Origin of the sequence: Streptomyces himalayensis subsp. himalayensis (assembly GCF_013778455.1) — a bacterium.
GTDB lineage: Bacteria > Actinomycetota > Actinomycetes > Streptomycetales > Streptomycetaceae > Streptomyces > Streptomyces himalayensis.
Map to the genome: position 1 here is coordinate 57,672 of NZ_JACEHE010000004.1, position 57,671 is coordinate 115,342.

Here is a 57,671-nt window from a genome sequence, read left to right on the forward strand (position 1 = left end):
GTCGTCACCAGCGTCTTCGGCGTCCTGCAGACCCTCATCTCGACCACGGTCGGCCAGCGTGTCATGCACGACCTGCGCACTGCCGTCTACGGCCGGCTGCAGCGCATGTCCCTCGCCTTCTTCACCAGAACCCGGACCGGCGAGGTCCAGTCGCGCATCGCCAACGACATCGGCGGCATGCAGGCGACGGTCACGTCCACGGCGACCTCGCTGGTCTCGAACCTCACCAGCGTCGTCGCGTCCATCGTCGCGATGCTCGCCCTGGACTGGCGGCTCACCGTCGTGTCGCTGCTGCTGCTTCCGGTCTTCGTGTGGATCAGCCGGCGAGTCGGCCGCGAGCGCAAAAAGATCGCCACGAAGAGGCAGAAGCAGATGGCCACGATGGCCGCCACCGTGACCGAGTCGCTCTCCGTCAGCGGCATCCTGCTCGGCCGCAGCATGGGCCGCGCCGACTCCCTCACCCGGTCCTTCGCCGGCGAGTCCGAACAACTCGTCGACCTCGAGGTGAAGTCGAACATGGCGGGGCGGTGGCGCATGGCCGTCATCACGATCGTCATGGCCGCCATGCCGGCCGTCATCTACTGGGCCGCAGGCGTGGCCTCCCAGCTCGGCGGCCCCTCCGTCTCGATCGGTACTCTCGTTGCCTTCGTCTCGCTCCAGCAGGGCATGTTCCGGCCCACGGTGAGCCTGCTCTCCACCGGCGTGCAGATACAGACCTCGCTCGCGCTCTTCCAGCGCATCTTCGAGTACCTCGACCTGCCGGTCGACATCACCGAGCCGGAGAGCCCCGTCCACCTCGACAAGGTCGTCGGCGAGATCCGTTTCGAGAACGTCGAGTTCCGCTACGACGACAAGAGCGGGCCCGTCCTCGACGGCATCGACGTGACGGTCCCTGCCGGCGGGGGCCTGGCTGTCGTGGGCCAGACCGGTGCGGGCAAGAGCACCCTCAGCTATCTGGTCCCCAGGCTGTACGACGTCACGGGCGGCCGGGTGACCCTCGACGGCGTCGACGTGCGCGACCTGGACTTCGACACGCTCGCGCGCGCAGTCGGTGTCGTCTCGCAGGAGACGTATCTCTTCCATGCGTCGGTCGCCGAGAATCTGCGGTTCGCCAAGCCCGACGCCACGGACGAGGAGCTGTACGCGGCGGCCAAGGCCGCCCAGATCCACGACCACATCGCGTCTCTGCCCGACGGTTACGACACGGTCGTGGGCGAGCGCGGCCACCGCTTCTCCGGCGGGGAGAAGCAGCGGCTGGCCATCGCCCGCACCATCCTGCGAGACCCACCCGTGCTGATCCTCGACGAGGCCACCAGCGCACTGGACACCCGTACCGAGCAGGCCGTGCAGGAGGCCATCGACGCTCTGTCGGCCAACCGGACCACGATCACCATCGCGCACAGGCTCTCCACGATCCGGTCCGCCGACCAGATCGTCGTGCTCGACTCGGGGCGCGTGGCGGAGAGCGGCACGCATGAGGAGCTGCTCGAGCAGGACGGCCGTTACGCCGCCCTCGTCCGCCGAGACGCCCAACTGGAGCCCACAAGATGAAGATATGCCGGGTTTGTTGCTATGTGCGGGTTAGCGTGCCCGCATGCAGATCAACACTCCGCGACGGAGAAGGACCCGACTGACGCGCCGGGGCCGGATCGTCCTCATTGCGACCGGAGCCTGCGTGGTGGCCGCCGCCGTGGCGGTTCCGCTGCTGCGCCCGGACATGGGCAACAGGCGGCCCGCGTCTCTGACGATCCCCGAGGGTTGGCGCACCAGCCAGGTGTACGCCGCCATCGACAAAGCCCTCGGCGTGCCGGCCGGCACCACCAAGAAGTCGATTCCGAAGGCCAAACTGAAGCTTCCGCCCGACGCAAGGGGGAATCCGGAGGGCTACCTCTTCCCGGCCACGTATCCCCTGAACGGCAAGTCGACCCCGGAGTCCGTGCTGTCGTACATGGTCAAAACGGCCAACGAGAAGTTCAACGGCGATCAGGTGGCCGCCGGGCCCCAGCGCAACCCGATGAGTCTCTATCAGACCATCACCATCGCGAGCATCGTCCAGGCCGAAGCCGAGACCAAGGAAGACATGGGCAAGGTGGCCCGCGTCATCTACAACCGGCTGAACAGCGGCATGCCGTTGCAGATGGACTCCACCATCAACTACGCGAAGAACCGCAGCACGCTGCGGACCAGCGAGAGCGACACCCAGATCGACAGCCCGTACAACACCTATATGCGTATGGGGCTGCCGCCCACGCCGATCGCCAACCCCGGCGAGGAGGCGATGCTGGCGACGATCAGTCCGCCGGCAGGGGACTGGCTGTACTTCGTGACGGTCAAGCCGGGCGACACCCGCTTCACCGCGAACTTCGAGGAACAGCAGAGGAATGTCGAGGAGTTCAACCGACTCCATCAGAAAAGCCAGGGCTCGGCGCAGAACAGCTGAGCGAGGGCGTTCGGGGATCCCGGTCCCTGGCCCGCGACCCGGGCCGGACCGGGACCGGACCGCGACCGGCCCCACGACCGGGCCCACGACGGTCGGGGCGGGCAGCGGATCGGGCCGGGACCGGACCGCGACCGGCCCCACGATTACGGTCGGGACGGGCAGCGGACCGGGCCCGTCGACCGGAAACCCTGAGCGGAAAGCCCATCACCGGAACCCCACCCGCGAGCGTCAGGCCATCAGCTTTCAGGCCGCGACCTCGACCGGGTCCCGGGCCAGCAGCTGTCTGATGTCCCGTACCGCGGCTCGCCCTGCCCTGTTGGCGCCGATGGTGCTGGCCGAAGGCCCGTATCCCACCAGGTGGAGCCGCGGGTCGGCGGTCACGCGGGTGCCCTCCATACGGATACCGCCCCCCGGCGCACGCAGCCGCAGCGGGGCCAGATGGTCGATCGCGGCGCGGAAACCGGTCGCCCAGAGGATCACGTCGGCGTCGACACGGCGTCCGTCGTCCCACTCCACGCCGTCCGGGGTGATCCGGTCGAACATCGGCAGCCGGTCCAGGATGCCGTCCTCTAGGGCCTGCCGGATCGCATCGTTCAGGGGCAGACCGGTCACCGAGACGACACTCCGTGGTGGAAGCCCCATCCGGACGCGTTCCTCGACAAGGGCGACGGCCGCCCTTCCGATGTTCTCGTCGAAGGGTTCGTCGCGGAAGACGGGGGGACGGCGCGTGACCCAGCTGGTCGCGGCCGCATACGGCGCGATCTCCATGAGGTGCTGCGTGCCCGACGCTCCACCGCCGACCACGATCACCCGCTGCCCGGCGAACTCCTGCGGACCGCTGTACTGCGCGGTGTGCACCTGCCGCCCGCGGAAGGTCTCCTGGCCCGGGTAGCGCGGCCAGAACGGCCGGTCCCAGGTTCCGGTGGCGTTGATCAGCGCCCGCGTGGACCAGTTCCCCGCCGAGGTCTCGACCAGCAGCCGCCCGGCTTCCCCTTCGCGGACCGCGCGTACGTCCACCGGCCGCCGCACCTGCAGATCAAAGGTCCGCTCGTAGGTGTCGAAGTACGTGCCGATGACCTCCGACGAGGGGCGCGAGGGGTCCGCGCCGGTCAGTTCCATACCCGGCAAAGCATGCATCCCGTGCACCTTGCCGTAGGTGAGGGTCGGCCACCGGAACTGCCAGGCGCCGCCCGGACGTGGCGAGTGATCGAGGACGACGAAGTCGCGGTCCGGCTCGAACCCGGTGCGGCGCAGGTGATAGGCGCTGGACAGACCTGCTTGACCAGCGCCTATGACGACTACGTCCACCTGTTGTGCCGCCTTCGCGGACCCGTGGTCCGCCGCATCGGCATCCCTCTCGCGCACCGCGTCACCCGCCTCGATGTCGTTCACGTTTCTACTAACCCCACCGGAGTCCGGGATCTTCCCAAGGGCTTGGGGCCTCGACCACCGCGCCGGCGGCGCGCCGATGCCGGGAACCGGCGAGGATGGATGCATGTCCGATGCCTTCACCACGCGTGTCCTGAACGTCGCCACCGGCTCCCAGGAGACCGTCATCGATCTCACCCGCGACTGCGAGGCCTTCCTGAGGGAGGCCGCGGGTGGACGCGACGGCCTGCTCAATGTGTTCGTACCGCATGCAACCGCCGGGATCGCGGTGATCGAGACGGGCGCGGGAAGCGACGACGACCTGCTGGCCGCACTGCACACCCTGCTGCCCGCGGACGACCGCTGGCAGCACCGGCACGGCAGCGCCGGTCATGGCCGTGACCATGTGCTGCCCGCCTTCGTCCCGCCCCACGCCACGTTTCCCGTGATCGGCGGAAGCCTGGAACTCGGCACCTGGCAGTCCGTGTGCCTGGTCGACACGAATCGGGACAATCCAAATCGGCAGGTGCGGTTGAGCTTCCTTGGCTGATGCATGTGACGGAACTGTAGCCTCGAATTCCGGCCGCACGAATTCCCCTTGGCCCGTGCGTGATCAGCCCGTGAGCGTCGTGCTTCTGGGCGCGGTCGGGCGGCGGCATTTGAACCCACGACCTCTTCGTCCCGAATGAGGTTCGTTCAAGATCGACACCGGCCTCCATTTTCCCCGCAGCGGTCCGGGCGCCAGCCAGAGGGTCAGGTCCTTCCTCCAGATCCCTCTCCGGGGCCATGTTCGAAGGAAGCGGTCAGCTGTCGAGTAGACCCCGGAGTGCCTCCAGTGGCAGGCAGGCTTCCGGAACGGCGGCTTCGCCATCGAACCGGACGCCCTCGGCCGCCAGGACCTCCAAAGGTGTGTCCGTTCGTGTCGAGTTGGTCCACTGGAAGCCAGCGCTGACGCGCCCCACCGAGGTGAGCACCCGCCACGCGTTGGAGCACTGGCCGCAGGCGGCCAGGTGGGTGCCTACGGGAACGGCGTGGCTGCCTATGACGGACGCCACGTCGCCGTACGTCGTCCACCGCCCTGACGGGATGGCGCCCAGCAGGGTGTGAAGGCTCGTCCAGTCCTTGCGAGCGCCGCTGAGTTGCTTGGCCAGGTCCGCGAGGCTGGACCCTTCCAGCGCCGCCCCGAGGTCGCCGCTCACAGACAATCTTGTCGGCACGACCTGCACGAGTACGCGATCAGCGGTTCACACCAGCCCCGTTACCAGCAACTTCAGGAAAAGGCTCAATGATCAACGATCGAGAACTCGACGCGCTACCGTCAACCATGCACAAGCGCGCTAGGTCATACTCCGGCTGCATTAGGCCACCTCATCCTGATGATGAGGAACGCGTACCTTCCGGGCCAGCCGGCGTCAGTCGTGCCAGGGCTTCGTCGTATGCATCAGCGTTGCTGGGGACGAGATCTTTCATCTGTTCGAAGAATCCACGGCCGCTCTCCTTGAGCTGCTCGAGGAAGAGGTCTTCTTCAACCGCTGCCTGACGCCCCTCGGTTGGCCAGTTCAGCGAGACGAGGATTTGTCCACCTCCAATCCGCTTGAAGGTCAGTTTGATCGGCTGATCTGGAAAATAGGTATACGCCTCGTCCTGCGTGCGGAGCTCCTCGACCATGTTGCAGATATACGCCCAGAGTTGGTCGACGTAGTCCCACAGCTCTCGGTCGAGGATGGGGACTCCGTGCACGGACAGATCGATGGCACCGTCGATGTAGTCCGGGTCGCGCGGCGCTGTGGCCTCGGTGACGAGAGTGAAGCCTTTGCTCGGGTTCCCGAGGTAGGAGGCGATATTGACGGCTGCGTAGCTGCTCATTATTCGAGGGTCCCTGGGTAAAACTGGCCGACGCGTCCCCGGTTGATGCCGAGGACGTAGTCCACGCCATTCACTTTTCCTTGGATTTGGAACATCTGAGGGTTGCCTGGTTGGGTCAGTTTCTCCCTGTTCTGCTTCAGGGTTTCGTAGATGGCGTGTTCCACCTCCTCGACTGTCATTTTCCGGTCGAAGAAGGATTGATTGGCCTTTACTGAGCCGTCCCAGTACTCCGGGTGGTGGCGCTCGAGGATGTGCGCCATTCCAGACTTGTCCAGCTGATACGGGTTATTACCGAACTGATAGCGGTTGCTTTGCCAGTCCTTGAGTGCATTCTCCACCTTGCAGGTGAAGAGACCGAGGGGGTCAGTCCACGTGTGCGGATTGGTCACCCACGCCACTGGGTTGGGTGCGGGCCCGAGGCCCAGGGGGTCAGGGCTGGTGTAACGGGCGGTGGCGGGGTCGTAGTGGCGATGGTGGTTGTAGTGGAGGCCAGTTTCGATGTCAGCGTACTGGCCGGGGTGGCGAAGTGGGGTGTGGGCGGTGGCGTCGCGGGCAACGGCGGTGGTTCCCCACAATGTCCTGCGGGTGCGCCAGGCAAAGTCGCCGTCGGGGGTGACGAGTTCGGTGGGGGTGCCGACGAGGTCGGTGATGATGGCGAAGAAGCGGGTGTCGACAGCTTGCTGCGTGTCTGAGGTCAGGGCGCGCTCGGCTTGAGCGACAGGCGCGAGGCCGCTGTATTCCCAGGTCATGGAGATCGGGCGGACGCCCGGACCCGTGGTGGTCTGTTCGATGAGCTGGGTGCCGTCCCAGGTGAAGACGACTTCCTCGACGACTTGGTTGTCGCCGTCAACGCGTTGCTTTGCTGTGCGGCGTCCGAGGGGGTCGTAGCGGTAGGCCCAGGTAGTGCCGTCGGGGGTGGTGCACGTGGTGAGGCGGTCTTCGGCATCCCACGTGTAGCGCCAGACATCCGGCTTGCGTGACAGGCGCGTCTTCCGGCGTTCGATGACACGACCGGCCTCGTCGTGGACGTACGTCCACCGACCGGCCTTGGTGATCCGGGTGCCGGTGAACTCACGTGTGCCGAGGGCCGATTCGCCGTGGGAATCTGGCCATGCGGCCTGGGTGAGGTTGCCCGCGGTGTCGTATGAGTACGTTTCGGTCCAGCCTTGGCCGGTTACGTGGGTGACACGGCCGGCGGGGTCGAGGCGGAAGCGGCGGGCGCCGTTGAGGTGGTCGGTGAGGGCGGTGAGAAAGCCGTCCGGGCGGTACTCGTACGTCCGTTCCTGCAGCACTCCGGCCCGGTCCGCCGGGCGGGGATGGTTGGTGACAGCGTCTGTCGTCACGGTCTGGCCAAGGAGGCGTCCGGCGGGGTCCCAGGTGTTGGCCCAGCACAGGGCGGTGTCAACGGTGCGGTGGGTTTCCCGGCCCGCGGCGTCGAACTGTGAGTCGAGGGTGTGCCCGTCCAGGTCGACGCTCACGCGGTTGCCGACGGCGTCGTACGCGTAGGCAGTCACTACGCCGGCAGGGGTGGTTCGACGCACGATTCGCCCGAGCGGGTCACGGTCGTAGGTGAGGATCCGACCTTCGTGCATTTCGGTACGGAGGCGGCCCATGCGGTCGCGTTGCAAGACCAACTCGGACTCCAGCGTTTCGGCGGAGATGAGTCGTCCGGCGGGGTCGTAGGTGTAGTGCGTTTCGTCGCCGTCTGCGTTCTTGGTGGTTATCCGGCCGAGGAGGTCGCGTTTGTAGGTGACGGACTGGCCCAGAGCGTTGGCGCGATACCGCAGGCGGCCGGCGTCGTCGTGGGCGTAGAAGAGCCGACGGCCGTCGAAGTCGGTCTCGGCGCTGACGAGACCGGTCGGGTCGCACTCGTAGTCCCAGGTCAGCCCCTGCGGGTTGGTGACCTGGCGGAGCCGGAGCTCGGTGTCGTAGGCGAACTGGTGGCGGGCGCCGTCCGGATCCACCCGGGTCTCGAGAAGGTCGAAGTGCGTGTAGGCGTACTCCGTCACCCCACCCATGGGGTCGGTGTGGCGGAGAAGATTGCCTTCGCCGTCCCACTCCCACATCTCGACGGAGCCGTCCGGACTGGTCCGCTGGGCAAGCTTCCCTTCGGTCGTCCAGGAAAAGTGCGTGGTGTTGCCGAGAGGATCGGTTACGGCTGTGGGGCGTCCGAAAGCGTCGCGTACGTACGTGGTGGAGGCGCCGAGAGAGTCTGTGGTACGCACCGGCAGGCCGGCGGGGTTGCTCTCGACGCGCATGACCTGGCCAAGCGGGTCGGTGACCGCCGCGAGGTGCCCCCGGTCGTCATACGCCAGCGCGGTCGTGGCACCATCCGGTGATTCGACACGGGTGAGGCGTCCTGAGCTGTCGAAGCTGTGTCGTGTGACGCGACCGTCCGGAGCTGTCTGCTCGATCGGATTCCCATCCGCGTCGTAGGTCGCCGAAGAGGTCGTTCCGTCTGCGTGACGTATGCGCACCGGACGGCCGTGATCGTCGTACTCGGAGACGACGGTTGCGCCGACGGGGTCGGTCTCCCTTACGGGCCGGTGCTGGTCGTCGTAGGCGGTGCGAGTGGTCCGCCCGGCCCGGTCCGTTTCGGCGACGATCCGGAGTTTCGCATCGATGGTGAAGAGGGAGGTGTGGCCGAAGGAGTCGGTGACACGGGTGGTTGTGCAACCAGGCTCACGGCTGTCCAGTCCGTACTCGAAACGGGCCCGCAGATGCCCCGCCTCGCCCTCGTGATGAACACACCGGTCTTCGTCGTCGTACGTGTACGAGAACGACCGGTTGTTGCTGTCGGTCCAGGTGACGACCCGGCCCAGCTCGTCCACCTCGAAGCGGGTGGCGCGGTTTTCGGAGTCGGCGACAGAGGTGAGGAAACCGCGGCCGGAGTACGCGTACGTGCGCAGCCGCACCGGGCCGTCGGGGGTGGCCAGTGCAAGGCTGGTGATGCGGCCGTGGGCGCAGGTGAAGAGGACTTCGTAGCCGCCGGAGTGGGTCATCGAGTGGGGTTGGCCGAGGTTCCATTCGACGGAGATCCAGTTGCCGAGCCGGTCGGATATGGAGGCCAGCTTCGCGATGCCGTCGCCGCCGGGGGCGACACCAGTGGGGGCTTCGAACGTGCGGGTGACCCTGGCGACGGGGTCGGTGAGCTCGTAGCTGCCGTCGGGGTGCCGCTCCAGCGTCCAGGGGATGCCCTGGACCGGGGTGACTGGGAGGTCTGGTGCCGGGTGGGGGTAGGCGCGCACGCCGCCGTCGGCGGCGACGTGGACGACGCCCTCGGCATCGATCTCGAGGCGTTCGTCGATCGTGGACGCCCATGCCGGGCCGAACCAGCCACCGTTGCGGTAGGCGGATTCGAAGGTGCGCGTGAACTCCAGCGGGAACGTCCCCTGCAGGGACACATCGGTCTGAAGGAGCACCATCCGGCCGGTGGCCATGTCGACGGGTTCGTTCCGCAGGACCTTGCAGTTCAAGTCGCGGGCGAGGTCGTCGAGGCGCTCGCGTACGGATTTGCGGGCGGCTTCCTTCGCGCCCTGTTCGATCGCTTCCTTGCCCGCGCCCTTCAAGCCGGCTTTCAAACCGCCTTTGACGGCGCCGCCTGCGCCTTTGCCACCGACGAGTTCGATGGCGATGCCGCCGAGGGCTTCCGCAGGGTCGCGCCAATTCTGGTTCTTGATGATGCCGACGAGGCGCTCAGGGTGGGCGACGGTGGAGGCAAGGCCGGTAAGGACACCGTTGACGTTCTGCAGGTACTGGCCGGGGTGGGTCAGATTGTACGGGTCGGTGGGGTTGAGCATCCGTACCAGGCCGACCGTCTCGCCGACGGCTTTGAGGGCGCCTCCGGTGAGGTGCATGCTGTTGAGGACCGTGCCCTCGACCATGTCACGGCCCATCGAGGCGGCCAGTTGCATCGCGCTGGGCGGCTCCGGGGCGAGCCGGACGAGGCCCATGATGGTGTCCTTGGTATGGCGGGCGGCGTCATCGCGCTGACGCCGGGCCTCCGTCACCATGTGCTGAGCCTGCTCCATGGCGGCTCGTCCCGGGTCCTTGAACGGCGCCGGCCTCGGGCCGGGGTCCTGGCCGGCCTCGTTCTTCCGGTTCCACTCGTCCGCCTTCGCGTTGTACTCCCCGACGGCCTTGTCGGACAGTTCCTTGGCCTGTTTGTACGCCGCAATCGCTTCCTTGGCCTCACCCTGGGCCCACTGCACGGTCGACGCGTACTGGACGAGGGCCTTCGAGGCTTCCTCGCAGGCGTCGGCGGCGGACAGCCAGAACTTCGGCTGCGGCTCGAACTCGGCGCGGAACGAGTCCCCGGCCTGCCCTTCCCAGCCGTGGACGTCCAGGCCCTTCATCCCGGTGCCCAGCCGGTCGAATGCCTTGAAGAAGTCCCGCAGATGCTCCGCCCGGTCCGTCAGCTTCTCCACGTCACCGTGGATGATCTCCTTCGGATCCTCGGTCTCGCCGAGCTGCCGTTCGGCGACGTCCGCGCCGAGCTTGTCCGCTGTCCACTCGGATGCGTCCCGTACCCCCTCGGCTGCGCCGTCGAGTCCTACGGCGTCGAGACCGTCGGCGGTCTTGTCGCCGGCCCATTCGACACCGTCGCCCACGGCCTCGAGGCCGTCCTTCGCCGCGCCGGCGGCGTCGTTGATAAAATCCCCCAGTCCCACGGCCTACTTCCCCCCGTTGTCCTTCTGATTCCCCTGGCCGCCCTGCTGGTCGTTCTCGGGGGGTGGTCCGTCCCACTGCCAGTCACTGCGGTCCTGCCCGGTCGGGCCGGCCACGTCCTGCCACGGGGAGGTGGTGAAGTCCTCCCCGACCTGCTTCCACTGGTCCCCCATCGCGCCCCAGTCCGGCTGCGACGGATCCGCCTCGAATGTGGGCTTGACCCGGTCCCCGATCTCGCCCCACGACATGTCGGCGGCCTTCTCCCCGTCCGCCAAGCCCTGCTGCGGGTTGTACGACCCGGCGGTGACGGCGGCCTCCTTAAGCGAGCCGAGCACGTACTCCTCCTGCTCGTGGTACAGCCCCGCCGACAGGCCCAGCTTCCGCGCGATGTCGTTCGCGTCCTGCATCTTCGAATGAATTGCGAGGGCCCACCGCCCGCAGAACTGGCCGAACACGTCCGCCAGTTCGCCGGAGCCCATCTCCATCCCGGACATGATCATGAACTGGAAGCCGTGTCCCTGCTGCGCAGTGATCGAGAAGTAGCCCGTCTCCTCCAGCTCGCGGATCGCCGCGGTCAACCCTTGCTCGACCCGCTTCGCCGACTCTGGGTCGAACTTGTAGCCACTCACGCCGATGCCCCCTCGTCAGAGTCCCCGGTCACCGCCACGTGATCGGGCACGATTCCCTTCACCGGCGGCAGGAGGAAGGCTCCCTCGCTCCCGACATCGACGGCGACGCCGCAGGGCACGCTGATCTCCGCGAGGGTCTCGTCCAGGAGACGAGCACCATAGACACGGCGGAACTCCCACTGACCGCCCTCACCACGCGCCTGCGCGAACGCCGTCAGCGTATCCGTATCCGTGAACGCGAAGACCCAGCGCAGACCGCCCTGGTCACCTGTGAGGATCCCGCCGTCCCGGATCGGCACCAGCACCAGAGATCTGCGGAACTCACCCAGGGCGGCCTGCACCTGGGCCAGCGCCGCGTCTGCGTCCTCGATGTCCTCCGACAGCACAACCGCCCCCTGCATCCCTGTTCGAACAGGCACTCTGACCGTAGCTGACGCCGCACACCCCGCAACAGGTTCCGTCGACGCTGGACTGGTACACAGCGTTCGGCCGAGCCATCCCGGGGCAGCGAGTTCGGGTTTCGGCTGCGCCGCCGGATCACGGGTGGGCCGACCGTCCCGGGCCTGGAAGAACCAACTGCCCTTCGTGTCTCCGCGCCCTCAAGCCCTCCAGCTACCGACCGCCACGCCGAGGCTGCCTTCGCGGACAGTAGGGCATCGTGCGCTGGATCAAGGGGGCAGTTGGGTGATGCCACAGCCGCCGGCACCGGGCTAGGTACTCCGTTGAGACACGACCAGGGAGCGAAGCCTCGTATGGCCAGGGATAGTTCAGCTGGAGCTGCGGCAAGTACACGGGTAGGTTGGGGTTGCCCTAACGGAGTTTGGCGGATACGAACAAGGACAATCCGCGGCGGCAGGTGCGGTTGTCGTTTCTTGGGTGAGGGTGTCGCGGGGGATCGGGTGAGGGTGTCGCGGGGGAACGGCTGTAGGGCTGGACTCCGGCCGCGCCAAACGAGCCACTCCCAGGCGGCGTGACGCTGCGTGACGCGGCGTGACGCTGGCTTGTGTGGACCGGAGCCGCGGAGACGGCCCCGTGCTAGCGTGATGCGTTTGCAGCGCCGTCGTACCGGGACTCCGCCCGACGCCCCGGGATCGGTGGCTGCGTCCCAGCCGCGCCTTCCTCGGTACGGTCCCTTCGGAGGAAGGCTCTCTGTGAGCGATTCAGCACGCGCCGACGCCCGGCAAGGTGACTTGTCCGTGGCGTCGACCCTTACTCCGGCCTTGCCTCCGGCGGCGACCTTCTCGGAGCTGGGGCTGCCGGCCGCGGTGCTGCGCATGCTCGACGAACTCGGCGTGACAGAGCCCTTCCCCATCCAGGCGGCCGCGTTGCCGAACGCTCTCGCGGGCCGGGATGTCCTCGGCCGGGGGCGCACCGGCTCGGGCAAGACGCTCGCCTTCGGTCTGGGGCTGCTCGCCCGGACGGCCGGGCGGCGAGCGGAGCCCAAGCAGCCACTGGCGCTCGTCCTGGTGCCCACCAGGGAGCTGGCGCAACAGGTCAGCGAGGCGCTCACCCCATACGCCCGGGCGCTGCGGCTGCGCCTTGCGACCGTGGTCGGCGGGGTGTCCATCGGCCGGCAGTCTGCTGCGCTGCGCGAGGGGGTCGAGATCGTGGTCGCCACGCCCGGTCGCCTGCACGACCTGATCGAGCGCAAGGACTGCCGTCTGGGACGGGTGCGCATCACCGTCCTGGACGAGGCCGACCAGATGTGCGACATGGGGTTCATGCCGCAGGTCACCGAGATTCTGGATCAGGTGCGTCCTGAAGGGCAGCGCATGCTGTTCTCGGCCACCCTCGACCGTGACGTCGACCAACTGGTCCGCCGCTACCTGCACGACCCCGCCGTCCACTCGGTCGACCCGTCGGCCGGGGCGGTCACCGCGATGGAGCACCATGTCCTGGTCGTGCACGGTCCGGACCGGTACGCGGTCGCCACGGAGATCGCCGCCCGTGACGGCCGCGTCCTGTTGTTCCTGGACACCAAGCACGGGGTCGACCAGCTCGCCAGGCATCTGCGGGCCAGCGGAGTCCCCGCCGCGTCCCTGCACAGCGGGAAGTCGCAGCCGCAGCGCACCCGGACCCTGGCACAGTTCAAGAACGGACAGGTCACCGCGCTGGTGGCGACGAATGTCGCGGCGCGGGGCCTGCACGTCGACGACCTCGACCTTGTGGTCAACGTCGACCCGGCCACCGACCCGAAGGACTATCTGCACCGCGCGGGTCGCACGGCCCGGGCCGGTCGATCCGGCACGGTCGTGACGCTGGTGCTGTCGGGACAGCGCCGCGAGACGAGCCAAGCCATGGCGGACGCCGGCATCGCGCCCATGATCACCAAGGTACGGTCCGGCGAGGCGGACCTGAGTCGGATCACTGGCGCCAGGGCCCCCTCCGGAGTGTCCCTCGACGGTGTGCCCGCCGCAGCGCGGCCGAAGAACCACAACGCTCCGTTCCGCGGTCTGGGCACCAGCAAGGACGAGGCTCGCGGCTCCGGCGGTAGTCCCGCAAGGGGAGCGAGGCGCGCAAGCTCGCGGAAGCCCGCAAGGCGGCCCGCGTGCGGCGCGGCGGTTGAGTCGGGATGTGAACCCACGACCTCTTCGCCCCGAATGAGGTCCGGGCAAGATCGACGCCGGTCGGCGCAGCCACAGTGGTCGTGAGCCCCTGCAGGATGGTGATGACGGACGCCACCGCTCCGACGGCCAGGCCGAGATCTTCGAGGTTCTCCGTCAGGCGGCGCTGGTCAGGGCTCGCGCTGTCCAGTTCCTCGCCGATTCGGGCGGCGGTGCGGCGGGCCAGGTCGGGGGTTGCAAAGTTCCGCCGCGTGCTCCTCCAGGGCGGCCGTCAGCTCGGCCAGTTTCGCCTGTGCGGCGGCTCGGTGGTGGGCGGTGCCGCTGATGTGGACCTGTCGCTGGTCTCCGCCGACCCGCCCCGTGTTGATCTTGTTGTGCCTGGTGGGTGCCCGCGGGTGAGGTGACGCGAGTCGCGGTCTTGGCGGGCCGACGGGACATCGGTACTCCGAACGGGTGGGCGGCAGCCTGGGCTCACCAGACGCTCACCCAGGACGCAGCCGGCACCCTGGTGATGCAGGAACTCCGTTCTGACTGCTGCTCGTTCCACGGCGGTCCTGCGGCTGGGCACGTAGTTCTCAGCCACCGTCGCGCGCCGTCCAGGCGACAGGACCCGTCCTGCAGGCTGCTACGGTCCGTCGCATGCCCCGGTCCGATCTCCGCCTCCTCGACTTGCTCCGGCAGAGTCCGCGCCTGGCCGAACTCGCAGCGTTCCCCTTCGACTTCGATCTCTGCCGAGCCGACCACGGCGAGGACGTCCGTCTGGCATCGGGTGCGCCGCTGGAGGGGATAGCAGGCGACGATACCGGCGGTACCTACTTCCTCTGTGGCGACGGCGGGGTGTTGTACGCCGACTCGGAGGGGTATGCGGGTCTGATCGCGGAAAGCCTCGCCGACACACTGGAGTTGGTGACCGGCCTCCCCGGATGGCGGGACCACCTGCACCTCCAGCCGGAGACCGGAGAAGAGGAACTGTCCGCCGCAGCCCTCGAGGGGGAGGACAGCATCCGCGCCTCCTACGCCCCCTACCTCGACGAACTCCTCACCGCTCTCGGGCTGACCCTGCGCCCTCCCGCCGAGCTCTTCGCCCGGATGCACCGTGCCCTCCTCCGCACCGAGCCCGACCACGTGCTGCTGCTCGCCGACGAGGACAGCGCCTACCACCTGCTGGACCCGCACCCCCGACCCCCGCTGCAGGAAGCCCTGCTCGGGGCCTGCCAGGCGGACCTGGCCCACCTGCGGGCCGACCGCGCCGCCTGGCCGATGGTGGCCTTCTCCCCGGTGTCCGGCCGGAGCGACCCGGAGCACGACGCCAACGCGGCCCGCCGCGCCGGTGTGCTGCGCGCGGCCCAGTACGACCGGCGCGACACCGACCTGCCGCTCCTGCGCCATCTCCTCGATCAGGAGACCCGATGCCGCCGTGAGGCCCCCTTCGGCGGGATGGGCGAGGAACTGCACCTCGCCGTGTTCCTGGTTGCCCGCTGCCACTGCAGGGAGGACCTCTCCCGTCTGTACGCCGCTCGCTGCGCCAACTTCGACACCTGGTGCGCCCTGTCCGACCTGCCACTCGACCGACCGGACAAGAGTGGCGAGGAGCATCTCCACTGGGACCCCGAGGCCCTGCAGGCGTGGGTCGAAGCCCTCGACACGCCGGAGTGGTTCGGCGACGACCCGAATTCCGAGCCCGTCGAGACCTGGGTGACCCTCGCCCGTCGCCAGGGCCGCACGGAACTCGCCCGCACGGCCCTGATACGCATGCTCGACGACATCGGGCCCGGCGACACCGCCGAACTTCCCTCCATCGTCAGCGAGTTCGCCGCGCTCGGCGACTTCCGGCAGGCCTCCCGCGCCCAGCGCCTGTACGCCTCGGTCCAGGACACAGACCTTGCCCGTGGTTTCGCGTACACGCGTCTGTCCGCCCTGGAACGGCAGGCCGGCGACCTCGACCGGGCATGGACGTCGCTGCAGCGTGCGCTCACCACCCTCGACGGCCCGCCGTCCCCGAAGCCGGGCCCGCGTCAGCCCGCACTCTTCGACATCGAGACGCCCCCTGCCGACGACTGGCGCGACAAGGCTGAGGCACTCGACCTCATCGAAGAACACTTCCTGCTCGCACGCTCAGCCGCCGACTCCGGCAATCCTGCCCTCGCCCACCAGTCCCTCATCACCGGCACGGCTCTTCTTGACACAGTCCATCGCACGCCCCCAGCCCTGTACCGCGCGGCCCACGCCGCAGCGAGGGCCTTCGGTGACGGAGACCTGACTGCCCGTTTCGCGGAGCCCCTGGCGCAGGAAGAACAGCGCATTGCCGAGTTCCCATATGACCCGGGCGGCAACAGCGACTGACCCCTGGCGGTCACATGCCTTCTGATCAGCTCAGGACCGCTACCCGTGGGGCCTGGGCACCTTCGGGGAATGGGGACTGGCGGATACGAACCGGGACAATCCGAACCGTCAGGTGCGGTTGAGCTTCCTTGGGGGCGCGTGATTCTTGGCGTCGGTCTTTCAACTGTTCGCCTCAACAGCGGGGTGAGCCGACCCGCGCGGCTCACCGCCCTGAACCCCCGAAGCCCCTCGACCGTCCCCACCGTCCCTCCTGCCGAGAGCGCGGAGTGTTCGCCGTACGTCGTCGGAACCCAGGACGTCGGCGCTGACCCGTTCCACGTCCTCCCCGCAGGGCCGGTCGTCGTCCAGTGGGGGAACGATCGCTCGGATCGCGCGGTGCAGGAGTCCGGGGCCCCGGCCCAGAGCGGACGGTGCGGCCAGGTCCACTGCCTGGGCGGCGACCACGGCCTCCACGGCGAGCAGTTGCCGCAGCCGTACGAGGATCGTGGTCAGCCGCCGTGCCCCGAGCGCCGCATTGGTCGAGTCGTCCTCGACGGCGTCCGCGCCATGGCGGGGGTCGGTGCTCACTGGTGCAGAGAGCAGACGGATCTCGGCGACGAGTGCCTGCGCCGTCTTGGCGAGCGGTGCGAAGCCCGAGCGCTCCGGACCGTACGGCGAGAGGTTCGCAGGCAGTCCGCTGACGGCGGGATCGAGCAGCCGTCGCATGCGCTCGGCGGAGACCGACGCGGTCTGCGTCAGGGCCAGCGCAAGGGTGTCGAAGGCGAGGGCCAGGGCCGGAGTGTGGAAGTTGCCGGACGAGAGGATCTCGGCTGTGTCGGCCAGCACCACCGGATTGTCGCCGCAGCCGTTGAGCTCCGGTTGGAGCGCGGCGTCGGCGAAGTCCAGCGCGGCGTGCAGCGCCCCGTGCACCTGGGCTGCGCAGCGCAGGCTGACGGGGTCCTGGACCCGCCGCGCGTTCCGGGGATCGCCCAGCTCCCCGCCGTTCAGCAGGGCGAGCAACTCGGCCGCCGCGCGGCACTGACCGGGAGCGGGGCGCAGGCCGAGGACCCGGGCGTCGAGCGGGCTCGTGTTCGCCCGGAAGCCCTCGTAGGTCAGCGCTGTGACCGCCTGCGCCAGTGTGAGGACGGCGCTCGCCTCGTGCAGGGCGAGAGCACCCTGTCCGGCCGCCAGCGGGCTCGCGCTGCACAGCACATGCCCGTCCTTCGGGCCCAGTTCGACAGGGGTGAGACCGGCCCGTCGCAGTGCCGTGACGCCGTCGAGCACGCCGCCGGCGAACTCGGCCCTGCCCTCACCGATCACGACCAGGCCGACATGAGCCATCTGGCACAGATCCGAGGCGCCGATCGACCCCACCTCGGGAATCACCGGATGTACCCGCGAGTTGAGCATGGCCACGAGCAGCCGCAGGATCTCCGGACGCACTCCGCTGCCTCCGCCCGCGATGCCGTTGACGCGGGCGAGGACGGCGGCGCGTACGACGGGTACCGGCAGCGGAGCGCCGACCGCGTTGGCCCGTCCCCGGACCGTGCGGACGCTGAACGCCTCGAGTTCGTCGCGGGGCAGTGCGTACGACGAGCGGGTGCCAAGGCCCGTCGTCAGGCCGTACGTCGGCACCTGGCGGTCGACGACGTCGTCGACGGCGGCTCGCTCGCGCGTCAGCCGGGGGATCACCGCGTCGCCCAGGACGACTCGGGCGCCGTGGCGGGCGACGGCGACGACATCGTCGTACGACAGTGTCCGCCCGTCGATGACGACCTCTGCGACCCCCGTCATGAGAACCGCAGCTTCTGACCGAGGCCGCGCTCTTCGGCCTTCTTGAGCACGGCCGCACCCAGCGCGATGTCGGACAGCGAGAGTCCACGGTGCCAGAACAGGTTCGTCTCGTCGGCGCTTTCCCGGCCCGGCTTGCTGCCTGCGACGATCTCGCCCAACTCGCCATGTAGATTGGACTCGTCGAGCCTGCCGGAGTCGACGTGTGCGCGCAGGGCGCCGAACGGCCCGGCGTGCGCCTGGCCCCAGTCGTCGACGACGATCTTGTCCATGATGTCCGTGAGGGTGAGTTCGACGGCGCTGTGTGTTCCGTACGGCACGACAAGGGCCCCGGGGGCGATCCACTCGGTCTTGAGCAGCGGCTCCGGCCGCTCGAGCCGGGACGCCTCCACCACGATGTCCGCGCCGTCCACGCAGGTCTTCCAGTCCTCGGTCACGATGACGGGCTTGCCGAGCTCTCGCTCCAGTCGCTCGGCGAAGGCCTCGCGGCTCTCGGGGCGGCGCGAGTGGACGCGTATCTCCGTGAGGTCGAAGATCCGGTCGAGCAGGCGGACGTTCCAGTACGACGTGGCTCGGGCGCCGATGTGCCCGAGCACCCTGGCATCCGGACGGGCCAGGTGACGTGCCCCCAGCGCGGTGAGGGCACCGGTGCGCATCTCGGTGATGGCGGTGGCGTCGAGTACGGCCACCGGCATGCCGGTACGCGGGTCGAAGAGGTTGAGCAGCGCCATTTCGGAGGGCAGCCCGGCCTTGTAGTTGCCGACGTAGTCGCCCACGATCTTGACCCCGGCAAGCGCGAGCGGAGCGACATAGCCGCGGAGGACGTTGAAGTGGCCGTTGAACGAGGGATCGGGCATGAGGTGGACGCGCGGTTCGATGACCGTTTCGCCAAGGCCCTGGGCGCGCAGCCCTTCTTCGACGGCGTCGAGTATCTCGATGTCGATCAGTTCGAGTTGTTCGATGTCCGAGCCGTTCAGGAAGGTGAACCAGACCGGTTTCATGGGTTGTCTCCCTACGTCTGAGCTGGCGAATCGCATGACACCGGCGGCACGGCCGGAACGCGCGCGTCGAGAGCAACTGTCAGGTCGGCGTCGATGGATCTGGAAAGGCACATCAGTCGCAGAAGGTGAGGATTTCGGGCACACCCTGGACCTATTTCGTACGAACGTAACGCGCCGTTCACAGGAGGCCATTGACTCTCATTCAGTCAGCCGTAACTCTGCATGACCATATGCAGTCAGGTAAGGGGCAGCCTTGATCAGATTCGACGCGGTGAGCAAGAATTATCCCAACGGCACCACAGCCGTGGATGACTTGTCCCTGGAGCTGGCCGAGGGCGGCATCACGGTCCTGGTCGGCCCCTCCGGCTGCGGCAAGACCACGACCCTGCGCATGATCAACCGCATGGTGGAGCCGACGGCAGGGACGGTGAGCCTGCGCGGCCAGGACATCCGGGAGATCCACGCCCCCGAGCTGCGCCGTGGCATCGGGTATGTGATCCAGCACGCCGGGCTGTTCCCGCACCGCACCATCCTCGACAACATCGCGACGGTTCCGTTGCTGCTCGGCTGGAGCCGGAAGAAGGCGCGGGCGCGGGCGGCGGAGCTGCTGGAACTGGTGGGGCTGCCGGCGGAGATGGCCAAGCGCTACCCGAACCAGCTCTCCGGCGGACAGCAGCAGCGCGTCGGGGTGGCCAGGGCCCTGGGCGCCGACCCGCCGGTGCTGCTGATGGACGAGCCGTTCAGCGCGGTCGACCCGATCGTACGGGCGGAGCTGCAGGCGGAGTTCATCCGGCTGCAGAAGGAGCTGCACAAGACGATCGTGTTCGTGACCCATGACATCGACGAGGCGATCAAACTCGGCGACAACATCGCGGTGTTCCGAACCGGCGGCAAACTCGCACAGTTCGACACCCCCGAGCGTCTGCTCGCTGATCCCGCCGACGAGTTCGTGGCCGGCTTCGTGGGGCAGGACCGGGGCATCCGCCGGCTGTCCTTCGTCAAGGCGGCCGATGTGCCGTTGCGCGACGGTCCGGTGCTTCCGGCGACCTCGCCCGTGGCGCCGGCCAGGGCGGTGGATGAGCCTTGGGTTCTGGTCGTCGACGACGGCCGGCGACCGCTCGGCTGGGCCGCGGTCGCCGAACTCCCGGAGAGCGGCACGCTCGCGGACGCGCCTTTGGCGCCGCTCGGCCATACGTTCAGCCTCGTCGGCGACTCGGCGCGGGCCGCCCTCGACTCGGCGCTCCTGTCGCCCTCCCGGCTCGCGGTGGGCGTGGACGCGGAAGGCGCGGTCATCGGCGTCGCCGACGCGTACGAGCTCTCCGCAGTGACGGCCGCCGCCGACGTGGCCGGGGCCCCGGCCGGGGACGAGGTGGGCGCCGAGGGCCCCGCCGGTGGTGAACGATGAGTGACGGTGAGCCGCTGGTCCGGTGGCAGTGGATAGGCGATCATGCCGGTGAGCTGGCCGACTACACCGCTGTCCATCTGAGACTGGGCCTTCTGCCGGTGCTTTTCGGGCTGATCATCTCGGTCCCTCTCGGGATCCTGTGCCATCGCTTGCGATGGCTGTACCCACCGGTGCTGACCGTGGCCAATGTCCTGTACTCGATCCCGTCACTGGCCCTGTTCATGATCTTCGTCCGTTACACGGGACTGACCGAACAGACGGTGATGATCCCGCTGACGCTCTACACGCTGTCGGTCCTGGTGCCCAACGTCGTGGACGGGCTGGCCTCGGTCCCCGAACCGGTCCGGCTTGCGGCCACCGCGATGGGATTCGGCACGGTACGCCGTGTCGTCCAGGTCGAACTGCCGATCGCCGTACCCGTCGTCATCGCCGGCGTACGCGTCGCCGCCGTCTCGTCCATCAGTCTCGTCGCGGTGGGACAGCTGATCGGACAGGGCGGTCTCGGCTACTACATCACGCGTGGCCTCCAACTCGACTTCCCGACCCCGATCGTCACCGCGATCGTGCTGATCATGCTGCTCGCGCTCACCACCGACGCGCTGCTGGTCCTGGCGCAGCGGCTGCTCACCCCGTGGTCCCGGAGCAAGGTGACGGCGTCATGAACGATCTCCTGAGCCAACTCCGCCTCGTAGGCGACTGGTTGACGTCCTCGAAGCAGTGGCACGGTGACGAGGGGATTCCCCACCGGCTCCTGGAACACCTCACCTACAGCGGCCTGTCCTTGCTGTTCGCAGCGCTGATAGGGCTGACGTTCGGGCTGCTCGTCGGGCACACCGGCCGTGGGGCGTTCGCCGTGGCCAGCGTGGCCAACCTCGCACGGGCGATCCCCACCTTCGGCCTGGTCGTCCTCGTCGTCACGCTCGCCGGACTCAGCACCACGCCCGTGCTGATCGCCCTGGTCGCACTCGCGGTCCCGCCCATTCTCATCAACACCTTCGAGGGAGTCCGCGGCGTGGACCCCGACACCAGGGACGCCGCGCGCGGGGTCGGCATGACCGGGTGGGAGGTCCTGGTGCGGGTGGAGGTGCCGATGGCGCTGCCACTGATACTCCTCGGACTACGTGTCGCCGCGATCCAGGTCGTGGCCACGGCGACCGTGGCGGCCTATCCCGGTCTCGGCGGCCTGGGCCGCTTCATCGTCGACGGGCTCTCCCGTAACGACTACGAACTGGTCATCGGCGGCTCCACCGTCGTCGTCGTGCTGGCGCTCGTCGTCCAGATCGTGTTCACCGCGCTGCGGCGCTTCATCGTGTCGCCGGGCCTGCGGGTCTCGGCGGCCAAACCTTGAGTTTCTTGGCTTCCGGGCCCTGAGAAAGGAAACACCCATGAGAGGCATGTACCGCGGCGCCGCCTTCGGCCTGATCGCCGCACTCACGCTGACCGCCTGCGGCGGTGGCGACGGCGACGACAACCCGCTGACGGGCAGCAGCAGCGACAGCGGAGACGGCAAGTCCCTCGTCGTCGGCTCCGCGAACTTCCCCGAGAACCAGCTGCTCGCCGAGATCTACTCCCAGGCCCTGGAGGCCAAGGGCCTGAAGGTGACCCGCAAGTTCGACATCGGGGCCCGTGAGGTCTACTACGACCAGGTGGTCAAGGGCGGCATCAGTGTCTTCCCGGAGTACAACGGCGCCCTGCTGTCGGTGGCGGTCGACAAGAACAGCACCGCGACCAGCACCGAGGAGATCAACGCCGAGCTGAAGGAGAAGCTCCCGTCGTCGGTGGAGATCCTTGACTCCGCCGAGGCCGAGGACAAGGACTCGGTCACGGTCACCGCCGAGACCGCCGCCAAGTACAACCTCAAGACACTCGCCGACCTCAAGCCGGTCGCGGGGGACATGACGATCGGTGCCGGTTCGGAGTTCAAGACCCGCACGCAGGGCGGGGTCGGTCTGAAGAAGGTCTACGGCGTCGAGTTCGGGAAGTTCCAGCCGCTCGACGCGGGCGCCCAGAGCACCCTCGTGAAGCTGCTGAAGTCGAACGAGGTGCAGGCCGCCAACCTGTACACCACCGACCCCGCCATCGTCGAGGACAAGCTGGTGGTGCTGGAGGACCCGAAGAACCTCTTCTCCTCGCAGAACGTCACGCCCCTGATCTACAAGTCCGCGGTCGACGACACGGCCAAGGCGGCGCTCAACGGCGTCTCGGCCGAGCTCACCACCGAGGACCTGCTGGACATGATGAAGAAGCTGGTCAATGACAAGGAGGACGCCAGCACCGTCGCGAAGGACTGGCTGACGAAGGCCGGTCTCGTGAGCTGACCGCAACGGTTGGGCTGACCGTTTCCGGGTCATTTCGTCGGGTCATTCGGATCCGGGGCGGACGGTGCTCGTGGTCAGTGCGGCCACGCGGTCACCGTCCGCCCGGACAGACCAGGTACGCGACCCGGGAGCGAGTGAGGGGACACAGTACGACTGGCTGGGGGGAACAAGTTGAGTGACACGCAACGAGCCACCGTCGGCACACCCCGCGAAGCAGGCGCCTCCGCACGGCTGCACCGGCTCTTCGAGGGCCGTCGGCTCACCCCGACGCAGCGCCGTATCGCGCACTGCCTGGTCCGGCAAGCGTCGGCCGTGCCCTTCCTGTCCAGCGTGGAGCTGGCCCGACTGGCCGGGGTGAGCCAGCCGTCGGTGACCCGTTTCGCGTTCGCCCTCGGCTTCGACGGATATCCCGCGCTGCGCAGACATCTGCGGGATGTCGCACCCGACGGCACAGGCGTGGACGGCAGGTCGAACAACCGGTACCAGCAAGCGGTACAGGCCGAGATCGACAATCTGCGGCAGCTGGCGTCCCTGCTCGCGGACCCCGGGCCCGTGGAACGCGCGGGCCGGCTGCTCGCCGCGTCCCGGCCGCTGCCGGTGCTCGGGCTGCGCGCCTCCGCCGCCCAGGCACGAGGCTTCGCCTACTTCACCGCGAAGGTCCACCCTGACGTACGCCTGCTCGACGAAGGCGGCTCGATGCTCGCCGACCGCATCGACGCGGCCAGGCATGCCGGCGCGAGCGCGCTCCTGTGCTTCGCGCTGCCGCGCCATCCGCGCGAGGTCCTCGACGCGCTCGACCACGCCCGTGACACGGGGCTGACGGTGGTGACGATCGCCGATGGCACGTTCGCCACGGTGGCCGCCCACAGCGATCTGCTCCTCCCGGCCGCTGTGGGTACCGGCCTGGTGTTCGACACCGTGAGCGCCCCCATGGTGCTGGGACAAGTCCTCCTGGAGGCGATGTGCGACGCCTTGCCGGACGCTCAGGCCCGCCTGGAGGAGTTCGACGCGCGGGCCGTGGCGCGGGGGCTGTTCGTCAACTGAGCACCAAGACCCCTCACCGGCTCCGGCACGGCGCAACCTCGCTACTGATTCGATATGCCTCTATGTTGACAGTCGTCGATTCAGGGAGGAACTTTGTCTTCATAGACGCCGATGCAGCACCGATGCAGTGGGAGGCGGGTCATGGCCGACCAGAAGAGCGACCTTCGTGAGCAGGTACGTGCCGCCTACGCCGCTGCCGCCGTGGAGGTCACCCAGGGCGGAACCGCCTGTTGCGGCTCCGCGAGCGTCGAGATCGATGAGAACTTCGGGGCGGGGCTGTACGCGGCCGCGGATCGGGAGGGGCTGCCCGTCGAGGCGCTCGCGGCCTCGCTGGGCTGCGGCAACCCGCTCGGCGTCGCCGAACTGCACGAGGGCGAGCGGGTGCTGGACCTCGGCTCGGGCGGCGGCATCGACGTTCTGCTGTCGGCCCGCCGAGTGGGGGCGAGCGGCAAGGCGTACGGGCTGGACATGACCGAGGAGATGCTCGCCCTCGCCCTGGACAACGCGAGGAAGGCGGGCGCGGCCAACGTCGAGTTCCTCAAGGGAACCATCGAGGCGGTCCCGCTGCCCGCCGGCACTGTCGACGTCGTCATCTCCAACTGCGTGATCAACCTGTCGGTCGACAAGCCCGCCGTGTTCGCGGAGATGTTCCGGGTGCTCGCGCCGGGCGGCCGTATCGGTATCTCCGATGTCGTGGCCGACGATCACATCACGGCGGACCAGCGCGCCGAGCGCGGCGACTATGTCGGCTGCATCGCCGGCGCGCTGTCCTTCACCGAGTACCGGGAGGGGCTGGAGGCCGCCGGGTTCACGGACGTCGAGGTCACTGCGACGCACGCGGTGGCCGACGGGATGCACTCGGCGATCGTGCGGGCGGTCAAGCCGGTGTCGGCTGTGACGGGCGCGACGACGTCCACGTCCCTGCCCGTTGTGGCCGCCGGTGCGTGCTGTGGCGGTACCTCCAGCTGCCGGTAGCGCACGAGCCTGTGCGCGTCAGGAACGCGTTCAGGACTGATCGCCGCGCTCGGCGTTCTTCTCCCTGATGCGCACCGCTTCCTTCCGCACCTCGGCCTGGGTGGCGCGCTCCCTCTCCAGCCAGTCGGGACGGTCCCTCTTCAACGCGTCGATCTGCTCGGTGGTGAGCGGTTCCGTGATTCCGCCGCGAGCGAGACCCGCGATGGAGACGCCCAGCTTCGCCGCGACCACCGGGCGGGGGTGCGGGCCGTTTGCTCGCAGTTCCCGCAGCCACTCGGGCGGATCGGCCTGCAGCGCGTTCAGCTCGGCGCGCGAGACGACGCCCTCCTGGAACTCGGCGGGGGTGGCCTCGAGATACACACCCAGCTTCTTGGCCGCGGTCGCGGGCTTCATCGTCTGGGCGGTCTGGTGCGACTTCATGGTGTCAAGGGTATCGAGCGCCTGAGCGGCCTCCGACCACGACCAATGACCTGCGACCGGTAACCTGGCGGGGTGACAGGCTCGGAAGTATCCCCTTCGTTCCGGCTCGCGTATGTCCCGGGAGTGACGCCCGCCAAGTGGGCGCGGATCTGGAACGAGCGGCTGCCCGAGGTCCCACTGACCCTCATCGGTGTCTCCGCCGCCGAAGCATCGGATGTGTTGCTGGGCGGCGGCGCCGACGCGGGACTCGTGCGGTTGCCGGTCGACCGGGCGGTCCTCAGCGCGATCCCTCTCTACACCGAGACCACGGTGGTCGTGGTTCCGAAAGACCACGTCGTGGCGGCGGTCGACGAGGTGTGCGCCGAGGATCTGGCCGACGACATCGTGCTGCATCCCCTCGACGACGTCCTCGACTGGGAGCGTCTGCCGGGACAGCCCGCGATCGAGCGCCCCGCCACGACGGCGGACGCCGTCGAACTCGTGGCGGCTGGGGTGGGTGTGCTCGTGGTCCCCCAGTCACTCGCCCGTCTGCATCACCGCAAGGACCTCACGTATCGGCCGGTCACGGACGCCCCCGAGTCGAGCGTCGCGCTGTCGTGGCCCGAGGACGCGACCACCGACATGGTCGAGGACTTCATCGGGATCGTCCGCGGGCGAACCGTCAACAGCTCTCGGGGTCGCCGGCCCACGACGCCGGCCCCGGCTCAGCCGCAGCGGAAGCGGCCGGATTCAGGCGGCGTACGGCGGAAGCCCGCGGCCGGCAAGTCGACCGGCAAGAGTCCTCGGAGCGGTGCCGGCGGCCCCAAAGGCGCCAAGCGCGGCAAACCTCGTCGTCGGTCGTAGCTTCGGGGTGCGTGCGTTCAGGACGGCGTCGTCCGAGCGAGCGCAAGCCACTCGAACGCAGCCTGCGCCGTGAACTCGCCCTGGCCGCCGCGGAAGAGCAGTCCCGCCGTGGCGAACCGCGGGTCGTCCGCCTGCGCCGCCACGTAGGGGATCGCGATGCAGCGCATGCCCGCCGCATGCGCCGCTGCGGCGCCGGGCGCGGCGTCCTCCACCACCACACAGTCGGCCGGTTCGGCGCCGATCCGGCGGGCCGCCTCCAGGAAGACGTCAGGGGCGGGCTTGCCGTGCGCCACCTCGTCCGCCGAGACGACGACGGGCAGCAACGTCGCCAGGCCCGCGCTGGACAAGATCGCCTCGATGGCCTCGCGAGAGGACCCCGAGGCCACGGCCATCTGCACACCCGTGTCGTGCAACCGCTCCACGAACTTCCGCATCTCCGGGTAGACGGGCGTGGATACCCGGGCCAGTTCCAGATAGCGGCGGTTCTTCTCCGCCAGCAGCTCGTGGAGCGGCGCCCCGAGCCCGAACCGCTCCTTCCACAGAGCGAGCGTCTCCTGCGTGCCTATGCCGACGTACTGCTGGTGGTCCTCCCACGTGAAGCCCGTGATGCCGTGCTGCGCAAGGACATGACGTCCCGCCTCGAAATAGTTCGGCTCGCTGTCCACGAGTGTTCCGTCGAGATCGAATATGACCGAGGTGGTGGCCGCCCTGCCTGCCTTGCTCATGCCCTCCAGCATGCCAGGGCGTGACAAGAGGGGCTCAGCACACTGGCGCGGTTCAGGGGGCTCGATCGCACTGCTGTGAGGGGAGTGGCGTGCCGCGACGAGCACGGAGGGCACCAGAGCGTCGTGTGGGCGCGATCAGTGCGGCAGTAGGGGCGCGATCAGCGCGGCCGTTCGGGCACGCGAGTGGAGCGGCCGATCGACTCCACGAGCGGCAGCAGACGATGCGGTACGCGCTCGCGCAGCGCCACCTCCGTGCGTGTGCGCACCACGCCCGGCAGCTGGATCAGCTGCTGGATCACATCCTCCAGATGTGCGTTGTCCCGGGCCACGACCCGGGTCAGCAGATCGCCGCCACCCGTGATCGAGAACGCCTCGATGATCTCCGGTACGGCGGCCAGCGCATCGCCCACCTCGTCGAGATGCCCCTGCGTGACCTCGATGTGCACAAAGGCCAGAACGGGGTGGCCGAGCGCGGCGGGGGAGAGGGAGGGCCCGGTTCCGGTGATCACTCCGTCCCGCTCGAGCCGGTCCAGCCGGGCCTGGAGCGTGCCCCGCGCGACGCCGAGGATACGGGCGTATTCGCGGGCGCTCGTGCGCGGCTGCTCAAGCAGCAGTCGCAGGATGCGGGTGTCCAACGCGTCCACGGCCATGGTCCGTCTGCCTCCTCCTGGTCGGCTGTGAGCGTCTATGACGGTACCAATGGCCCAGTCGACTCTGTGCCTGCTGAGCCAGTGTCCCGCTTCCGCCGCGGCGGCCTTGCATGGCGGCAGCGTGGGCCGCCGCATCGACCGTGCCGTGGAGCCGGCCCGCATCCTCTCTCGGGTTCGGAAGGCACCGCGTCCCAGCGGCTCTTCCGGAAGTGTGAGCGGGCATCCACGAGTGTTGGCCAAGAAAATACCCAGGGGGGGTATAGTGTGGATGTATGAGCGGAGCGGCGGACGCCCGTCCGGTTCCGCGCTACACACGCATCGACACCCGAGGAAGAAGCGATGACCTTCGAGAACGTCACCACCGTCTACAAGGTGTCCGGCATGACCTGCGGCCACTGTGAGAGCGCTGTTTCCGAGGAGCTCTCCGGGCTGGACGGTGTCACCGCGGTCAAGGCCGTCGCCGCCTCCGGCGAGGTTACCGTCACCTCCGCCGCCCTTCTCGACGAGGAAGCCGTGCGCTCCGCGGTCGACGAGGCCGGCTACGAGCTCGTCGGCCCGGCCTGACCCGTAGTCCGGCCTGACCCGTAGTCAGGCCTGACCGGTCCGCCAGGGCCGTTCGCCGCCGTTCGCCCAGGAACGCGATGTCGCTCCCACGCCGGGAGGTGCCGCCCCGCTCATATGGACGCCGTACGCCCCGGCCTCTCCCAGGAGATACGCCCCATGACCAGCACGGCTCTCGAGAAGACGGTTCCCGGTACGACGGCGGCGCCGACCGCCGAGGTCGAGCTCTCCATCGGCGGCATGACCTGCGCCTCGTGTGCCGCCCGCGTCGAGAAGAAGCTCAATCGCATGGACGGCGTCACGGCGACGGTCAACTTCGCAACGGAGAAGGCCAGGGTCTCTTACGCTGACGGGATTGAGGTCGCCGACCTCATCGCCACCGTCGAGAAGACCGGCTACACAGCTGCGGAGCCGCCCCCTCCCGCGCGCCGGACCGGGGGCGACGAGGCCCAGGCCGCTCCGGTGGGAGCGGACGGCGAGCTTCTCTCGCTCCGGCAGCGCCTGTTCGTATCGCTAGCGCTTTCCGTGCCCGTCGTCCTGATGGCGATGGTCCCGGCACTGCAGTTCGACAACTGGCAGTGGCTGTCGCTGACCCTGGCGGCTCCGGTCGTCATCTGGGGCGCCTTCCCGTTCCACAAGGCGGCCTGGACCAACGCCCGTCATGGCGCCGCGACCATGGACACCCTGGTGTCCATCGGCACACTCGCCGCGCTCGGCTGGTCGGTGTGGGCCCTGTTCTTCGGGCACGCCGGGATGCCCGGGATGCGGCACGCTTTCGAGTTCACCATCTCCCGTACGGACGGCTCGTCCTCCATCTACCTGGAGGCCGCGACCGGCGTGACCACGTTCATCCTCGCCGGCCGGTACCTGGAGGCGAAGTCCAAGCGCAAGGCCGGGGCGGCACTGAGGGCGCTGCTGGAGTTGGGCGCCAAGGATGTCGCGATACTGCGGGGCGGACAGGAAGTGCGTATCCCTGTGGCGCAGTTGGCCGTCGGTGACCGCTTCGTCGTCCGGCCCGGAGAGAAGATCGCGACCGACGGGACCGTCGTCGAGGGCGGCTCCGCGGTCGACGTCTCGATGCTGACCGGCGAGTCCGTGCCGGTGGACGTGACGGCCGGCGATCCCATCACCGGTGCCACGGTGAACGTCGGTGGAAGGCTGGTCGTCGAGGCGACCCGGGTGGGCGCCGACACGCAGCTCGCCCGTATGGCGAAGCTCGTCGAGGACGCCCAGAACGGCAAGGCCGAGGTGCAGCGCCTCGCCGACCGTATCTCCGCGGTCTTCGTCCCCGCGGTCATCCTTATCGCCCTCGGCACTCTTCTGGCCTGGCTGTTCTTCACCAGCGACACCGCTGCCGCCTTCACCGCGGCCGTCGCCGTGCTGATCATCGCCTGCCCCTGCGCCCTGGGGCTCGCCACGCCGACCGCCCTGATGGTCGGCACCGGGCGCGGGGCCCAGCTCGGCATCCTGATCAAGGGCCCCGAGGTGCTGGAATCCACCCGGCGCGTGGACACCGTCGTCCTCGACAAGACCGGGACCGTGACCACGGGCCGTATGCAGCTCCAGGACGTCGTCACCGCACCGGGCGTGGACGAGGACGAACTGCTGCGGCTGGCGGGCGCGCTGGAGCACGCCTCGGAACACCCGATCGCCCAGGCGATCGCCGCGGGCGCCGCCATGGGGGTCCCCCCGCTCGAGCGAAGCCGAGAGTGGGGGAAGGCCGGAAGTCTGCCCGTTCCGGAGAGCTTCGAGAACATCGCCGGTCTCGGCGTCCAGGGGGCGGTCGACGGGCACCAGGTCCTCGTCGGACGCGAGCAGCTCTTGGGTGAACGGGGCATTGAGCTCCCACCGGAACTGGCCGAGGCCAAGGCAGCGGCGGAGGCCGAGGGGCGCACGGCGGTCGTGGTCGCCTGGGACGGCACGGCGCGCGGCGTCCTCACCGTCGCCGACGCCGTCAAGGACACCAGCGCCGAGGCGGTCGCCGAACTGAGGAAGCTGGGCCTGAGGCCCGTCCTGCTGACCGGCGACAACCAGACGGTCGCCGACTCCGTCGCGCGGACCGTCGGCATCGACGAGGTGATCGCGGAAGTGCTGCCTCAGGACAAGGTGGCCGTGATCAAGCGGCTGCAGCGCGAGGGCCGGGCGGTCGCGATGGTCGGCGACGGAGTCAACGACGCTGCCGCCCTGGCCACCGCGGATCTGGGCCTGGCGATGGGAACGGGCACGGACGCGGCGATCGAGGCGGGCGACCTGACGCTCGTACGCGGTGACCTGCGGGTGGCCGCGGACGCCATCCGGCTCTCCCGCAGGACCCTCACCACCATCAAGGGCAACCTGTTCTGGGCCTTCGGCTACAACGTCGCCGCACTGCCCCTGGCGGCCGCCGGCATGCTCAACCCGATGATCGCGGGCGCCGCGATGGCCTTCTCGTCGGTCTTCGTGGTGACCAACAGCCTGCGGCTGCGGTCCTTCGAGTAGGCCCCTGCGCGTAGGCCCTTGCGCGTAGGGGCCTACGAGCGGGAGCTTCAAGCCGGGAAGTTGATCTCGTCCGTCGCCATGGTCCGTTGGCCTCTTGTCGGTGCAACGCGAAGGCCCGAGACAGTGCCAATGGCCCAGTGAATCCGATGAGACTTGAGCCATGAGGCGCAAGGATGCTGTGATGTACCCGTCGATGGCGCTGCGGACCCCGCAGCGCCTTTTTCATGCCGGTACGCAGTGAGGGGCGGGAAGAGTGCTGAAGAGGGTGTTCGTGGCTCCGGACCCGGGGCGGCTGCGGCTGCGCAGCGCCACCCGGGCCGTCGCCGGCATCGGGTTGGCGGTCGCCCTCTGCGGCCTCGCCGGTCACTCCCTTGCCGCGTCCATCACGGGTGGGCTCGCCGCGCTTCTCGCTCTCTTCACGGTGACCGACGCGACGGTGCGCGGCCAGGCGGTCACGACCGCGCTGTTGCCCGTGGTCGGCCTTCCCGTACTCGCCCTGGCGGCGGGGCTGCACGATCATCCGGTGGCGCGAGACCTGGCCTTCCTCACCGTGGTTGGTGTGGGGGTGTACGCGCGGCGCTGGGGGCCGCGGGGTCACAGTCTCGGCGTGTTCGCGTTCATGGCCTTCTTCGTGACCCAATTCCTGCACACGGTGCCGGGCCAGCTGCCGGAGCTGTATGCCGCGGTCACGCTGTCCCTGCTCGCCTCCTCGGCCGTCCGTTTCGGCCTGTGGTGCTACGAGCGGCGGCTGCCCCCGGCCGTTGTTCCGGCTCCGCCGACCGGTACGGGTCTCGCACGGCCGACGACCCGCCAGGCCCTTCAGGCCACCGCCGGCTCCGCCTTCGCCCTCATGATGGGCGAGCTGCTGTCCGATCAGCGCTGGTACTGGGCGGTGGGCGCGACATGGTGGGTCTTCGTCAACACCGCATCCCGTGGCGAGACGCTGGTCCGGGGCTTTCGCCGGGTTCTCGGTACCGTGATCGGTATCGGTCTCGGCCTGCTCGTCGCGGTGCCGTTGCAGGGAGCGGCCGTTCCCACGGCGGTCCTCGCCGCGGTCGCCGTCTTCGGCATCTTCTACACGGCCGCGGTCTCGTACACCTGGATGATGCTCGCGGTGACGGTGCTGGTCGAGCTGCTCTACGGGCTTCTGGGGGTACTGGAGCCGGGCCTGCTCGCACTGCGTCTCGCGGAGACGGGAGTCGGGGCGCTCGGCGCGGCGCTGGCCGTACTCCTCGTACTGCCCGTCACCACCCACGCCACGACCGACGCGTGGATCCAGCGCGCCCTGCGGTCCGTACACGAGTGCACCGCCGAGTCCGCAGCGCGCCTTGCGGGCTCGGACACCGCCGACCCGGCCGGGCGCGTCGCCGAACTGGAGCTGGTGCTCGCCAGGGTGCGCCTCTCGGTCTCGCCGCTGGTGCACCCGCTGAGCCCGATGCCTGCCCGTAAGACCCGGGCCCGGCAGGTGCTGGCGCTGCTCGACGACTGCGCCCGCGAGGTCCGCGGGCTGGCCTCCGTGGCCGCCGACCCGGAGGCTTCGCACGATGCCCGCCTCGCCGCTGCCTGCCTGCGTGTGGAGGCCGCCGTGGAGGCACTCACCACTCCGGGCTCGGCGCTCGACGTCGCGGCTGCCGACGCCTTCGGTGCGCGGCATCCTGCAGGCGAACCCGCGCTCGTCCATCTGCACGGCCTGGAGCGGGCACTGGCCGCGCTGGCCGGACCGCTGCGCAGCTCACCGCGGTCGCCGCTCGTCGGGGCCTGAACCGGCCGCGCGCGAGCTGCTCGTGGGCCGACGGGATGACACCTCGCCGGCGGCTGCGCCATCCGGCGGCGTGCGTGCGTGGGTACCCGTGCGCTTTCGGTGGCGCTTGGTCTAGACCGATGGCTGCCGACTGCTACCGTCGGCGCCAAACGGCACCGGCAGGGGCGCGGTGAGGCCAGCAGCACCGGCAGTGAGAGGGGAACGCAGTGGCAATGGGCGGAAGGCGGGCCCGACGGGCGTACATCGGATCGTTCACCGCAGCAGGGGGCAGGGGAGTCATCGCCGCGGCCGTCGACCACGACACGGGTGCGCTGACGGAGCTGGGCGCCACCGACGAGGTCGCCGATCCCTCGTATCTCGCGCTCTCGCCGGACGGGGCCGTGCTCTACGTGGTCAGCGAGACGGCCGACGGCTCGGTGGCCGCCTGTCAAGTCGCCGGGGACAGGCCCGAGCTGACGGGTTCCCCGGTGCCGGTGAAGGGCGACGGTCCCACACATCTCACCGTGCACGCAGGGCATGTGCTGACCGCCAACTACGGCTCGGGCAGCGTCACCGCCGTGCCCGTGAAGGCTGACGGCACCCTCGCCGCCGCCGCGTCCAGCCTGCTGCGGCACGAGGGCTCGGGCCCGCACCCGCAGCGCCAGCAGGCGCCGCACGCCCACCAGGTGATGCCGGATCCGACCGGCCGATGGGCGGTCAGCGTGGACCTCGGCACCGACTCCGTGCGCATCTGCTCCCTCGATGGCGAAGGGGAACTGAGCCTCTGGCGCGAGGTGGCCCTCAGGCCCGGGTCCGGGCCGCGTCACCTCGCCTTCCACCCGCGCGGCGATCTGCTGTACGTGCTGAACGAGCTGGCGCCGACCGTGACCGCGTGCCGCTGGGACGCAGAGGAAGGCCTGGTGCAACCGCTCGGCGAGACGCATGTGCTGCCCGGTGCACCCGACGGCGACGCCTATCCCTCGGAGATCGTCGTCGCTCCCGACGGCCGGTTCGCCTGGACCGCCACCCGCGGCGAGGACGTCATCTCCGTGCTCGCCCTCGACGGAACGGGCGAACGTCCGAGGCTGCTCACCATCGTGCCGTGCGGCGGACACTGGCCCCGGGACCTGGCCCTCGACCCGTCGGGACGATACCTGTACGCCGCGAACGAGCGCTCCGGTGACGTGACCTGGTTCCGCCTCGACCCCGAGACGGGGCTGCCGCGACGCGCCGGCTCGATCGAAGCGCCTGCGGCTTCGTGCGTGGTGTTCGGCTGAAAGACGCGGCGGGCGGCAGTCGCCGCACGGCGAAGGCCCGCTCCCCAGCACGGCGAAGGCCCGCTCCCCGGCACCGGGAGCGGGCCTTCTGCGCGTACGGTCAGCGCACCGGCGCACCCGTCGGCTGCGGGGCGATGCCCAGCGCCGTCGTGTACTTGGAGAGCGCCAGCTTGCCGATCGCCGGGTACGCACCCAGCGCCTCCGCGGCCGCGCAACCCGCTTCCTTGGCTGCCGCGTCGAGCAGGCCAGGGTCGATCTCCGGGCCGATCAGATACGGCGCGAGCGCCAGTTGGGCCGAGCCCGAGGAGCGCAGCTGCTCTGCGGTAGCCGCGATCGAGCCCTCCTCGTCCAGGGCCGCGGCCATCACCGGCACCGCGAGGCGCGCGGCCAGCAGCATGCCGGTGATCCCGGCCGCCTGCACGGCCTCGGTGCCGCCGACGGAGGCGAGGATGATGCCGTCCGCGGCGGTCGCCACGGTGAACAGGCGGGCACGGTCGGCACGGGCCAGACCGGCCTCGGACAGGCGCACGTGCAGCGCCTCCGCGAGCAGCGGGTGCGGGCCGAGCACATCGGTCAGCTCCGCGGCGGCACGGCTTTCCATCACGGCCTGGCGGATGCTCCGCAGCAGCGCGCTGTCGGGGCCGGCGAGCAGCGGTACGACGACCGCCGCCGGGCCCTCGGGCGCAGCCACGTCGGCACCGGCGGCGACGGCCTGCTCGTAGCGGGCGGTGCGCTCCTGGGCAGCGCGTGCGAGCACCGACTGGAGCGCGGGGTACTCGGCGTCGTCCCCGTCCACGTATCCGATCCGCGCGTCCAGGCCCGGAAGCTCGGAGCGGGCGATGCTCACGACCTCTTCGGCGATGCTGCGCGCGGCTGCGCTGGGCGTGCCGGGCACGGCCAGGACGAGCGCGGGCGCGCCCTCGGGAGCCGCCACGGGCTCAGGGCGGCGGTGCCGCCCGGGCTGGCGGGGACGCGGCATTCGTACAGGCAGGCCGGATGCGGGCCCAGTGGGGGAGCTCATGGCGCCGCATGCTACTGGCTTCTTGGGCTCCCCTGTTCGGGGAGGGTGCAGGTGAGCGGTATCCGTCCTGATTTGTCTTACGGGTCACGTCCGAATCGGTTGCAAGGGCACCGCCGCGCGGAGGGAGCATGTACGGATTCATGTGCGTGTAGTGCTCTATTGGTGCGTATCAAGGCATCAACGGCTCATTTTCGCCTGGCTTTCGCTGGGGCCTCCAGACACGATCGCTCACCGTCGAGCCCCACACTGCTCAGCCATCGAGGCCCACACTGCTCAGCCATCGACTCTCACACCGCTCAGCCATCGAGCCTTACGACGCGCAGCAGGTGCTCGTCGCGGGGCAGGGTCAGCTGGTCCAGGGCGAGGTCGACGGCCACGCGTACGGCGCCGTGCAGCGGGTCGCCCGCGGCAGGCACCTGGCGCGCTTGCGGAACCAACTGAGCGAGTAGTGTGCGCACGGGGGCGAGCAGGGGTTCACCCATCTTGAACAGGCCTCCGGTCAGGGCGACTTCGCTCTCAACGAATTTCGGGCAGACAGCGGCAGCGGCCTCGGCGATATGGCGTGCCGCGTCCCGCAGGATGCCCGCCGCCACCGCGTCGTCGGCCGCACACGCGGCGACTTCCGGAGCGAACGACGCGAGTACCGCGGGCCGGTCGGTGCGCGGATAAAGCTGCCCGGGGAGCTCGGCCGCGGGGCCGAAGAGCTTCTCGGCATGCGCCAGCAGGGCGGGTGAGCCACCGCGTCGCCCGTCGTGGGCGCGCATGGCCGCCTCGAGGCCTGCCCGTCCGATCCACGCTCCGCCGCCGCAGTCGCCGAGCAGATGTCCCCAACCGTCGGCCCGAAGCCAGCTCTTGAGGTCCGTGCCGAGCGCGATCATGCCGGTGCCGGCGGCCACGATCGCGCCGGGCTGCCGGCCCAGGGCCCCGGCGTACGCGGTGACGGCGTCGGCGGCGAGCGCGAGGCGGCGTACCCCGAGTTCGCGGGCCAGCGCTGCGGGCAGCTCGGCGCGCAGCCGGGCACCGAGGGTCGCCATTCCGGCGGCGCCGATGGTCACGGTCCCGATGCCCTCGACACCGGCCTCCCGCATCAGTTTCCTGGCCATGGGGACCAGCTGCTCCAGCAGATGGTCCGGGTCGATGCCACCGGGGCCCGTGCGAACCGGTGCCGCCGACTCGCTGCCCGAAGGGGCGACCGCGCCGGTACCGGTACCTACCGCGAGGGCGGCCCGGAACCCGGAGCCGCCCGAGTCGACGCCCAGCACGGCAGACGGCGGCCGGGCCCTCTTAACCGCCGGCGGCACCCCGGCCTCCGTCACGGCAGCCGCCAGTCCACCGGCTGTGCGCCCTGTCGCGCCAGCAGTTCTTTCGCCCGGCTGAAGGGGCGCGAGCCGAAGAAGCCGCGGCCCGTGGACATGGGGGAGGGGTGCGCGGACTCCACCGACGGCAGATCGCCGAGCAGCCTCTCGTTCGAGGGGCCTGACCTGTATCGATGACGGACGCCGAATGGCTTGATCACTGGAAGCACCGGGCACCACTGCTGTCCGACGAACGCTTACGCGACCTCATGGCCCGGCTCCAGGAAGAAGAGGACTGACGAGCGGAGCCTATCCCCGGGCCGCGTGGGACCGTTGGGCAGGTTGCGTACACGCGTCGCGGACTCCGCGCGCGACGTGACGCGGGTCGGCGTGAGGGCAGCGGACGAGCGCCGTGACGCGTCGGCGGATTCGGGAGCGCACTTCGCGCACCAGTAGAGTGACGCGCTGTGGCAGCACGACCGTTGAATGAACTTGTGGAGCCCGGTTGGGCGGATGCGTTGCGTCCTGTGGCCGAGCGGATCGCCGAGATGGGTGACTTTCTGCGTGCGGAGATCGCAGCCGGCCGCACCTATCTTCCGGCTGGGGCACATGTCCTGCGCGCTTTCCAGCAGCCCTTTGACGAGGTGCGGGTCCTGATAGTGGGTCAGGATCCCTATCCGACTCCAGGCATGGCCATCGGGCACAGCTTCGCGGTCGCACCCGACGTACGCCAGTTGCCGGGCAGTCTGGAGAACATCTACCGGGAGCTGCAGACGGACCTCGGGCTTCCCCGTCCCTCCAACGGTGATCTGACCCCGTGGACCCGACAAGGCGTGCTGTTGCTCAACAGGGCGCTGACCACAGAACCTCGCAAGCCCGGGGCCCATCGCGGCAAGGGTTGGGAGGAGGTGACCGAGCAGGCCATTCGTGCTCTGGTTGCGCGCGGCAAGCCGCTGGTGTCCGTGTTGTGGGGGCGTGACGCCCGTAATCTGCGGCCATTCCTCGACGACTTCCCGGCGATCGAGTCCGCCCATCCTTCACCGATGTCGGCGGACCGCGGTTTCTTCGGTTCACGGCCCTTCAGCCGTGCTAATGACCTTCTGGTGCGCCAGGGTGCCCAACCGGTGGACTGGCGCCTGCCGTAAGCCTCATCCGCCTGACAGTCCGGGACTGGTGCGGCGAAGGCGAAGCACCCGTCTCGGGCTGACCCGCAGGGCTCACACCCGTGAGGTTTCACGGACTACGGAAGCGAACACAGGCCAACGGCATCCCACACAAGTCGTGGAGCCCTTGTACGACCGTCGGAACACGACTCGGAAGAGTGAGTTGATGCGGCTCACGCTTCGCGCGGGTGCCCGTTAGCCGACTGGTGACCGCGTCGGTACGGCCGACGCCGTCCGCCGTGAACCGTGCCGCTTGACCTTGTCGCAGCGACAACCTTTCTACTGATGCCATGCGAATCGGAGAGCTCGCCGGCATCGCCGGCGTCACCACCCGTGCCGTGCGGCACTACCACCGCATCGGGTTGCTGCCCGAGCCGCCGCGCCAGCCCAACGGGTACCGCGAGTACTCGCTGCGCGATGCCGTCGAGCTGGCCCGGATCCGTCGGCTGACCGAGCTCGGCCTGAGCCTGGACGAGGTGAAGGACGTACTGGCGGACGACGCGGGCAAGGATCTCGTCGAGATCCTCGCCGAGTTGGACGCCGACCTGGCCCGCCAGGAGGAGGCCATCCGGCAGCGCCGCGCCCGCCTGGGCCGGCTGCTCGAGCAGGCAGAGCAGACCGGGCGGCTGCCCGCCGAGGCCCCCGTCTCCCCCGAGCTCACAGCCGTCTTCGACCACATGGCTCGCGCCTCGGCGCGGTTGCCCGGGCCGGAGCCGGCGATGGCGGCCAAGGAGCGGGAGCTGCTCGCCCTTCTGGAGACCGGCTCCCCAGGCGGCGACCGCGGCTGGCTCGACGCCATGATGCACAGCCTCAGCGCCGATCCGGAGGCCATGGAGCGCGCCTACGAGGTCTACGCCCAGCTGGACGAGCTGGCCGAGGCCGCCGAGGACGACCCACGGGTGGAGGAGACAGCCCGGGCCATCGTCGACAGCATCCCCGCGGCCCGTCCGCGGGTACGAACCGGACCGGTGACACCCCCGGCTCCGACTCGGTCAGCCGCACTCGCAGCCGGTGACCGACCGAGCGACAGTCCGGGGCCGGCCGGCCGCGGATCGGCGAGCATCGCGCCGATGTGCGCGTCCACGAGCTGCTGGATACGCGGGCGGAGCGCGGCCATCCGTGTCGTCTCCCAGCAGCGGCGGTCCTCGGTCATGGACGCCAGCCGTGGCGATGAGGACGAGTGCGGCCAGCACGTAAACGGTGCGCAGACCTGCTGCCGCACGCTCTGTCTGCCGCTCTTCCCGGCCGTCGGAGCCAGGTTCCGTGGCCGGCTCGGGGCCGGGGCCGGGCAGACAGAATCGCAGGGCGACGCACGCGGCGATCGCGAACACCGCAGCCAAGATCGCCAGATCTGCGGATGCCTCGGCAGGAGGTTGGCGATGCTTCAGGAGGTGGTCCGGCGGGACGGCCAGGGATCAGATGGTCCGGCCGGCGTGCGGGAGCGGTCAAGACCGGAACAGCCGATCGCACACAAACGAACACCCGAACAAACAAGTTGTTCGGTCGCCCTTGCCGAACAGCGGTGACCCATGCCACCGTGCTGGCCCTGGGACGGCTTCAACCTTCGTCAGTTTCACCAACTTTGGAGCCGCAATGTCCCAGATCAGCCGTCGGCGGCTGCTCCGCATCGCCGCGCTCACCGGCGTCGGCCTCGGCGTCACCTCAGTCTCCCGCCCGGCCTACGCCGCCGACGAATACGACGTGCTGCGCGAGCGCTGGGTCAGCAAGACCATCATCGGTTCGGGCTACGACGCCTCGGCCGAGCCGTTCGCCGGGCAGTTCGCCCAGATCGGCGCCACGGCCTCGACTCTGCAGTCGTCCATGGCCCCGGCATCCTCGTCGCTGTGGCCGGAGTTGCCGATCGGCAGCGCGTACGACAGCTCCAACGTGACCTCGTGCTTCACCAGGCTGAGGACGATGGCGCAGGCATGGGCGCTGCCCGGCACCGGCCTGACCGGCGACACCGGCCTGCTCGCCGACATCGTCAGCGGCCTGGACTGGATGAACGCAGGTGCCTACACACCCACGACGACGACGTACGACAACTGGTGGGACTGGCAGATCGGCGCGCCGAAGCCGCTGTTGGACACCATGGCGCTGGTGTACGGGTCGCTGTCGAGCAGTCAGATCAGCGGTTGTCTGTCAGCTGTCGATCACTTCGTTCCCGACTCGGCGGTGGCCTCCTACAGCGGCTCCAGCACCGGCGGCAACCGGGTCGATCTGTGCCAGGTGCTCATACTGCGCGGCATCCTCGGCAAGAGCTCGGCGAAGATCACGACCGGGCGGGGCGCGCTGTCGCCGGTGTTCCCCCTGGTGCGCGACGACGACGGTTTCTACGCCGACGGCTCGTTCCTCCAGCACCACATCGTTCCCTACGTCGGTACCTACGGCCAGATCCTGGTCAACGGGCTGGCCGGGCTGCTGGTGTTGCTCACCGGCTCCACATGGGCGGTCACCGATACGGGTCGGCAGGTCCTCTTCGACGCGGCCATCGCCGCGACCGCGCCCTTCCTGTTCAACGGACTCATGATGGACGGCCAGTCCGGCCGTGCCATCAGCCGCGGGATCAAGAGCGCCGGCAACCCGCTCGGCATCCAGCAGGACGACCACACCCGCGGACACGCCATGATCAGCGGCCTGCTGTTGCTGGCCGAGGCAGCGTCGGCCGAGGAGGCAGCCAAGTGGAAGGCGATGGCCAAGGGCTGGCTGCAGCGCGACTACTGGAGCCCCTACCTCTCCGACAGGTCGTTGCAGGTCCCGGCGCTGGCCCGGGGGCAGGCGGTGCTCGACGACACCTCGATCACTCCCGCGGCCGAGCCGGTGGTCAGCCAGGTCTTCGGCGCCATGGACCGGGCCACCCACCGCAGGGCGGGATGGGCGCTGGCCGTGGCGATGTGCTCGGCCAGGACCACGTTCTACGAGACGGGTAACGGCGAGAACCTGCGCGGCTGGCACACCAACTCCGGGATGACGTACTGGTGGGGAGACTCCTTCGGCAACGGGCAGTACTCCGACGCCTTCTGGCCGACGGTCGACCCGTACCGGCTTCCGGGGACGACCGTGTCGCGCAAGCCGCTGGCCGACGCTGAGGGCGGTTCCTTCGGCAGACCGGTGCCCACCGGCGCCGTGTGGGTGGGCGGCGCCACCGACGGCACGTACTCCGCCGTCGGCCAGGACACCAGGGGACTCACCTCGACGCTGGCGGCCAAGAAGTCCTGGTTCTGCCTGGACGACCAGGTCGTCTGCCTGGGCGCCGGGATCACCTCCAGCGACGGGTACGCGGTGGAGACCACGATCGACAACCGCAACCTCGGCAGCACCAGTTCGGCCGCCTTCACCGTCGACGGGACCGCCCAGCCGACCACGCTGGGCTGGGCGGCCACGTTCACCGGCGCCTCATGGGCGGCGCTCAAGGGCTTCGGCGGCTACGTGTTCCCCGGCGGCGCCACGTTCAAGGCACTCCGGGAATCCCGCACCGGGTCGTGGCACGACATCAACACCGACGCCTCCACCACCTCGCTGACCCGTCCCTACGTCACTCTCTGGTTCGACCACGGGACCGACCCGGGCAGCGGCTCGTACGCCTACATCCTCCTGCCCGGTGCCACCTCCACGACGACCGCCACGCGCGCCGCGAGCCCGACGGTGAGGGTCCTGGCCAACACCGCGAACGTGCAGGCCATCACCGACAGCGCCACCGCGGTGACCGCCGCCAACTTCTTCACCGCGGGCACGGCAGGTCCGATCACGGTCTCCAAGCCCTGCTCGGTGCTGATGCGCGAGAGCGGCGGCACGCTCGGCGTCACCGTCGCCGACCCCACCCGCGCCGCCACCACGGTCACCGTGACGATCGACCGCTCCGGTTACGTCACGGCGAGCGGCGACGCCGAGGTCCAGGTGACGGGGCTTGACCCCATCACCCTGGTGGTCGAGGTGGGCGGCAGCCAGGGCGCGTCCCGGACCATCACCTTCGGCACGGGTTCGGCGGTCACGGCCGGGCGCTCGCGGTCTCTCGCACCGACAGCCGACGCGTACGTCCGCGACGGCTCCTACGCGGCGACCAACTACGGGACGGACACCACGCTGGTCGTCAAGAACACCACGGCCGGATACGCCCGGCGCTCGTTCCTGAAGTTCGACGTGTCCGGCCTGCCCGCCGCGCCGCGCCGCGCCGTGCTCTGGGTGTACGGCAGGACCGCCGACAACGGCGGCACCCAGTCGACGGTCAGCGCGTACTCCGCCAGTAACGACAGCTGGACCGAGACCGGCCTGACCTGGAACAGCCAGCCGGCCCTCGGCACAGTCCTGTCCTCCCGCCCGATCGGCTCCGTCAACGACTGGGTGCCTCTCGACGTCACCGCGCATGTGCGGAGCCAGTACTCCGGCGACGGCACCGCCACCATTGCCCTCGCGCAGCAGGCCGCCGGGCTCGTGGTCCTGCTCAACAGCCGGGAGAACGCCGCCAACCAGCCGTTCCTCCACCTCATCGCCGACTGAATCGCGCGTTCCTCCACCTCATCACCGACCGAATCACCGACTGACAAGCCAAGGAATCATGCCGACTCTGCTCCAACTGCACGGTCCCGCTCCGACCAGCCGGGTCGCCTGGGCCGACGCCCTGGTCGCGATCGCCGCCCCGGCCACCCGGCTGGCAGCGCTCGGCCCCGGACGCCAGCCGGTGCACGGCAGCACCAACGACCCGGGCGCCACCTGGTTCGAGCTGGTCGCCCGCCCGCTGTGGGGCCTGGCCGCCCACGCCGCCGGCGGGCTGACCGGCGCGGAAACCCAGTGGGACCAGGCGCGTACAGCTCTGGCCGCCGCGGTCGATCCGGACCATGCCTGGTACATCGGCCCACCGATGGACCTGGAGCAGCGCCTGGTCGAATCCGCCGCGGTCGGCTACGCCCTGGCGGAGGCCCCGCAGCACTTGTGGGATCCGCTGAGCGCCGGGCAGCAAGAGCGCCTGGCCGACTGGCTGTCGGCGGCCGCGCTGACCCGCCCGCACGAGAACAACTGGCGCTTCTTCCCCGTGCTGGCCGCGGCCGGGCTGCGGGCCGTGGGCGTTCCCGTCGACGAGGCGGTCGCGGACGCGCACCTGGACAGGATCGAGGACTTCGCCCTCGCCGACGGCTGGTACGCCGACGGCGACCACGGTGCACGCGACTACTACGTACCGTTCGGCTTCCACTTCTACAGCCTGCTGCTCGCCTCGCTGAAGGCCATGGACGACGACAGGGCCGCGCTGTACCGCAGCCGCGCCTCCGAGTTCGCGGCGCAGTTCCAGCACTGGTTCGCCGCGGACGGCGCTGCGGTGCCCTTCGGCCGCAGCCTCGCCTACCGCTTCGCCCAGGGCTCGTTCTGGTCCGCGCTCGCCGCGGCCGATCTGCCTGCTGTGGACTGGCCGGTGGCGCGGGGACTGGCGGAACGCAACCTGGCCTGGTGGTGGCGGCAGCCGCTCGCCGCCGAGGACGGCTCGCTGACCCCGGGTTACGGCTATCCGAACGCGGCAGTCGTCGAGGAATACATCGGCGCCGGCTCGCCGTACTGGGGCACCAAGGTTTTCGCCGCGCTCGCCGCGCCCGCCGGCCATTCCTTCTGGACCTGCGAGCCCTCCGGCCCGGCGCCGACAGAGACCATCAGTGCCCAGCCGGCCGCGGCGATGGTCCTCACCCGGGACGCGCACGGCGATGTCGTCGCGCTGGCCGGGCAGCGTCCGCCCGCCTTCAACCCACGTGGCGCGGCGGCCAAGTACGCCAAGTTCGCCTATTCCTCCCTGGCCGGTTTCAGCGTCCCCCTCGACACGGCGAGCCTGCACCAGGGGGCCTTCGACAGCACCCTGGCGCTGTCCGACGACGGCACGCGATGGCGGACCCGGACCGACGGGGAGGCCGTCCTCGAGGGCGAGATGCTGATCGTGCGCTGGAGCCCCTGGCCGGACGTGGCCGTGGAGACCCGCCTGACCCCGGACGTCGGCGGGCACCTGCGCGAGCACCGCATCACCACCGCCCGCCCGCTGCACACGGTCGAGGGCGGTTTCTGCGTCCCGCTGCGCGCGTGTGGCCGCACACCTTCCGGAACCGTCGAGGAAAAGGGGTTCGCGAGTGCCGCGGCCGACGGGATCTCCAGCGACATCGTCTGCCACTCACCGGGCGGCCGCAGGCGCGCCGGCGAGGCCATGACGCCGATGGCGGGCTCTCACCTGGTGCATCCACGCACCGTCCTGCCCACGCTCCGCGGGACGCTGGAGCCGGGCGAGCACATCCTGCGCTGCCGGGTCTCGGTCACCCGCGGCTGACGGGCGACGTCTCACGCCCCTTTCCGCTCGGCCTCGCCCTTTCGCTCGGCCTCACGCCTCTTCCCGCTCAGGAGCGGGAAGAGGCGCCCGCTCGCCCATGGTGGAGGTCCTGACGCGCAGGGTGGGCATGAGGTGGACATGGCGCTTGATCGGGCCGTCCCCCGCGCGCATGCGCCGGAGCAGCATCTCCACCCCGGTGCGCGCGATGGCCCGTCGCGGCGGGGACACGGCGGTGATGGGGATGTCGGCGAGCGCGGCGAACACGTCGTCGTAGGCGACAAGGGCGACGTCGTCGGGTACTGCCAGGCCGCGGCTGAGCAGCCGCTGCTGCACGGCGATCGCGACGTCGTCCGAATGGGCGAGGACCGCGGTCACCCCGGCTGACAGCGCCTCCTCCAGCACGTCGTCGAGCCCGTCCATGCTGAACATGTCGACCCGCGGGACGTCCTTGTCGAGCCCGATGGCGTCCGCGACCATCTGATATCCGCGATGGATCAGGGCCGAGGTCGGCGTGGTCTGCGTGATGACCGCGATCTTGCGGTGGCCCAGCTCCGCCAGGTGCCGGAGGGCCTGGACCGCACCCAACTCGTGATCGGATGCCACGTACTCGATTAAATCGACGTCCACCGGCTGGCGGCGTTCCACGAACACCACCGGCACGGGCAGCGTCGGCGCCCACGCCGGTACGGGCGCGGCGGCGCTGGGCGTCAGCAGCAGCCCTTCGGCCCCGGCGTCCAGCAGCCTCTCGGCCTGGATCAGATCCTCCTGCTGATCGTGGCGGGAGACCCCCACGACGAGCCTGACATGGTGGGCAGCGGCGGCCGCCTGGGCGCCCCGGATCAGCTCGTGGAAGTAGAGGGTCGCCGCCGGGACCAGCATCCCGATGGCTCGCTGCTTGCCGGGCCTGGGCGCGGCGGGCTCGGCGGCCCCGGCGGGCGCGTCGTCGCCGGGCCGGGGCAGGACCGCGCCCCCGTGCACGCGCACGAGATCGCCGCGTTCGTGCAGCAGGGCGATGTCCCGGCGGATGGTGAGCTGAGCGACTTTGAACCGCTCGGCCAGCGCGGTCACCCGGACAGAGCCGTACCTGCGCAGGAGCTGAAGGATGGCGTCCTGCCTCTGGGCAGCGTGCATGTTCGACCCCCCGTCGGATGTTCATTCGTACGCACCTTACCGACCAGATCGCACACATGACAGCCCGTCTAGCTGCCGCATCAAACAAATAACGCCTGGTCAGAATGGGCCATGAACACTTGATGTTCGTTCATGTTCGATGTTCGGATTGGCCCTTGCCGGTGCTCTGGACCGGCCCCCACAATCCACGGAAGCCGTGACCTGCCTCCCAGATGCTCGCGGATCACTCGTTCCCCACGTCTCTGATCAAGGAGAACCATGTCTCGCTCCCAGATTTCCCGGCGCCAACTGCTCCGCTGGGCGGGGACCTCCACCCTTGCCGTCTCCTCCGCCGGCGTCCTGGGCGCCTGCGCCAGCCCTGGCGACTCCTCCACCGGAACCGCCGCGCCGAAGGGAGCGACCAGCAAGGCCAACCCGTTCGGTGTCGCCAACAGCGGCAACCTCGAGGCCGTGATCTTCAAGGGCGGGTACGGCGACGCCTACGCCACCAAGGTGCACCAGCCCCTGCTGCAGAAGGCCTTCCCCAAGCTCTCGATCAAGCACTCCAGCACCCCGAACATCGTCGAGACGCTCCAACCGCGCTTCGTCGGCGGCGACGTGCCCGATGTCAGCACCCTCCAGAAGCTCGACCTCGGCGCGCTGATCCAGTCCGAAGCGCTGACCGACCTGACCCCGCTGCTGGACGCCCCCACGGTGGACGACCCGGACACGAAGGTCCGCGACGTCCTGGCCCCCGGCGCGATCGAGGCAGGCACCGTCGACGGCAAGTTCTACCGGCTGATGTATGTGCAGACCGTCTACGGCCTCTGGTACGACGCCCAGCTGTTCCAGAAGAACGGCTGGCAGGTCCCCGCCACCTGGGAGGCCTTCACCGAGCTGGCCGGCGAGATCAAGAAGGCCGGCATGGACCCCTTCGGCCTCGGCGGCAAGAACGCTGCGGACTACGCCTCGTTCGCCATCCTCACCCAGGCCGGGAAGGCCGGCGGGCTGGACGTCCTCGAGAACATCGACAACCTGGAGGACGGCGCCTGGAAGGAGGACGCCGTCATAGAGACGCTCACCGCATGGAAGGAGTTCGCCCAGAAGTACGTCGATGCCCGGTACGCCGGGCTCATGCACACCGAGGCCCAGCTGCGCCAGGTCCAGGGCAAGCTCGCCTTCTATCCCTCCGGCAGCTGGCTGGAGAGCGAGATGAAGAAGGACACCCCGTCCGGCTTCACCTTCGCCATGATGCCGGTGCCGAGCCTGACCTCCTCCGACGCCCTGCCGGGGGCGGCCGTCCGCGCCACCGCGGGAGAGCCGTTCGGCGTCCCGGCCAAGGCGAAGAACCCCGGCGCGGGCATGGAGTACCTGCGCCAGATGGTCTCCAAGGCGGGTGCGTCCGGCTTCACCAAGCAGACGGGCGCGCTCACCGTCGTCAAGGACAGCTACGAGGGCCTCACGCTGACGCCGGGCACCAAGAGCGCCGCCGACGCGCTGGCGGCCGCCGGGAAGGACGTCTTCAACGTCCGGCTCACCGAGTGGTACGCGCCGATGAAGGAGGAGCTCATCTCCGCAACCCTCGCGCTGCTTTTCGAGGACACCACCGCGGCCGAGTTCGCCGACCGGATGGAGAAGAAGGCCGCGGCGGTCAAGGCCGACTCGTCCATCAAGAAGTTCTCTCGCTGAACCTGAACGGAGCGCGTTGATCATGCGGCACGGTAAGTATCCGTTCGTCATCGGGTTCTTGATCCCACCGGTGGTGCTCTACCTGGTCTTCGTGATCGGGCCGTACCTGCAGGCCTTCTACATATCCATGACCGACTGGCGGGGCTTGTCACCCGAGGTCCGACTCGTCGGGCTGGACAACTTCGCCCGGGTGTTCCAGGACGAGATGTTCTGGAAGGCGCTCAGGAACCACGGGCAGCTGCTGCTCACCGTGCCCCTGCTCACCATCGCGATCGCGCTGCTGTTCGCCTTCCTCCTCAACGTCGCGGGCGGCAGCACGGGCAACGCGACACGCGGGCTGCGCGGCTCGACCATCTACAAGATCGTCTTCTTCTTCCCCCAGGTCCTGTCCATCGCCGTCCTCGGCGTGCTGTTCCAGCTGGTCTACCGGCCCGACGAGGGCGGCCTGCTCAACGGCCTCCTCGGCAAGGCCGGGATCGCCCCGGTCGGCTTCCTCACCGACCCCGACCTGGCGCTGTGGTCGATCATCGCGGTCATGGTCTGGTCCCACGTCGGCTTCTACCTGGTGCTCTTCTCGGCCGGCATGGCCGCCATCCCCAAGGAGCTGTACGAGGCCGCCGCGATCGACGGCGCCGGCCGGGCCAGGACGTTCTTCAGCGTCACACTCCCGCTGCTGCGCAACCATGTGCAGACCGGCTGGATCTACCTGGGCATCGGCGTCCTGGACTACTTCGTGCTGATCAAGGTGCTCTCGGTCGACGAGGGCGGCCCCGACGGAGCCACCACCGTGCTCGGCATGCAGGTCTGGAAGAGCGCCTTCACCAACTACAACTTCGGCTACGCCTCCGCTCTCGGGGTGGTGCTGTTCTTCATCGTGATGACCTTCGCCATGGTGACCATGCGTTTCACCAGCAACCGTGAAGAGACGGAGTTCTGACGTGGTATCGATGAGCGAAGTCCGGCCCCGCGCCGCGCTCCCCGAGCGGGCCGCGCGCAAGCAGGTCTCGGTCTACATGCGGCTCGCCCACGTGGGCCTCGCCTTCTGGGCACTGATCGTCATCGTGCCGCTGGTGTTCGTCTTCCTGGGGTCCTTTAAGAACAACACCGAGATCTTCGGTTCACCGCTGTCACTCCCGGGCGAGCTCCGCCTCGACAACTGGGTCCGCGCATGGCAGACCGCGCACGTGGGCCGCTACCTGCTCAACACGGTGATCGTGGTCACCGGCGGGGTCACGCTGACCATGCTGCTCGGCTCCATGGCCGCCTACGTGCTGGCGCGCTACACCTTCCCCGGCAACCGCGCGGTGTACTACCTGTTCGTCGCCGGCATGACCTTCCCCATGTTCCTCGCCCTGGTGCCGCTCTTCTTCGTGGTGCGCAACCTCGGGCTGCTCGGCACGCACACCGGGCTGGTCCTGGCCTACGCGGCCTACTCGCTGCCGTTCACCGTCTTCTTCCTGACCGCGTTCTTCAAGACGCTGCCCACCGGAGTGGCCGAGGCCGCGCTCATCGACGGCTGCTCGCATGTCCGGATCTTCTTCCAGATCATGCTGCCGATGGCCAAGCCCGGCCTGGTCAGCCTGACCATCTTCAACGTCATCGGCCAGGCCAACCAGTACCTCCTGCCGCTGGCGCTGCTGCCAGGCGACGCCGAGGACAAGTTCGTCCTGACCCAGGGCATCAGCAACATCTCCGTCGAGGCCGGCTACCAGGCCGACTGGGGCGGGCTGTTCGCGGCCCTGAGCATCTCGATCATCCCGTTGCTCATCGTCTACGTCCTGTTCCACCGCCAGATCCAGTCCGGCCTCACCGCGGGGGCACTCAAGTGACGACCGCCGCCATCGCGTTGGCCCCCATGTTCCTGCCCGGCATCTTCCCGCCCGACCTGGTGGACCGTCTCGGCCGCCGGGTCCGGCTGGACTCTGCCGAACCGCTGACCCGGTTCGACACCGATGAGTCGCTCGCGCGGCTCGCCAAGGTGGAGATCCTCATCACCGGCTGGCGGTGCCCGCTCATCGACGCCGAGGTCCTGGACCGCGCGCCGAGGCTGCGCGCCGTCATCCACGCCGCGGGCACCGTCAAACACCACCTCGCCCCGGCGGTGTTCGAGCGCGGGATCGCCGTCTCCTCCGCCGTCGCCGCCAACGCCGGCCCGGTGGCCGACTACACCATCGCCGCCATGATCCTGGCCGCCAAGCGCGTGTTCGCCCTCGCCCGCGACCCGCACACCGAACTCGACGAGCACAGCCCCGACGGGATCGGCCTCCACGGCGCCACCGTGGGCATTGTGGGCGCCTCCCGCATCGGCCGCCTGGTCATCGAGAGGCTGCTGCCGCTGGGCGTGAACGTCCTGCTCACCGACCCTTACGTGACGCAGGAGGAGGCCCGGTCCCTGGGAGCGCGACTCGTCGATCTCGACACCCTGGTGTCGGCCGGCGACATCGTCTCGATGCACGCGCCCGAACTGCCCGAGACACGTCACATGTTCGACGGCCGCAGGCTCGCCCTGCTCCGCGACGGCGCAGTCCTCATCAACACCTCGCGCGGCAGCCTCGTCGACACCGACGCCCTGACCAAGGAATGCGTCGCCGGGAGGATCGATGCCGTCCTCGACGTCACCGACCCCGAGCCGCTGCCCACCGCCCACCCGCTGCGCTCGCTGCCCAACGTCCTGCTCACCCCTCACGTGGCAGGGGCTCATGGCCGCGAGCTGCGCCGACTGGGCGAGTTCGCCGTCTCCGAGGTCGAACGGTTCCTCGCCGGGCAGCCACTCGCAGGTGCCGTCCACGCCGACGACCTCGCCCGGATCGCCTGACCCTGCTCCATGACTCCAGGAGGCCCTTCTTGCCCGACACAGCCACCCTCGGCTTCAGCACACTGGGCTGCCCCGGGGCGAGCGCGCAGGACATCATCCGCATCGCGGACCAGAGCGGCTGCCGGGCCGTCGAACTGCGGGCAGCCGACGAGGAGCCCTTCTCCGTCGCGCTCGGCCCGGCCGAACGCCGCAGGATCGCCAACGAGTTCCACGACGCCGACATACAGCTGATCAGCATCGCCTCCTACGTCCGGGTGGCCGACGGCACGATCTCCGACGAGGCATGCCTCGCCGATCTGCGCGAGCACTGCGCCCTGGCCCAGGACCTGGGCGCCGCCGCCGTACGCGTCTTCCCCGGGGCGGCCGAGCCGGGGCCCGCGGCCGACGACCGCGCGATACGGCGGCTCCGCGCGGCTGCCCAGACCAGCCCGGTCCTCCTCCTGCTGGAAACACACGACTCCCACCGGGGCGCCCGTGACGTCGCCCGTGTGCTGAAGCAGGTGGACCATCCCTCGGTCGGCGCGATCTGGGACGTACTGCACACCTGGCTCGCCGGAGAGAACCCCGACGAGTCGGCCGCGCTCCTTCGTCCCTGGCTCCGGCTCGTCCAGCTCAAGGACGTTCCGGGACGGCACGACCGGACCCCGGTCCTGCCAGGCGAGGGCGCGGTGCCGCTGGCAGAAATCCTCACCGCCCTCCACACCATCGGCTACCACGGACAACTCTCCCTGGAACTGGAGACCCGCTGGCACCGCGGCGGCCCACCACTCCTTGACGCACTCCGTCACCTACGGAAGCTGATGACGGTCCTGCCCGCCGATCCAGGTTCTTGATTTCTTCCGCTACCGCGGCCGCGGCTCGTGGTAGGTCAGGTGTGTCGAAGGGTTGCTGGAAGGCGCAGCACATTCGCTCCGGCCGGCAGACGGGTGCGCCCGCGACGATTTCCGCGGGCAGAAAGTCGCCGCTCGCGGCGATCCGTTCGGCTACGGGTTCCAGAGTTCCAGAGCCATCGCCAGCACGCAGGGCCCTGGGCCACAGGCACGTTCTTCGAGCCCCCGCGACCGATCGTCCGCCCAATCCCCGTCAGCCTCACCCCTCCCCGGCCCCATTCCCTGCCCACGAGTGCGACCCCGTCATACCCGCACGAGCGATCACCCGATGACCGCTGCCCGTACGCACAGCACATCCGGCAGATGTGAGGCCAACTGCCGCCAGCTGTCGCCGTCGTCGGCGGATGCGTACACCTCCCCGTTGCGATTGCCGAAGTAGATGCCCCCCGGTTTCGCGCCGTCCGTGCACATGGCGTCCCGGAGCACCGTGCCGTAGTGGTCGCCCTCGGGGAGGCCGGCGGACAACGGCTCCCAGGTCTTGCCGGCGTCGGCTGTGCGGTAGACACGACAGCGGCGGCCGGCGGGCACACGGTCTGAGTCGGCGTTGATCGGGAAGACATACGCCGTGTCCGCGCGGTGCGGATGGGCCACTGCGGCGAAGCCGAAGGTGGACGGGAGGCCCTCGCCGATGTCCGACCAGTGCGCGCCCGCGTCGTCGCTGCGGTACACCCCCCAGTGGTTCTGCAAATACAGACGGTCGGGGTCGGCCGAGTCCTGCGCGATCTTGTGCACGCACTGGCCGAACTCGGGGTTCGGGTCCGGCATGAACACTGCGGAGACACCCGAGTTGGACGGCGCCCAGCTCTCGCCGCCGTCCTGGGTGCGGAAGACGCCGGCCGCGGAGACCGCGACGGTCACGTCACGCGCGTCACGTGGATCGGTGACCACGGTGTGCAGCCCCTCGCCACCACCGCCCGGCGCCCACTTCGACCGCGTGGGGTGCTCCCACAGCGGCCTGATCAGTTCGAACGTCTCGCCCCGGTCCTCAGACCGGTACAGCGCCGCCGGTTCCGTGCCCGCGTACACCACGTCCGGCTCGGCGGCCGCCGGATGGAGCTGCCACACCCGCTCCAGCGAAGCGTCCGTGTCCGGCGGGAACTTGATGGCGGGCCGGGTCGGCTCCGTCCAGGTCGCGCCCAGGTCGTCGGAGTGGAAGACGGACGGGCCCCAGTGCGCACTGTCCCCGCCGACCAGCAGCCGCGGCACCCGCCCGCGCGTATCGATCGCGACCGAGTAGACGGCCTGCGCGTTGAAGTACGGACTGTCGTCGAACTGCCAGGCGCCACCGCGCCGCCGCCCGATGAAGAGACCCTTGCGTGTGCCTACGGTGAGAAGTACGTCGGTCATGGCAGACCACCTCCGGGACGTCGTTGTCTCAGCTACGGGTCAGTCTGCACCCCACCACTGACAGTCACCCCCACATGCGCTGTTTCCGCAGGTCAGAACGGCACGCTGGGTGCGCCGCGCCGGACCACGTCATGCCGGTCAGACCGTCATGCTGGGTGCGCCGCGCCGGACCAGGTCATGCCGGTCAGACCGTCATGCTGGGTGCGCCCCGCCGGACCACGTCATGCCGGTCCGACCGGCCCGGTGGCAGCGGCTGCTTCCACCGGCTCGCTCCCGGCGGCCTTCGGCGCCTGCCCCGGGACGCTCCCGCCGACGTGGTTGAACAGCAGGTTCAGCACGATCGCCGTGATGCACCCGGCGCTGATGCCGCTGTCCATCACCGTCTGGAACCAGTCGGGGAACTGGTGGTAGATGTCCGGGACGCCGACCGGCAGCATGCCCACCGCGACCGACACCGCCACGACGGTCAGATTGTGGTTGCCCTTGAAGTCCACCTGGGCGAGCGTGCGCAGACCGCTCGCCGCGACCGTCCCGAACATCACCAGACCCGCGCCGCCCAGCACCGGCGCCGGAATCGCCGCGACGACCGCGCCCAGCTTGGGGAGCAGCCCCAGCAGGACCAGGATGCCGCCCGCGGTGGCGACCACCCAGCGGCTGCGGACCCGGGTCATGCCGACGAGGCCCACGTTCTGTGCGAACGCCGTGTACGGGAAGGTGTTGAAGACACCGCCGAGGACCGTCGACAGTCCGTCGGCGCGGAGTCCGTCGGCGAGCGTGCGCGGCTGGATCTTCCGGTCGGTCATTTCGCCGACCGCGATGAAGTCACCGGTGGTCTCGGTCATCGTCACAAGGCCCACGACCAGCATCGACACGATCGCCGATGCGTGGAAGGTGGGCGCGCCGAAGTGGAACGGCGTGCTGATCCCGAACCAGTCGGCCTCGCCGACCCCGCCGAAATCCGTGAAGCCGAACGGCACCGCGACCGCCATGCCGACGGCGATGCCGACCAGGACCGCGATCCGGCTCAGGAAGGCGGGCGCGAACCGCTGCACACCGAGGACGACGGCCAGTACGAAGGCCGCGAGCGCGAGGTTCTTCGGCTCGCCGAAGTCCTTCGCGCCGACGCCGCCGGCGGCCCAGTTCCCCGCCACGGGCAGCAGCGAGACGCCGATGATCAAGATCACCGTGCCGGTCACCAGGGGCGGGAAGAAGCGCAGGAGCTTTCCGAAGACGGGCGCGAGCAGGATGATCGCGAGCCCGCAGACGATCACGGAGCCGTAGATCGCCGGCAGCCCGCCGCCTGTCGTACCGATGAGCACCATCGGTGACACCGCCGCGAACGTGCATCCCTGCATGATCGGCAGACGCACACCGAAGCGCCAGAAACCCACGCACTGGATGAGCGTGGCTATGCCGCACAGCAGCAGATCCGCAGTGATCAGATACGCCAGATCCGCCGGTGGCAGCTGCATCGCACCGCCCACGATCAGCGGCACGGCGACAGCGCCCGCATACATCGCGAGGACGTGCTGCAGCCCGAAGGCGGCGAGTTGGCGGACGGGCGGGACCTCGTCGACGGGATGGACGGGTGGGGCTGTGGACGCCATGGGCACTCCAAGGGCCGGGGGATGCGGGTGACTTGAACTGCGCGAGACCGTAATCGCCTTAAACAATTTGTTGATTACATGCGCGTTGCCGGGATGTGTCAAGGCTGCTGGACCCCGTCCAGCCTGCTCAGGCCCGCGGGCACGCAGGCGGCAGACGCCGGCGGCGTCCGCGCCGCACGTCAGGTTCGACCGTTTTGTCGCCGAGGCACTGTTCCCCGGGCTCCCGCTGCCGCCTAGCGGGCAGCCGTAGCCCCCCGCGCCGCCTTCAGAAGTGACTCCCAGTCAGCGATCTTCACCGGCCCGCGCCCGAGAGAGGCGCCGAGTTCGGCCTCCGCCTGTTCGATCGCCCGCCATCCGGACCACTCGACCGGCTGCAGACCGTCGGCGCGCAGGACGTCGAGCGGATCGGGCAGGGCGCCTCGTCCGGCCAGGGCCGGTGCATCCTCGAGCAAAGAGGTCACCGTCTCCTTGGCGCAGGGGCGGTTGGTGCCGATGACGCCGGTCGGTCCGCGCTTGATCCACCCGGCGACGTACTCACCGGGCGACACCTGGCCGTCGCGCAGGACACGCCCGCCCGCGTGCGGCACGGTGCCCCGCTGGGAGTCGAACGGCAGTCCGTCCAACGGCACTCCGCGGTAGCCGACGGAGCGCAGGACCAGCTGCGCCTCGATGTCCTCGTACCGGCCCGTGCCCCTCACCCCGCCAAGCCCGTCCGGCAGCGTGCGCTCGAAGCGCACCGCACCGACACGGCCCGCCGACTCCAGGAGCTCCACGGGGCGGAGGAAGAACCGCAGACGGATGCGCCGGGCACGCCCCTGCGGAGGCCGCTCGGCCCAGCCACGCAGCACCTCGATGTTGCGCCGGTTCGCGGCGGGCAGCCCGGAGGGATCGGCGTACGCCGGGTCGAGCGCCAGTTCTTCGGGGTCCACGACGACATCGGCGTCCGGCAGCGACCCGAGCTCGCGCAGCTCCTTGGTCGTGAACTTCGCCTGGGACGGCCCGCGCCGCCCCACCATGCTGATCTCCTGCACGCGGCTGGCGCCCAGTGCCCGCAGTGCGGCCTCGGGCATGTCGGTGGGCCGCAGCTCGTCGGCGCCGCGGGCCAGCATGCGCGTCACGTCCACGGCCACGTTCCCGACACCGATCACGACGGCCGACTGCGCCCCCGCGACGAAACCGTCGGTCGTGGTGTCCGGGTGCGCGCTGTACCAGGACACGAACTCCGTCGCCGACCAGCTCCCGGGCAGCTCCTCGCCCGGCACGCCCAGCCTGCGGTCCGTCGAGGCGCCCACGCAGTAGACCACCGCGTCATAGAGCTCCCGCAGCCGCGCGGGAGTCACCCCGCCCGGACCCACCTCGACCCCGCCGAGGAACCGCACGCGGTCGTCCTCCAGAACGGTCCGCAGGTTGTTCTGCAGGGACTTGATCTTCTCGTGGTCGGGGGCGACGCCATAACGCACGAGGCCGTACGGGCACGGCAGGCGGTCCAGCACGTCCACGCGGACGTCGGGGACCTGGTTCTGCTGGACGAGGCTCTGCGCGGTGTAGACCCCGCTCGGACCCGAGCCGACCACGGCGACCTGGAGCACGGCGGAGCTCCTTCCACGAGGGACGGCGGCACCTCATCGGCGAGGTGACTGCGCGTACCTCCAGCATCGCACCGCGGCACGCCCGTGGGGAGGTGCGCCGCACACCGGGGGGTACGGATCAGGACAGTTCACGCATCCGGTTGATCTCGCTGGTCTGCTGTGCGATCACATCATTGGCCATCTCTTCGACCTGGATGTTGTTGCCCTGTGCGAGCACATCTGTGGCCATCGTGATCGCGCCGTCGTGGTGCGTGATCATCAGTTTGAGGAAGAGCTCGTCGAACGCCTTGCCCTTCGCCGCGCGCAACTCCTTCAGCTGCGCCTCCGTGGCCATGCCCGGCATTGCCGCATGATCATGCTCCTGCTGCTGCGGCTGTTCCGAACCGCCGTGGGTCTTCAGCCAGCCCTTCATGGCGTTGATCTCCGGCAGCTGGGCGGCGGAGATCCGGTCCGCGAGCCGTTCCACCTGCGACGACCCGGCGCGCGTCGGCACGAGGGCGGTCATCTCGAGGGCCTGGCTGTGGTGCACGATCATCATCTGCGCATAGGCGAAGTCGGCCGAGTTGGGGGAGTCGTCCGATCCCCTCTTCGCTGCGTCCGCGGCGGACAGCGTCTCGGCCGCCTCACCCGGCTTGCCGGGGGCTATGACGGAGGGACCGGCCGAGGGCTTCCCAGCGCCGTTCGCGGACCCGTCGTCGGAGTCGCAGCCGCCCAGTGCCATGACGGCCACCGTCAGAGAGATGGCGACGACGGCAGCGCGCAAGGGCGACATACGGCGGTAAAACACTGAAACCTCCTGTGGCGCAGGGTGAGTTGGGGGACCGAAGTCCGTCCTAGCACGCTTCCGAGCACTGGCGATCAAGAAATTTCGTTACGAGTACATTGCACTCTGTTGATCTGTGCATGATGAAGACGATACTGCGGGGGTGCCTGAACCGTTCATCCGTGAACGGCATCTAGGGAGGATGCAGTGACCCTGTTGAAGAACCCCCGAACCCGACGCAGACGCCTGGGAGTTGCCGCAGCCGCGGCAGGTCTCCTCGGCGCGCTGCTCACGGCCGGACCCGCGGCTGCGACGCCCGACCCCGGCGATGCCCCGGCCGCGCCTGAAAGGGTGTCGAAGAGCGAGGCCGCCGACGCCGAGGCGGCCATCGAGAGCGGGGAGATACCCGGGCAGGACGAGATCGTCCACTCCGCCAACATCGAACACCTCGTCAACATCCCCAAGGAGGCCCTGCCGGGCACGAATTCGGACCTGGCCTTCCAGGGCAACTACGCGTTCGCCGGCAACTACGACGGCTTCCGCATCTTCGACATCAGCAACCCGAAGGAACCGAAGTCGGTCTCCCAAGTGCTGTGCCCCGGCTCGCAGAACGACATCTCCGTGTCCGGGAACCTGCTCTTCCTCTCCACCGACTCCTCGCGCAGCGACAACTCCTGCAGCAGCACCACGCAGCCCGCGACCGAGAAGTCGTCCTGGGAGGGCATGAAGGTCTTCGACATCAGCGACAAGGCGAACCCGAAGTACGTCGCCGCCGTCGAGACCGCCTGCGGCTCGCACACCCACACGCTGGTTCCCGAGGGCAAGAACGTCTACGTCTACGTCTCCTCGTACTCGCCGAGCGCGACGTTCCCCGACTGCCAGCCGCCGCACGACGGCATCTCCGTCATCAAGGTGCCGCGCAGCGCGCCCGAGAAGGCCGCGATCGTCAACTTCCCCGTGCTCTTCCCGGGCGACGGCCCCGATGGCGGCGGCAACCCGGGCGCGCCCACCAACCCGGGCGTCTCCAAGACGACGGGCTGCCACGACATCACGGTCCTGCCCTCCAAGGACCTTGCTGCTGGTGCGTGCATGGGTGACGGCATCCTGTTCTCCATCGAGGATCCCGAGCACCCGAAGGTCATCGACCAGGTCCAGGACAACGTCAACTTCGCGTTCTGGCACTCGGCGACCTTCAACCAGACGACGGACAAGGTCGTCTTCACCGACGAGCTGGGCGGCGGCAGCGGAGCCACCTGCAACGCGGCCATCGGCCCGAACCGTGGCGCCAACGGCATCTACGACATCGTCGGCAAGGGCGACGAGAGCAAGCTGGTCTTCCGCAGCTACTACAAGATCCCGCGCCACCAGGCCGACACCGAGAACTGCGTGGCCCACAACGGCTCCATCATCCCCGTCAAGGGCAAGGACCTGATGGTCCAGGCCTGGTACCAGGGCGGCGTCTCGGTCTGGGACTTCACCGACTCGTCGAAGCCGAAGGAGATCGCCTACTTCGAGCGTGGGCCGCTCACCACGGACCGCATCGTCGTGGGTGGTTCCTGGTCGGCGTACTACTACAACGGCTACATCTACTCGAACGACATCGCCAAGGGCCTCGACGTCCTGAAGATCAGCGACAGGAGGACCGACCCTGCCAAGCGCGTCCGTCTCAGCGAGCTGAACGTCCAGACGCAGCCGGACTACTTCGACTGATCAAGTTTGACCGATCAGTCCGGCCAGTCAGTCCGACCGGGCGGATTCGACCGGTCAAGACGGTCGGCCGGCAGCTGATCAAGTCGAAGTGATCAGGTCGACTGGTCGACGGAATCCTGGCCGGCCGGGGACCGCCCCGTCACGATGATCGGGGCGAACTCCACGGCACGCGTCCCGCCGGGCGGCTCCTCGCCCGGCGGGACACCGAGCTCCCACTCCAGCCCGTACCGCTTGAACAGCTCTGCCCGCAGCGTCGCCATGGGCATCGGAGCCCCGGGCATCAGCTCCGCGAACACCGCGCCCATCAGCAGGGCACGCAGCACCGGATAGTCGTGGTCCACGTCCGTCGTCCCGTACCGCTGGACGGTGTCGCGCAGCAGTTCGGCGAGCCGCTGCTGCTCCGGGCACTGAATGAAGCCCTCCGCCTGCAGGATTCCCGCCATGTGGGACCGCATCAGCAACGGCCAGTCCTCGGCCAGCCCCAGAATCGCGTCGATGGCCCTGGCCATCCGCTCACGGCCGTCCTCGGTCCGCGGCTCCCGCTCGAGCGCATCCTGGAGCGTACGGTGCATCAGCCGGTGCACGGCCGACTGCAGCAACTGGCGCTTCCCGGGGAAGTAATACGACACCAGGCCCCGCGCCGCCCCGGCCCGGTCCGCGATGTCGCCGAGCGTCGTCGCCTCGTATCCGCGTTCGCTGACCAGCTCGACCGTCGCCTGCAGCAGTCGCTCCCGGGATCGTCGGCGCAATTCTTCATTGACCGATGCGCTGCGCGGGGACATCCTGTACTCCTGCGTTGACTGGCTCCGAGCCAGTATACTCGGAGAGTCCGAAAGCAGCCGTAAGCGGCCCTTTCGGGGTGGCTGTCCGCATGGGCGACGCGGGGGATCGTCCATGTGGACAGCGGCGCGTTCAGCCAGGTCGACATGGGCATCGCGGTGCGTTGCGCCCATGGTTCCAGTCTCGCGCGCCGGGCGGCGGGAGGTGTGTCCCTGAAACGGCGGCGGGTGCCAGGGCTCCTGGCCGGGAATCCCCTGTGCCACACCTCAGCCGATGAGGTCCAGCACTGGCCGTAGCCCGTCAGGCCGGTCCAGCGCAGGCAGATGCTCCACGAAGTGCACCGCGCAGCCGAGAGCGGCCGCACCACCGTCCGCACGCCGGTCGTCGCCGACCATGAGCGTGTCCTGTGGTGTGACGCCGAGTGCGTCGCAGGCCGTCGCGAACAGCCGCGGGTCCGGCTTCTGGATGCCGTGCTCGTACGACAGGACGTACGTGCCCACGTACGGGTCGA

The 57,671-nt window shown here is 69.4% G+C and carries 45 protein-coding genes and 2 pseudogenes (2 of these 47 cut by a window edge); 26 read left to right on the forward strand and 21 right to left on the reverse strand.

The annotated features are described in order from the left end of the window. Together H1D24_RS08570 and mltG are read left to right on the forward strand one after the other, a co-directional pair. Positions 1-1,551, forward strand: partial view of an ABC transporter ATP-binding protein gene (locus tag H1D24_RS08570; RefSeq protein WP_181656812.1) — the 3' portion only. 249 nt of this gene lie to the left of the window's left edge; the window shows 1,551 of its 1,800 coding nt (coding positions 250-1,800); the start codon falls outside the window, past its left edge; it ends in the stop codon at positions 1,549-1,551. A gap of 43 nt (positions 1,552-1,594) precedes the next feature. Further along, entirely contained in the window at positions 1,595-2,440 is an 846-nt protein-coding gene (mltG, locus tag H1D24_RS08575) for an endolytic transglycosylase MltG (RefSeq protein ID WP_181656813.1), read from the forward strand. A 243-nt stretch (positions 2,441-2,683) separates the two neighbouring features. Here the strand turns inward: mltG and H1D24_RS08580 are convergent, their stop codons facing one another. Then, on the reverse strand, positions 2,684-3,805 hold the full coding sequence (locus tag H1D24_RS08580) for an NAD(P)-binding domain-containing protein (protein ID WP_181657079.1): 1,122 nt from the start codon (positions 3,803-3,805) through the stop codon (positions 2,684-2,686). A 130-nt stretch (positions 3,806-3,935) separates the two neighbouring features. Here H1D24_RS08580 and H1D24_RS08585 point away from each other — a divergent pair, with 130 nt between their 5' ends. Continuing rightward, positions 3,936-4,358 carry a YjbQ family protein gene (locus H1D24_RS08585; RefSeq protein ID WP_181656814.1) on the forward strand — a complete coding sequence of 141 codons (423 nt, stop codon included), beginning with the start codon at positions 3,936-3,938 and terminating at the stop codon, positions 4,356-4,358. 253 nt (positions 4,359-4,611) lie between these two features. Here H1D24_RS08585 and H1D24_RS08590 read toward each other — a convergent pair whose 3' ends face one another. The 5 genes from H1D24_RS08590 to H1D24_RS08610 form a co-directional block, all read right to left on the reverse strand. Next, complete coding sequence (locus H1D24_RS08590; protein WP_309484254.1) at positions 4,612-5,007, reverse strand: MGMT family protein; 396 nt, start codon at positions 5,005-5,007, stop codon at positions 4,612-4,614. A 169-nt stretch (positions 5,008-5,176) separates the two neighbouring features. After that, positions 5,177-5,674 (reverse strand): hypothetical protein, encoded by a 498-nt coding sequence (locus H1D24_RS08595; RefSeq protein ID WP_181656816.1) that lies wholly within the window; start codon positions 5,672-5,674, stop codon positions 5,177-5,179. Further along, positions 5,674-10,344, reverse strand: coding sequence for a putative T7SS-secreted protein (locus H1D24_RS08600; protein ID WP_181656817.1), 4,671 nt, complete (start codon positions 10,342-10,344; stop codon positions 5,674-5,676). Before H1D24_RS08600 ends, H1D24_RS08595 begins: the two co-directional genes overlap by 1 nt. A gap of 3 nt (positions 10,345-10,347) precedes the next feature. After that, positions 10,348-10,971 carry a hypothetical protein gene (locus H1D24_RS08605; RefSeq protein WP_181656818.1) on the reverse strand — a complete coding sequence of 208 codons (624 nt, stop codon included), beginning with the start codon at positions 10,969-10,971 and terminating at the stop codon, positions 10,348-10,350. After that, positions 10,968-11,357 carry an SseB family protein gene (locus H1D24_RS08610; RefSeq protein ID WP_309484255.1) on the reverse strand — a complete coding sequence of 130 codons (390 nt, stop codon included), beginning with the start codon at positions 11,355-11,357 and terminating at the stop codon, positions 10,968-10,970. Before H1D24_RS08610 ends, H1D24_RS08605 begins: the two co-directional genes overlap by 4 nt. Before the next feature lie 657 nt (positions 11,358-12,014). On the opposite strand from H1D24_RS08610, the gene H1D24_RS08615 reads away from it, so the two are divergent. Both H1D24_RS08615 and H1D24_RS08620 read left to right on the forward strand, forming a co-directional pair. Then, positions 12,015-13,622 carry a DEAD/DEAH box helicase gene (locus H1D24_RS08615; RefSeq protein WP_181656819.1) on the forward strand — a complete coding sequence of 536 codons (1,608 nt, stop codon included), beginning with the start codon at positions 12,015-12,017 and terminating at the stop codon, positions 13,620-13,622. A gap of 552 nt (positions 13,623-14,174) precedes the next feature. Beyond that, positions 14,175-15,878: a hypothetical protein gene (locus H1D24_RS08620; RefSeq protein ID WP_181656820.1), complete on the forward strand. Its 1,704-nt coding sequence runs from the start codon at positions 14,175-14,177 to the stop codon at positions 15,876-15,878. A gap of 159 nt (positions 15,879-16,037) precedes the next feature. Here the strand turns inward: H1D24_RS08620 and H1D24_RS08625 are convergent, their stop codons facing one another. Both H1D24_RS08625 and H1D24_RS08630 read right to left on the reverse strand, forming a co-directional pair. Next, entirely contained in the window at positions 16,038-17,651 is a 1,614-nt protein-coding gene (locus H1D24_RS08625) for an HAL/PAL/TAL family ammonia-lyase (protein ID WP_181656821.1), read from the reverse strand. Further along, on the reverse strand, positions 17,648-18,649 hold the full coding sequence (locus H1D24_RS08630) for an ornithine cyclodeaminase family protein (protein WP_181656822.1): 1,002 nt from the start codon (positions 18,647-18,649) through the stop codon (positions 17,648-17,650). The genes H1D24_RS08625 and H1D24_RS08630 overlap by 4 nt, the downstream gene beginning before the upstream one ends. A gap of 253 nt (positions 18,650-18,902) precedes the next feature. Here H1D24_RS08630 and H1D24_RS08635 point away from each other — a divergent pair, with 253 nt between their 5' ends. The 6 genes from H1D24_RS08635 (at position 18,903) to arsM (ending at position 24,391) form a co-directional block, all read left to right on the forward strand. Next, positions 18,903-20,054, forward strand: a complete 1,152-nt coding sequence (locus H1D24_RS08635; RefSeq protein ID WP_181656823.1) for an ABC transporter ATP-binding protein — start codon at positions 18,903-18,905, stop codon at positions 20,052-20,054. Continuing rightward, positions 20,051-20,716, forward strand: a complete 666-nt coding sequence (locus H1D24_RS08640; protein WP_181656824.1) for an ABC transporter permease — start codon at positions 20,051-20,053, stop codon at positions 20,714-20,716. The genes H1D24_RS08635 and H1D24_RS08640 overlap by 4 nt, the downstream gene beginning before the upstream one ends. Continuing rightward, positions 20,713-21,402, forward strand: a complete 690-nt coding sequence (locus H1D24_RS08645; protein ID WP_181656825.1) for an ABC transporter permease — start codon at positions 20,713-20,715, stop codon at positions 21,400-21,402. Before H1D24_RS08640 ends, H1D24_RS08645 begins: the two co-directional genes overlap by 4 nt. 46 nt (positions 21,403-21,448) lie before the next feature. After that, positions 21,449-22,372: an ABC transporter substrate-binding protein gene (locus H1D24_RS08650; RefSeq protein ID WP_181657081.1), complete on the forward strand. Its 924-nt coding sequence runs from the start codon at positions 21,449-21,451 to the stop codon at positions 22,370-22,372. Between the two features lie 171 nt (positions 22,373-22,543). Beyond that, a complete protein-coding gene (locus tag H1D24_RS08655) occupies positions 22,544-23,416 on the forward strand; it encodes a MurR/RpiR family transcriptional regulator (RefSeq protein WP_181656826.1) in 873 nt (290 codons plus the stop codon). Between the two features lie 141 nt (positions 23,417-23,557). Beyond that, positions 23,558-24,391, forward strand: a complete 834-nt coding sequence (gene arsM / locus H1D24_RS08660) for an arsenite methyltransferase (protein ID WP_181656827.1) — start codon at positions 23,558-23,560, stop codon at positions 24,389-24,391. Between the two features lie 30 nt (positions 24,392-24,421). On the opposite strand, the gene H1D24_RS08665 is transcribed toward arsM, so the two are convergent. Next, positions 24,422-24,811 carry a DUF5997 family protein gene (locus tag H1D24_RS08665; RefSeq protein ID WP_181656828.1) on the reverse strand — a complete coding sequence of 130 codons (390 nt, stop codon included), beginning with the start codon at positions 24,809-24,811 and terminating at the stop codon, positions 24,422-24,424. Positions 24,812-24,883: 72 nt separating this feature from the next. Between H1D24_RS08665 and H1D24_RS08670 the strand changes: the two genes are divergently transcribed. Continuing rightward, complete coding sequence (locus H1D24_RS08670; RefSeq protein ID WP_181656829.1) at positions 24,884-25,654, forward strand: LysR substrate-binding domain-containing protein; 771 nt, start codon at positions 24,884-24,886, stop codon at positions 25,652-25,654. A 17-nt stretch (positions 25,655-25,671) separates the two neighbouring features. Here the strand turns inward: H1D24_RS08670 and H1D24_RS08675 are convergent, their stop codons facing one another. Further along, positions 25,672-26,379, reverse strand: coding sequence for an HAD family hydrolase (locus H1D24_RS08675; protein ID WP_181656830.1), 708 nt, complete (start codon positions 26,377-26,379; stop codon positions 25,672-25,674). 158 nt (positions 26,380-26,537) lie between these two features. Beyond that, positions 26,538-27,029, reverse strand: coding sequence for an Lrp/AsnC family transcriptional regulator (locus H1D24_RS08680; RefSeq protein ID WP_181656831.1), 492 nt, complete (start codon positions 27,027-27,029; stop codon positions 26,538-26,540). 339 nt (positions 27,030-27,368) lie between these two features. Between H1D24_RS08680 and H1D24_RS08685 the strand changes: the two genes are divergently transcribed. The 4 genes from H1D24_RS08685 (at position 27,369) to H1D24_RS08700 (ending at position 33,086) form a co-directional block, all read left to right on the forward strand. Further along, positions 27,369-27,593 carry a heavy-metal-associated domain-containing protein gene (locus H1D24_RS08685; RefSeq protein ID WP_181656832.1) on the forward strand — a complete coding sequence of 75 codons (225 nt, stop codon included), beginning with the start codon at positions 27,369-27,371 and terminating at the stop codon, positions 27,591-27,593. A gap of 156 nt (positions 27,594-27,749) precedes the next feature. Beyond that, entirely contained in the window at positions 27,750-30,068 is a 2,319-nt protein-coding gene (locus tag H1D24_RS08690; protein WP_181656833.1) for a heavy metal translocating P-type ATPase, read from the forward strand. A 253-nt stretch (positions 30,069-30,321) separates the two neighbouring features. Continuing rightward, entirely contained in the window at positions 30,322-31,830 is a 1,509-nt protein-coding gene (locus H1D24_RS08695) for an FUSC family protein (RefSeq protein WP_181656834.1), read from the forward strand. 212 nt (positions 31,831-32,042) lie between these two features. Further along, positions 32,043-33,086 (forward strand): lactonase family protein, encoded by a 1,044-nt coding sequence (locus tag H1D24_RS08700; RefSeq protein ID WP_181656835.1) that lies wholly within the window; start codon positions 32,043-32,045, stop codon positions 33,084-33,086. A gap of 100 nt (positions 33,087-33,186) precedes the next feature. On the opposite strand, the gene H1D24_RS08705 is transcribed toward H1D24_RS08700, so the two are convergent. From H1D24_RS08705 to H1D24_RS08715, 3 genes and pseudogenes are all read right to left on the reverse strand, one after another. Beyond that, the gene (locus H1D24_RS08705; protein ID WP_181656836.1) at positions 33,187-34,107 is read right to left on the reverse strand and encodes a sirohydrochlorin chelatase; all 921 of its coding nucleotides are present in this window, start codon (positions 34,105-34,107) and stop codon (positions 33,187-33,189) included. Positions 34,108-34,403: 296 nt separating this feature from the next. Further along, positions 34,404-35,408, reverse strand: coding sequence for an N-acetylglucosamine kinase (locus tag H1D24_RS08710; protein WP_181656837.1), 1,005 nt, complete (start codon positions 35,406-35,408; stop codon positions 34,404-34,406). Between the two features lie 11 nt (positions 35,409-35,419). Next, positions 35,420-35,566: pseudogene (locus H1D24_RS08715) on the reverse strand (uracil-DNA glycosylase); the annotation flags it as partial. A gap of 303 nt (positions 35,567-35,869) precedes the next feature. On the opposite strand from H1D24_RS08715, the gene H1D24_RS08720 reads away from it, so the two are divergent. The 4 genes and pseudogenes from H1D24_RS08720 (at position 35,870) to H1D24_RS08735 (ending at position 42,860) form a co-directional block, all read left to right on the forward strand. Continuing rightward, positions 35,870-36,547 carry a uracil-DNA glycosylase gene (locus H1D24_RS08720; protein WP_181656838.1) on the forward strand — a complete coding sequence of 226 codons (678 nt, stop codon included), beginning with the start codon at positions 35,870-35,872 and terminating at the stop codon, positions 36,545-36,547. A gap of 308 nt (positions 36,548-36,855) precedes the next feature. Then, positions 36,856-37,503 (forward strand): annotated as a pseudogene (locus H1D24_RS08725) (MerR family transcriptional regulator); the annotation flags it as partial. A 655-nt stretch (positions 37,504-38,158) separates the two neighbouring features. Beyond that, positions 38,159-41,062 carry a polysaccharide lyase family 8 super-sandwich domain-containing protein gene (locus tag H1D24_RS08730; protein ID WP_181656839.1) on the forward strand — a complete coding sequence of 968 codons (2,904 nt, stop codon included), beginning with the start codon at positions 38,159-38,161 and terminating at the stop codon, positions 41,060-41,062. A 58-nt stretch (positions 41,063-41,120) separates the two neighbouring features. Beyond that, complete coding sequence (locus H1D24_RS08735; RefSeq protein WP_181656840.1) at positions 41,121-42,860, forward strand: DUF2264 domain-containing protein; 1,740 nt, start codon at positions 41,121-41,123, stop codon at positions 42,858-42,860. A 51-nt stretch (positions 42,861-42,911) separates the two neighbouring features. On the opposite strand, the gene H1D24_RS08740 is transcribed toward H1D24_RS08735, so the two are convergent. Further along, entirely contained in the window at positions 42,912-43,991 is a 1,080-nt protein-coding gene (locus tag H1D24_RS08740) for a substrate-binding domain-containing protein (protein WP_181656841.1), read from the reverse strand. 258 nt (positions 43,992-44,249) lie between these two features. On the opposite strand from H1D24_RS08740, the gene ngcE reads away from it, so the two are divergent. From ngcE to H1D24_RS08765, 5 genes are read left to right on the forward strand one after another with little or no spacing between them, the layout of a single operon-like run. Next, positions 44,250-45,659, forward strand: coding sequence for an N-acetylglucosamine/diacetylchitobiose ABC transporter substrate-binding protein (ngcE, locus tag H1D24_RS08745; protein ID WP_181656842.1), 1,410 nt, complete (start codon positions 44,250-44,252; stop codon positions 45,657-45,659). Between the two features lie 22 nt (positions 45,660-45,681). After that, complete coding sequence (locus tag H1D24_RS08750; RefSeq protein ID WP_181656843.1) at positions 45,682-46,596, forward strand: carbohydrate ABC transporter permease; 915 nt, start codon at positions 45,682-45,684, stop codon at positions 46,594-46,596. A gap of 10 nt (positions 46,597-46,606) precedes the next feature. Then, positions 46,607-47,488, forward strand: coding sequence for a carbohydrate ABC transporter permease (locus H1D24_RS08755; protein WP_181656844.1), 882 nt, complete (start codon positions 46,607-46,609; stop codon positions 47,486-47,488). A 26-nt stretch (positions 47,489-47,514) separates the two neighbouring features. Continuing rightward, the gene (locus H1D24_RS08760) at positions 47,515-48,474 is read left to right on the forward strand and encodes a hydroxyacid dehydrogenase (protein WP_181657082.1); all 960 of its coding nucleotides are present in this window, start codon (positions 47,515-47,517) and stop codon (positions 48,472-48,474) included. 29 nt (positions 48,475-48,503) lie between these two features. Beyond that, entirely contained in the window at positions 48,504-49,307 is an 804-nt protein-coding gene (locus H1D24_RS08765) for a sugar phosphate isomerase/epimerase family protein (RefSeq protein ID WP_181656845.1), read from the forward strand. A gap of 318 nt (positions 49,308-49,625) precedes the next feature. Here the strand turns inward: H1D24_RS08765 and H1D24_RS08770 are convergent, their stop codons facing one another. The 4 genes from H1D24_RS08770 to H1D24_RS08785 all read right to left on the reverse strand — a co-directional run bounded on the left by H1D24_RS08770 (position 49,626) and on the right by H1D24_RS08785 (position 54,694). After that, positions 49,626-50,711, reverse strand: a complete 1,086-nt coding sequence (locus H1D24_RS08770) for a WD40/YVTN/BNR-like repeat-containing protein (RefSeq protein ID WP_181656846.1) — start codon at positions 50,709-50,711, stop codon at positions 49,626-49,628. Between the two features lie 221 nt (positions 50,712-50,932). Further along, positions 50,933-52,318, reverse strand: a complete 1,386-nt coding sequence (locus H1D24_RS08775) for a nucleobase:cation symporter-2 family protein (protein WP_181656847.1) — start codon at positions 52,316-52,318, stop codon at positions 50,933-50,935. A 233-nt stretch (positions 52,319-52,551) separates the two neighbouring features. Further along, entirely contained in the window at positions 52,552-53,907 is a 1,356-nt protein-coding gene (locus H1D24_RS08780) for an FAD-dependent oxidoreductase (RefSeq protein WP_181656848.1), read from the reverse strand. A 118-nt stretch (positions 53,908-54,025) separates the two neighbouring features. Next, positions 54,026-54,694, reverse strand: coding sequence for a DUF305 domain-containing protein (locus tag H1D24_RS08785; protein ID WP_374064189.1), 669 nt, complete (start codon positions 54,692-54,694; stop codon positions 54,026-54,028). A 183-nt stretch (positions 54,695-54,877) separates the two neighbouring features. On the opposite strand from H1D24_RS08785, the gene H1D24_RS08790 reads away from it, so the two are divergent. After that, positions 54,878-56,380 carry an LVIVD repeat-containing protein gene (locus H1D24_RS08790; protein WP_181656849.1) on the forward strand — a complete coding sequence of 501 codons (1,503 nt, stop codon included), beginning with the start codon at positions 54,878-54,880 and terminating at the stop codon, positions 56,378-56,380. A 92-nt stretch (positions 56,381-56,472) separates the two neighbouring features. On the opposite strand, the gene H1D24_RS08795 is transcribed toward H1D24_RS08790, so the two are convergent. Further along, entirely contained in the window at positions 56,473-57,162 is a 690-nt protein-coding gene (locus tag H1D24_RS08795) for a TetR/AcrR family transcriptional regulator (protein WP_181656850.1), read from the reverse strand. 264 nt (positions 57,163-57,426) lie between these two features. Further along, positions 57,427-57,671, reverse strand: partial view of an HAD family hydrolase gene (locus H1D24_RS08800; RefSeq protein ID WP_181656851.1) — the final stretch only. Its footprint extends 451 nt past the window's final position; only the last 245 of its 696 coding nucleotides appear in the window; the start codon falls outside the window, past its right edge; it ends in the stop codon at positions 57,427-57,429.

What these genes read in the sequence shown, in the direction of transcription:
- mltG (WP_181656813.1), top strand. Translation starts at nt 1,595, where the DNA reads ATGCAGATCAACACTCCGCGACGGAGAAGGACCCGACTGACGCGCCGG.
- H1D24_RS08585 (WP_181656814.1), top strand. Translation starts at nt 3,936, where the DNA reads ATGTCCGATGCCTTCACCACGCGTGTCCTGAACGTCGCCACCGGCTCC.
- H1D24_RS08595 (WP_181656816.1), bottom strand. Translation starts at nt 5,674, where the DNA reads ATGAGCAGCTACGCAGCCGTCAATATCGCCTCCTACCTCGGGAACCCG.
- H1D24_RS08615 (WP_181656819.1), top strand. Translation starts at nt 12,015, where the DNA reads ATGCGTTTGCAGCGCCGTCGTACCGGGACTCCGCCCGACGCCCCGGGA.
- H1D24_RS08620 (WP_181656820.1), top strand. Translation starts at nt 14,175, where the DNA reads ATGCCCCGGTCCGATCTCCGCCTCCTCGACTTGCTCCGGCAGAGTCCG.
- H1D24_RS08625 (WP_181656821.1), bottom strand. Translation starts at nt 17,651, where the DNA reads ATGACGGGGGTCGCAGAGGTCGTCATCGACGGGCGGACACTGTCGTAC.
- H1D24_RS08630 (WP_181656822.1), bottom strand. Translation starts at nt 18,649, where the DNA reads ATGAAACCGGTCTGGTTCACCTTCCTGAACGGCTCGGACATCGAACAA.
- H1D24_RS08640 (WP_181656824.1), top strand. Translation starts at nt 20,051, where the DNA reads ATGAGTGACGGTGAGCCGCTGGTCCGGTGGCAGTGGATAGGCGATCAT.
- H1D24_RS08645 (WP_181656825.1), top strand. Translation starts at nt 20,713, where the DNA reads ATGAACGATCTCCTGAGCCAACTCCGCCTCGTAGGCGACTGGTTGACG.
- H1D24_RS08650 (WP_181657081.1), top strand. Translation starts at nt 21,449, where the DNA reads ATGTACCGCGGCGCCGCCTTCGGCCTGATCGCCGCACTCACGCTGACC.
- arsM (WP_181656827.1), top strand. Translation starts at nt 23,558, where the DNA reads ATGGCCGACCAGAAGAGCGACCTTCGTGAGCAGGTACGTGCCGCCTAC.
- H1D24_RS08665 (WP_181656828.1), bottom strand. Translation starts at nt 24,811, where the DNA reads ATGAAGTCGCACCAGACCGCCCAGACGATGAAGCCCGCGACCGCGGCC.
- H1D24_RS08675 (WP_181656830.1), bottom strand. Translation starts at nt 26,379, where the DNA reads ATGAGCAAGGCAGGCAGGGCGGCCACCACCTCGGTCATATTCGATCTC.
- H1D24_RS08680 (WP_181656831.1), bottom strand. Translation starts at nt 27,029, where the DNA reads ATGGCCGTGGACGCGTTGGACACCCGCATCCTGCGACTGCTGCTTGAG.
- H1D24_RS08685 (WP_181656832.1), top strand. Translation starts at nt 27,369, where the DNA reads ATGACCTTCGAGAACGTCACCACCGTCTACAAGGTGTCCGGCATGACC.
- H1D24_RS08690 (WP_181656833.1), top strand. Translation starts at nt 27,750, where the DNA reads ATGACCAGCACGGCTCTCGAGAAGACGGTTCCCGGTACGACGGCGGCG.
- H1D24_RS08700 (WP_181656835.1), top strand. Translation starts at nt 32,043, where the DNA reads ATGGGCGGAAGGCGGGCCCGACGGGCGTACATCGGATCGTTCACCGCA.
- H1D24_RS08705 (WP_181656836.1), bottom strand. Translation starts at nt 34,107, where the DNA reads ATGAGCTCCCCCACTGGGCCCGCATCCGGCCTGCCTGTACGAATGCCG.
- H1D24_RS08730 (WP_181656839.1), top strand. Translation starts at nt 38,159, where the DNA reads ATGTCCCAGATCAGCCGTCGGCGGCTGCTCCGCATCGCCGCGCTCACC.
- H1D24_RS08735 (WP_181656840.1), top strand. Translation starts at nt 41,121, where the DNA reads ATGCCGACTCTGCTCCAACTGCACGGTCCCGCTCCGACCAGCCGGGTC.
- H1D24_RS08740 (WP_181656841.1), bottom strand. Translation starts at nt 43,991, where the DNA reads ATGCACGCTGCCCAGAGGCAGGACGCCATCCTTCAGCTCCTGCGCAGG.
- ngcE (WP_181656842.1), top strand. Translation starts at nt 44,250, where the DNA reads ATGTCTCGCTCCCAGATTTCCCGGCGCCAACTGCTCCGCTGGGCGGGG.
- H1D24_RS08750 (WP_181656843.1), top strand. Translation starts at nt 45,682, where the DNA reads ATGCGGCACGGTAAGTATCCGTTCGTCATCGGGTTCTTGATCCCACCG.
- H1D24_RS08755 (WP_181656844.1), top strand. Translation starts at nt 46,607, where the DNA reads ATGAGCGAAGTCCGGCCCCGCGCCGCGCTCCCCGAGCGGGCCGCGCGC.
- H1D24_RS08760 (WP_181657082.1), top strand. Translation starts at nt 47,515, where the DNA reads ATGTTCCTGCCCGGCATCTTCCCGCCCGACCTGGTGGACCGTCTCGGC.
- H1D24_RS08770 (WP_181656846.1), bottom strand. Translation starts at nt 50,711, where the DNA reads ATGACCGACGTACTTCTCACCGTAGGCACACGCAAGGGTCTCTTCATC.
- H1D24_RS08775 (WP_181656847.1), bottom strand. Translation starts at nt 52,318, where the DNA reads ATGGCGTCCACAGCCCCACCCGTCCATCCCGTCGACGAGGTCCCGCCC.
- H1D24_RS08795 (WP_181656850.1), bottom strand. Translation starts at nt 57,162, where the DNA reads ATGTCCCCGCGCAGCGCATCGGTCAATGAAGAATTGCGCCGACGATCC.